55 protein-coding genes and 4 pseudogenes (2 of these 59 running past the window's edge) are annotated in these 57051 nt (G+C 62.6%); 37 read left to right on the top strand and 22 right to left on the bottom strand.

What is annotated here, in order from left to right:
* The 6 genes in view from WKW80_RS21335 to WKW80_RS21310 are tightly spaced (at most 16 nt apart) and all read left to right on the top strand, a layout consistent with a single transcriptional unit that may run on beyond the window.
* Positions 1–535: the 3' portion of a carbohydrate ABC transporter permease gene (locus tag WKW80_RS21335; RefSeq protein WP_340365571.1), read on the top strand. The gene continues 284 nt to the left of window position 1, outside the view; only the last 535 of its 819 coding nucleotides appear in the window; its start codon lies off the left edge, out of view; its stop codon occupies positions 533–535.
* 11 nt (positions 536–546) lie between these two features.
* Entirely contained in the window at positions 547–1521 is a 975-nt protein-coding gene (locus tag WKW80_RS21330) for an alcohol dehydrogenase catalytic domain-containing protein (protein ID WP_340365570.1), read from the top strand.
* Between the two features lie 12 nt (positions 1522–1533).
* Positions 1534–2595: an ABC transporter ATP-binding protein gene (locus WKW80_RS21325; protein ID WP_340365569.1), complete on the top strand. Its 1062-nt coding sequence runs from the start codon at positions 1534–1536 to the stop codon at positions 2593–2595.
* Between the two features lie 16 nt (positions 2596–2611).
* A complete protein-coding gene (locus WKW80_RS21320; protein WP_340365568.1) occupies positions 2612–3541 on the top strand; it encodes a PfkB family carbohydrate kinase in 930 nt (309 codons plus the stop codon).
* 4 nt (positions 3542–3545) lie between these two features.
* The gene (locus WKW80_RS21315; RefSeq protein ID WP_340365567.1) at positions 3546–4592 is read left to right on the top strand and encodes a tagatose 1,6-diphosphate aldolase; all 1047 of its coding nucleotides are present in this window, start codon (positions 3546–3548) and stop codon (positions 4590–4592) included.
* Entirely contained in the window at positions 4589–5719 is a 1131-nt protein-coding gene (locus tag WKW80_RS21310; RefSeq protein ID WP_340365566.1) for a mandelate racemase/muconate lactonizing enzyme family protein, read from the top strand. Before WKW80_RS21315 ends, WKW80_RS21310 begins: the two co-directional genes overlap by 4 nt.
* 43 nt (positions 5720–5762) lie before the next feature.
* Here the strand turns inward: WKW80_RS21310 and WKW80_RS21305 are convergent, their stop codons facing one another.
* A complete protein-coding gene (locus WKW80_RS21305) occupies positions 5763–6971 on the bottom strand; it encodes a LacI family DNA-binding transcriptional regulator (protein WP_340365565.1) in 1209 nt (402 codons plus the stop codon).
* A gap of 29 nt (positions 6972–7000) precedes the next feature.
* Between WKW80_RS21305 and WKW80_RS21300 the strand changes: the two genes are divergently transcribed.
* From WKW80_RS21300 to WKW80_RS21245, 13 genes and pseudogenes are all read left to right on the top strand, one after another.
* Positions 7001–7975 (top strand): Bug family tripartite tricarboxylate transporter substrate binding protein, encoded by a 975-nt coding sequence (locus tag WKW80_RS21300; RefSeq protein ID WP_340365564.1) that lies wholly within the window; start codon positions 7001–7003, stop codon positions 7973–7975.
* A 33-nt stretch (positions 7976–8008) separates the two neighbouring features.
* Positions 8009–9766 (top strand): L-arabinonate dehydratase, encoded by a 1758-nt coding sequence (gene araD, locus WKW80_RS21295; protein ID WP_340365563.1) that lies wholly within the window; start codon positions 8009–8011, stop codon positions 9764–9766.
* A gap of 44 nt (positions 9767–9810) precedes the next feature.
* Complete coding sequence (locus WKW80_RS21290) at positions 9811–10620, top strand: HpcH/HpaI aldolase family protein (RefSeq protein ID WP_340365562.1); 810 nt, start codon at positions 9811–9813, stop codon at positions 10618–10620.
* Between the two features lie 402 nt (positions 10621–11022).
* On the top strand, positions 11023–12474 hold the full coding sequence (locus WKW80_RS21285) for an NAD-dependent succinate-semialdehyde dehydrogenase (RefSeq protein WP_340365561.1): 1452 nt from the start codon (positions 11023–11025) through the stop codon (positions 12472–12474).
* An 11-nt stretch (positions 12475–12485) separates the two neighbouring features.
* The gene (locus WKW80_RS21280) at positions 12486–13403 is read left to right on the top strand and encodes an aldose 1-epimerase (protein WP_340365560.1); all 918 of its coding nucleotides are present in this window, start codon (positions 12486–12488) and stop codon (positions 13401–13403) included.
* Complete coding sequence (locus tag WKW80_RS21275; protein WP_340365559.1) at positions 13390–14268, top strand: SMP-30/gluconolactonase/LRE family protein; 879 nt, start codon at positions 13390–13392, stop codon at positions 14266–14268. The genes WKW80_RS21280 and WKW80_RS21275 overlap by 14 nt, the downstream gene beginning before the upstream one ends.
* Positions 14269–14317: 49 nt before the next feature.
* Positions 14318–15085, top strand: coding sequence for an SDR family NAD(P)-dependent oxidoreductase (locus WKW80_RS21270; protein WP_340365558.1), 768 nt, complete (start codon positions 14318–14320; stop codon positions 15083–15085).
* Between the two features lie 10 nt (positions 15086–15095).
* Positions 15096–15995: a sulfite exporter TauE/SafE family protein gene (locus WKW80_RS21265; RefSeq protein WP_340365557.1), complete on the top strand. Its 900-nt coding sequence runs from the start codon at positions 15096–15098 to the stop codon at positions 15993–15995.
* Positions 15996–16187: 192 nt separating this feature from the next.
* Positions 16188–17627: an NAD-dependent succinate-semialdehyde dehydrogenase gene (locus WKW80_RS21260; RefSeq protein WP_340365556.1), complete on the top strand. Its 1440-nt coding sequence runs from the start codon at positions 16188–16190 to the stop codon at positions 17625–17627.
* A gap of 185 nt (positions 17628–17812) precedes the next feature.
* Positions 17813–18034 (top strand): annotated as a pseudogene (gene gpmA / locus WKW80_RS37355) (2,3-diphosphoglycerate-dependent phosphoglycerate mutase); the annotation flags it as partial.
* A complete protein-coding gene (locus tag WKW80_RS21255) occupies positions 18031–18363 on the top strand; it encodes a histidine phosphatase family protein (RefSeq protein WP_340365555.1) in 333 nt (110 codons plus the stop codon). The pseudogene gpmA and the gene WKW80_RS21255, both read left to right, overlap by 4 nt.
* Before the next feature lie 136 nt (positions 18364–18499).
* A complete protein-coding gene (locus tag WKW80_RS21250; protein ID WP_340365554.1) occupies positions 18500–19846 on the top strand; it encodes an NAD(P)/FAD-dependent oxidoreductase in 1347 nt (448 codons plus the stop codon).
* 580 nt (positions 19847–20426) lie between these two features.
* Positions 20427–20918 (top strand): annotated as a pseudogene (locus tag WKW80_RS21245) (MmgE/PrpD family protein); the annotation flags it as partial.
* A 127-nt stretch (positions 20919–21045) separates the two neighbouring features.
* Here the strand turns inward: WKW80_RS21245 and WKW80_RS21240 are convergent.
* The 6 genes from WKW80_RS21240 to WKW80_RS21215 are packed head-to-tail and all read right to left on the bottom strand — an operon-like array spanning position 21046 to position 25810.
* Positions 21046–22032, bottom strand: coding sequence for a tripartite tricarboxylate transporter substrate binding protein (locus WKW80_RS21240; RefSeq protein WP_340365553.1), 987 nt, complete (start codon positions 22030–22032; stop codon positions 21046–21048).
* Positions 22033–22092: 60 nt separating this feature from the next.
* A complete protein-coding gene (locus tag WKW80_RS21235; protein WP_340365552.1) occupies positions 22093–22647 on the bottom strand; it encodes a hypothetical protein in 555 nt (184 codons plus the stop codon).
* Positions 22648–22660: 13 nt separating this feature from the next.
* On the bottom strand, positions 22661–23188 hold the full coding sequence (locus WKW80_RS21230; protein WP_340365551.1) for a carboxymuconolactone decarboxylase family protein: 528 nt from the start codon (positions 23186–23188) through the stop codon (positions 22661–22663).
* Positions 23188–24144, bottom strand: coding sequence for a Bug family tripartite tricarboxylate transporter substrate binding protein (locus WKW80_RS21225; protein WP_340365550.1), 957 nt, complete (start codon positions 24142–24144; stop codon positions 23188–23190). The genes WKW80_RS21230 and WKW80_RS21225 overlap by 1 nt, the downstream gene beginning before the upstream one ends.
* Positions 24145–24173: 29 nt before the next feature.
* Positions 24174–24974: an SDR family NAD(P)-dependent oxidoreductase gene (locus WKW80_RS21220; protein ID WP_340365549.1), complete on the bottom strand. Its 801-nt coding sequence runs from the start codon at positions 24972–24974 to the stop codon at positions 24174–24176.
* The gene (locus WKW80_RS21215; protein WP_340365548.1) at positions 24971–25810 is read right to left on the bottom strand and encodes an amidohydrolase family protein; all 840 of its coding nucleotides are present in this window, start codon (positions 25808–25810) and stop codon (positions 24971–24973) included. The genes WKW80_RS21220 and WKW80_RS21215 overlap by 4 nt, the downstream gene beginning before the upstream one ends.
* 103 nt (positions 25811–25913) lie before the next feature.
* On the opposite strand from WKW80_RS21215, the gene WKW80_RS21210 reads away from it, so the two are divergent.
* Positions 25914–26594: an LVIVD repeat-containing protein gene (locus WKW80_RS21210; RefSeq protein WP_340365547.1), complete on the top strand. Its 681-nt coding sequence runs from the start codon at positions 25914–25916 to the stop codon at positions 26592–26594.
* 335 nt (positions 26595–26929) lie between these two features.
* The gene (locus WKW80_RS21205; RefSeq protein WP_340365546.1) at positions 26930–27259 is read left to right on the top strand and encodes an SDR family oxidoreductase; all 330 of its coding nucleotides are present in this window, start codon (positions 26930–26932) and stop codon (positions 27257–27259) included.
* 41 nt (positions 27260–27300) lie between these two features.
* On the opposite strand, the gene WKW80_RS21200 is transcribed toward WKW80_RS21205, so the two are convergent.
* Together WKW80_RS21200 and WKW80_RS21195 are read right to left on the bottom strand one after the other, a co-directional pair.
* Complete coding sequence (locus WKW80_RS21200) at positions 27301–28203, bottom strand: LysR substrate-binding domain-containing protein (protein ID WP_340365545.1); 903 nt, start codon at positions 28201–28203, stop codon at positions 27301–27303.
* 469 nt (positions 28204–28672) lie between these two features.
* On the bottom strand, positions 28673–29701 hold the full coding sequence (locus WKW80_RS21195; RefSeq protein WP_340365544.1) for a LacI family DNA-binding transcriptional regulator: 1029 nt from the start codon (positions 29699–29701) through the stop codon (positions 28673–28675).
* Positions 29702–29840: 139 nt separating this feature from the next.
* Between WKW80_RS21195 and WKW80_RS21190 the strand changes: the two genes are divergently transcribed.
* The 15 genes from WKW80_RS21190 (at position 29841) to sorU (ending at position 44155) form a co-directional block, all read left to right on the top strand.
* Positions 29841–30677, top strand: coding sequence for an ABC transporter permease (locus WKW80_RS21190; RefSeq protein WP_340365543.1), 837 nt, complete (start codon positions 29841–29843; stop codon positions 30675–30677).
* Positions 30677–31459, top strand: coding sequence for an ABC transporter permease (locus WKW80_RS21185; RefSeq protein WP_340365542.1), 783 nt, complete (start codon positions 30677–30679; stop codon positions 31457–31459). The genes WKW80_RS21190 and WKW80_RS21185 overlap by 1 nt, the downstream gene beginning before the upstream one ends.
* A 33-nt stretch (positions 31460–31492) precedes the next feature.
* Positions 31493–32290: an ABC transporter ATP-binding protein gene (locus WKW80_RS21180; RefSeq protein WP_340365541.1), complete on the top strand. Its 798-nt coding sequence runs from the start codon at positions 31493–31495 to the stop codon at positions 32288–32290.
* A 46-nt stretch (positions 32291–32336) separates the two neighbouring features.
* On the top strand, positions 32337–33386 hold the full coding sequence (locus WKW80_RS21175) for an ABC transporter substrate-binding protein (protein WP_340365540.1): 1050 nt from the start codon (positions 32337–32339) through the stop codon (positions 33384–33386).
* A 114-nt stretch (positions 33387–33500) separates the two neighbouring features.
* On the top strand, positions 33501–34814 hold the full coding sequence (gene hpsN, locus WKW80_RS21170) for a sulfopropanediol 3-dehydrogenase (protein WP_340365539.1): 1314 nt from the start codon (positions 33501–33503) through the stop codon (positions 34812–34814).
* An 11-nt stretch (positions 34815–34825) separates the two neighbouring features.
* Positions 34826–35593, top strand: coding sequence for an SDR family NAD(P)-dependent oxidoreductase (locus WKW80_RS21165; protein ID WP_340365538.1), 768 nt, complete (start codon positions 34826–34828; stop codon positions 35591–35593).
* Between the two features lie 38 nt (positions 35594–35631).
* A complete protein-coding gene (locus WKW80_RS21160; protein WP_340365537.1) occupies positions 35632–36633 on the top strand; it encodes an alcohol dehydrogenase catalytic domain-containing protein in 1002 nt (333 codons plus the stop codon).
* 114 nt (positions 36634–36747) lie between these two features.
* Entirely contained in the window at positions 36748–37029 is a 282-nt protein-coding gene (locus WKW80_RS21155; protein WP_340365536.1) for a UxaA family hydrolase, read from the top strand.
* A gap of 29 nt (positions 37030–37058) precedes the next feature.
* Complete coding sequence (locus tag WKW80_RS21150) at positions 37059–38234, top strand: UxaA family hydrolase (protein ID WP_340365535.1); 1176 nt, start codon at positions 37059–37061, stop codon at positions 38232–38234.
* A gap of 189 nt (positions 38235–38423) precedes the next feature.
* Positions 38424–39296 (top strand): Bug family tripartite tricarboxylate transporter substrate binding protein, encoded by an 873-nt coding sequence (locus tag WKW80_RS21145; RefSeq protein WP_340365534.1) that lies wholly within the window; start codon positions 38424–38426, stop codon positions 39294–39296.
* 133 nt (positions 39297–39429) lie between these two features.
* The gene (locus tag WKW80_RS21140) at positions 39430–40362 is read left to right on the top strand and encodes a hydroxyacid dehydrogenase (protein ID WP_340365533.1); all 933 of its coding nucleotides are present in this window, start codon (positions 39430–39432) and stop codon (positions 40360–40362) included.
* Complete coding sequence (locus WKW80_RS21135) at positions 40362–41372, top strand: Ldh family oxidoreductase (RefSeq protein ID WP_340365598.1); 1011 nt, start codon at positions 40362–40364, stop codon at positions 41370–41372. Before WKW80_RS21140 ends, WKW80_RS21135 begins: the two co-directional genes overlap by 1 nt.
* A gap of 88 nt (positions 41373–41460) precedes the next feature.
* Complete coding sequence (locus WKW80_RS21130; RefSeq protein WP_340365532.1) at positions 41461–42513, top strand: YeiH family protein; 1053 nt, start codon at positions 41461–41463, stop codon at positions 42511–42513.
* 80 nt (positions 42514–42593) lie between these two features.
* The gene (gene sorT / locus WKW80_RS21125; RefSeq protein WP_340365531.1) at positions 42594–43796 is read left to right on the top strand and encodes a SorT family sulfite dehydrogenase catalytic subunit; all 1203 of its coding nucleotides are present in this window, start codon (positions 42594–42596) and stop codon (positions 43794–43796) included.
* A gap of 65 nt (positions 43797–43861) precedes the next feature.
* A complete protein-coding gene (sorU, locus tag WKW80_RS21120) occupies positions 43862–44155 on the top strand; it encodes a SorU family sulfite dehydrogenase c-type cytochrome subunit (protein WP_340365530.1) in 294 nt (97 codons plus the stop codon).
* Positions 44156–44389: 234 nt separating this feature from the next.
* Here sorU and WKW80_RS21115 read toward each other — a convergent pair.
* From WKW80_RS21115 to WKW80_RS21070, 10 genes and pseudogenes are all read right to left on the bottom strand, one after another.
* Positions 44390–44539 (bottom strand): annotated as a pseudogene (locus tag WKW80_RS21115) (AAA family ATPase); the annotation flags it as partial.
* Positions 44526–44932, bottom strand: a pseudogene (locus tag WKW80_RS21110) (IS21 family transposase); the annotation flags it as partial. The pseudogenes WKW80_RS21115 and WKW80_RS21110, both read right to left, overlap by 14 nt.
* Positions 44933–45072: 140 nt before the next feature.
* Positions 45073–45876 carry an IclR family transcriptional regulator gene (locus WKW80_RS21105; RefSeq protein ID WP_340365529.1) on the bottom strand — a complete coding sequence of 268 codons (804 nt, stop codon included), beginning with the start codon at positions 45874–45876 and terminating at the stop codon, positions 45073–45075.
* Between the two features lie 26 nt (positions 45877–45902).
* On the bottom strand, positions 45903–47075 hold the full coding sequence (locus tag WKW80_RS21100; RefSeq protein ID WP_340365528.1) for an alcohol dehydrogenase catalytic domain-containing protein: 1173 nt from the start codon (positions 47073–47075) through the stop codon (positions 45903–45905).
* An 11-nt stretch (positions 47076–47086) separates the two neighbouring features.
* Positions 47087–48289 carry an acyl-CoA dehydrogenase family protein gene (locus WKW80_RS21095; RefSeq protein ID WP_340365527.1) on the bottom strand — a complete coding sequence of 401 codons (1203 nt, stop codon included), beginning with the start codon at positions 48287–48289 and terminating at the stop codon, positions 47087–47089.
* Between the two features lie 24 nt (positions 48290–48313).
* Entirely contained in the window at positions 48314–49495 is a 1182-nt protein-coding gene (locus tag WKW80_RS21090) for an acyl-CoA dehydrogenase family protein (RefSeq protein WP_340365526.1), read from the bottom strand.
* 14 nt (positions 49496–49509) lie between these two features.
* Positions 49510–50973 carry an aldehyde dehydrogenase family protein gene (locus WKW80_RS21085; RefSeq protein WP_340365525.1) on the bottom strand — a complete coding sequence of 488 codons (1464 nt, stop codon included), beginning with the start codon at positions 50971–50973 and terminating at the stop codon, positions 49510–49512.
* 13 nt (positions 50974–50986) lie between these two features.
* Positions 50987–53083, bottom strand: coding sequence for an acetate--CoA ligase family protein (locus WKW80_RS21080; protein ID WP_340365524.1), 2097 nt, complete (start codon positions 53081–53083; stop codon positions 50987–50989).
* Between the two features lie 2 nt (positions 53084–53085).
* Positions 53086–53937 (bottom strand): p-hydroxycinnamoyl CoA hydratase/lyase, encoded by an 852-nt coding sequence (locus WKW80_RS21075; protein WP_340365597.1) that lies wholly within the window; start codon positions 53935–53937, stop codon positions 53086–53088.
* Positions 53938–54121: 184 nt separating this feature from the next.
* Complete coding sequence (locus tag WKW80_RS21070; protein WP_340365523.1) at positions 54122–54622, bottom strand: TetR/AcrR family transcriptional regulator; 501 nt, start codon at positions 54620–54622, stop codon at positions 54122–54124.
* Positions 54623–54631: 9 nt separating this feature from the next.
* Here WKW80_RS21070 and WKW80_RS21065 point away from each other — a divergent pair, with 9 nt between their 5' ends.
* Positions 54632–54808, top strand: a complete 177-nt coding sequence (locus WKW80_RS21065; protein WP_340365522.1) for a hypothetical protein — start codon at positions 54632–54634, stop codon at positions 54806–54808.
* Here the strand turns inward: WKW80_RS21065 and WKW80_RS21060 are convergent.
* The 3 genes in view from WKW80_RS21060 to WKW80_RS21050 are tightly spaced (each overlapping or abutting the next) and all read right to left on the bottom strand, a layout consistent with a single transcriptional unit that may run on beyond the window.
* Positions 54789–55937: a thiolase C-terminal domain-containing protein gene (locus WKW80_RS21060; protein ID WP_340365521.1), complete on the bottom strand. Its 1149-nt coding sequence runs from the start codon at positions 55935–55937 to the stop codon at positions 54789–54791. The genes WKW80_RS21065 and WKW80_RS21060 overlap by 20 nt on opposite strands.
* Positions 55934–56347: a Zn-ribbon domain-containing OB-fold protein gene (locus WKW80_RS21055; RefSeq protein WP_340365520.1), complete on the bottom strand. Its 414-nt coding sequence runs from the start codon at positions 56345–56347 to the stop codon at positions 55934–55936. The genes WKW80_RS21060 and WKW80_RS21055 overlap by 4 nt, the downstream gene beginning before the upstream one ends.
* A protein-coding gene (locus WKW80_RS21050; protein ID WP_340365519.1) for a MaoC/PaaZ C-terminal domain-containing protein crosses the window boundary here: on the bottom strand, positions 56344–57051 show its 3' portion. Its footprint extends 165 nt past the window's final position; 708 of the gene's 873 nt are visible here — the last part of the coding sequence; the start codon falls outside the window, past its right edge; the stop codon is at positions 56344–56346. The genes WKW80_RS21055 and WKW80_RS21050 overlap by 4 nt, the downstream gene beginning before the upstream one ends.

Here is a 57051-nt window from a genome sequence, read left to right as displayed (position 1 = left end):
GTCCTGGACCCGCATCACCTGGCCGGCCACGGTGACGCTGCTGGCGCGCATGGCCCCTGGCACGCTGTTCCTCCTTCCGTGGTACGTGATGTTCCGGGAGGCCGGGATGATCGGCAGCTACTGGGCACTGATCCTCACGCATGCGGCGATCACGATGCCGATCGTGATCTGGGTGCTTCTTCCCTTCTTCGACAACATTCCGCGCAGCGTGCTCGAGAGCGCGCAGGTGGACGGCTGCAGCGTGCCGAAGATCCTGTGGCGCATCGCTTTGCCACTGGTGATGCCGGGTCTGGTGGTGTCTTCGATCCTGTCCTTCGTATTCTCGTGGAACTACTTCCTGTTCGCGCTGGTGCTGTCGAACGGCGACACGAAAACACTGATCGCGGCATCTTTCAATTTCATCGGCGAAGGCGCGTCCAACTGGGGCGCGCTGATGGCGGCCGCAACGCTGATCGCGCTGCCGCCGCTCATCCTCGCATTCATCGTCCAGCGACGGCTCGTCTCGGGCCTGGCCATGGGCGCAGTCAAAGGTTAGGAGAACCCGTCATGCAAGCAGCTCAATTTCACGGCGACAAGCAGATCACGATCGGCGAGACACAACGACCCGTGCCCGCCGCAGGCGAGGTCCTGTTGAAGGTGCGGCGCACCGCCCTCTGCGGATCCGATACCAAACTTTGGATCAAGGGCGCCGAGTTCACGCCGGGCCACGAGATCTTCGGCGTTGTGCAGCAACCCGGCCATGCACTGGATGGCAAGCGCTGCCTTGTCTACATCCCGGTTCATTGCGGCAAATGCGAGACCTGCATCTCGGGCGATACGCAGATGTGCATCGTCGAGTCGGTGCTGGTTGGCTGGAACCGCCCGGGCGGCTACGCCGAATACCTCACCGTGCCGGAGCAATGCCTGTTGTCGGTTCCGGACGACATCGAGGATGAACTGGCGCCGCTGTTGCTCGACACCATCGGCACGGCCGCGCACGGGATTCGCTTCGTCAAGCGCCTGGTGCCGCCGGAGACGACCGGCCCGGTACTGGTCACCGGAGCAGGCCCGGTTGGCATGGGTGCAATCGTCGCACTGCAGGACATGGGCTACACCGACGTGCGCGTCTCCGACCTGAAGGAAGAGCGCCTTCAACTGGCCGAGAGGTTCGGCGCCAGGCGTCATCCGGTGGGCTCGCACGACACGCGCTTCAAGCTCATCGTCGAATGCAGCGGCTCGCATGCGGCACGCTCGCTGGGCATGGAAATCGTGTCGCCGCGCGGCGTGCTCATCTTGATCGGCGAAAGCGATTTGCCCTGGCCGGTGCAGGAGAACAAGGCGATCCGACGCAAGGACTTCTACATGGTGCGCACCTTCTACTTTCCGAAGAGCGATTTCCCGCTCAATGTCGACCTCCTGCGCAAGGAGAAGTCGCGCTACCGTCAACTGGTCGATGCACAGTTCGGCATCGAGCAGTTGCCCGAGATGTTCGGCCGCTTCGTCGCCGGCGAACTCGTCAAGCCGCTGCTGGCGTTCGCCTGAGGAGCAGTGCGAATGGCAGCGATTCACATCAAGGGACTGGTCAAGCGCTATGCCGACGTGACCGTAGTGCCCTCGCTTGACCTGGAGATCCGCGACCGGGAGTTCGTAGTCTTCGTCGGCCCGTCTGGCTGCGGCAAGTCGACGCTGCTGCGCATCATCGCGGGGCTGGAGCCGATCGACGGTGGCGACCTGTTTATCGGCGAGAACCGCGTCAACGACGTCGCCCCGGCGCAGCGCGACATCGCGATGGTGTTCCAAGACTATGCGCTCTACCCGCACATGACGGTGCGCGACAACATGGGCTTTGGCCTGGAGATGCGCCACACGCCGAAGGATGAGATCGCGCGCCGCGTCGACCGCGCGGCGGGAATGCTGCGCATCGAGCCCTACCTCGACCGCAAGCCGAAGGCACTGTCGGGCGGCCAGCGCCAGCGCGTCGCCATGGGCCGCGCGATGGTGCGCAACCCGAAGGTGTTCTTGTTCGACGAGCCGCTGTCGAACCTCGACGCCAAGCTACGCGGAGAAGTGCGTACCGAGATCAAGGCACTGTCGCAGCAACTCAAGACAACGATGATCTTCGTGACCCACGACCAGATCGAGGCCATGACCATGGCCGATCGCATCGTGGTTCTGAAGGACGGCCGGGTGCAGCAGTTCGGCACGCCAGAGGAGGTCTACAAGACGCCGGCGAACCAGTTCGTGGCCGGCTTCATCGGATCGCCGACGATGAACTTCTTCGCCGTGGAGATCGACAATGGCACGCTACGCATGGACGACGGCACGCCCTTCCCGCTGCCGGCGCACTGCGCGGGCCATCACGGCGCCGCGGTGCTCGGAGTGCGGCCGGAGCACATGCAGGTGCTTCATGCCGGGGCGGCTGGACTCAGGGTTCAGGTCAGCGTGGTCGAGCCGCTCGGTTCCGACACGCTCGTCTACTTTGACCGGGGCGGCAAGCGCTTTGTCGCGCGCGCTGAGCCGGACCTTCAGGTGCGCCCGGGCGACACCATCACGCTCGGCTTCGAGATGGACAAGAGCCATTTGTTCAGCACTACCGACGGCGCCGTGTTGCGCTGACATGCGTCCAACAGCCATGACTTCCTCGACGGCCTCGCCAAGTCCACGGCTCGTCTGCCTGGGACTCTCGGCGTTCGACATCACCTGGCAAGTCGAAGCCCTGCCCCACGGCGGCGGCAAGACACGCGCGGTGGACTTGCGCGAAGGCGGCGGCGGCATGGCTGCCAACGCAGCCGCCGCCGCGGCGCGGCTCGGTGCACAGGCGTGTTTCTGGGGTCGTGGCGGCGAAGACAGTGCAGGCCGCGAAATGAAGGCGCAACTTGGCGCGCTCGGCGTCGACACCCGCGGCTTTCGATTGTTCGCCGGTGGGCGCACCTCGGTCTCAGGCATCGTTGTCGATACGAATGGCGAACGCATGATCGTCAATTTCCGCGGGGCCAGCCTGCCATCCGACGCAACCTGGTTGCCACTCGAGGAGCTGGCGCAGGCAGATGCCGTGCTGGCCGACCCACGCTGGCCTGAAGGTGCCCTGGCGATGTTCGCAGCCGCCCGCGCATATGGACTGCCGACGGTGCTCGATGGCGATATCGCCGATGCGGCGGTCTTCGATGCACTGCTGCCGCATACGGATCACGCCGTGTTCTCGGAACCGGGCTTGGCGGGCTATGCGGCGCACGCGCGCACTGCCGAGGAACAGCTGCAGTTCGCACGCATGCGCGGATGTCGGCTCGCGGCCGTGACGCTCGGTGAACGCGGTGTGATCTGGGCCGATGCCGATGGCGTGCACCAGTTGCCCGCTTTCGATGTGCGCGCCGTTGACACCACCGGCGCCGGGGACGTTTTCCACGGCGCCTTTGCATTCGCGCTGGGCGCGCGCTGGCCGGTGCGGCAAGCGTTCCAGTTCTCTGCTGCGGTGGCGGCCATCAAGTGCACCCGCCCTGGAGGGCGTGAAGGAGTGCCTGATTACGCTACCGCGATGTCCTTGGTCGAAAGTTTGAAGGAGTAAACACATGACTGCCGAATTGAAATTGGGAAAGAAATGGGGGCTGCGCCGCATGGCGACGCCCGAAGGCCACTTCACAATGGTGGCGCTCGATCAACGTCCGCCCATCGCCAACCTGATCTCCGCGAAACGCGGCATCTCCGTTGCGGATGTGAGCTTTGCCGACATGGTGGCGGTCAAACGCACGCTGGTTGATACGCTGGGCGCCCATGCAAGCGCAATGCTGTTTGATCCCAACTACGCCTTCCCGGCTGCACTGCAGAAACTCCCGGCCCATACGGGCCTGGTGGTAACGCTCGAGGATCACCGCTTTCGCGACACGCCGGGTGGACGCCTGTCGCACTCCATCAACGACTGGAGCGTCGAGAAGATCAAGCGCGTCGGCGGCGACGGCGTGAAGGTGCTGGCCTGGTACCGTCCCGACGCCGAGCCCGACGTCATCGCTCATCAGCAGCGCTATGTCGAAGAAATCGGCAAGGAATGCGAGCGGTGGGACATTCCATTGGTCTTGGAATTGCTGGTGTATCCGTTCCCCAAAAGCGAGCGCCATACCCTCGACTACATCGAGTCGCCCGAGAAGATGCCCGAACTCGTCCTCGAAAGCGTCCGCGAGTTCGCCAAGCCGAAATACCGCGTAGACCTGTTTAAGCTCGAAGCCCCGCTTCCTGGCGCGACCCTCCCGGCACGCGACGGCGGCGCGGCCCACCTCGCCGCTCAGGGTTGGTTCGACCAGATGGGCGGCATCTGCAAGACTGCTGACATCCCATGGGTCATGCTCTCGGCCGGCGTGACCTCAGCGCAGTTCGTGCGCGTGATGGAGTACGCGTATGCGGCCGGCGCACACGGTTTTCTGGCGGGCCGCGCCGTCTGGTGGCAGGCGCTGCAGCACTTCCCCGACCTTGATCGCTGTGCAGGGCAATTGCGCGCGGAAGGCGGCGCCACGCTGGCAGAACTCGAACAGCTCACGCTGCGCGCGGGTAACGCCTGGCAAGCAGACTATAGTGAATTCGACGGCATGAAAGCCGAAGGCGAACTCTGCGCCGCTTACGCATGACACCGGGAACGCGCCTGCGCCACGTCGAGGCGCGTGTGTATCGTCAGCCGATCGCCCAACCGGTCGTCACCTCCTTCGGCACCATGCGGGATCGGCCCGCAGTGCTGGTCCGCGTCGAGGACGAAGACGGCGTCATCGGTTACGGGGAGATCTGGTGCAATTTTCCTTCGGTCGGGCCGGAACACCGCGCGCGGCTGGTCAACGCGTTGCTCGGGCCCATGCTGTTGGCCCAGGATGTCACCGACCCGGCATCACCTTGGGCGTTGTTGACCCAACGTACGGCTGTGCTCGCGCTGCAATGCGCCGAGCCCGGCCCGTTCGCTCAATGCATCGCGGGCATTGACATCGCGCTGTGGGATCTGGCCGCTCGACGCGCCGGGCAACCGCTGTGGCGCCTTCTGGGCGGCGGCTCGCCGAATGTCCCGGTCTACGCCAGCGGCATCAATCCCGAACGACCCGAAGCGATGGTCGAGGTCAAGCTGGCCGAGGGTCATTGCCGCTTCAAGCTCAAGGTCGGCTTCGGCATCGAGCGTGACGTGCGGAATCTCCAGACCCTGCGCAAACAGCTTGGCAGCGACGCCGTTCTCTGTGTCGATGCGAACCAAGCTTGGTCTCTGGATGAGGCGGCGGGAATCCTGCCGCAGCTCGAGCCGTTCGGACTCGCGTGGCTCGAGGAGCCGTTGCGCGCAGACCGGCCATGGTCCGAGTGGCGGCAACTTGCGGCGCGCACCGCCATCCCGCTCGCGGGAGGCGAAAACATATCGGGTCGCGCGGCCTTCGAAGAAGCGCTGGCCGAGGATGCATTGGCAATCGTGCAACCAGACGTCGCGAAGTGGGGTGGTTTGAGCGGCTGCCTTCCAGTCGCGCGTGCCGCACTCGCCGCCGGTCGACGCTACTGCCCGCATTACCTCGGCGCCGGCATCGGCCTGCTCGCATCCGCTCACCTGCTGGCGGCAGCGGGCGGCGACGGTTGGCTCGAGATCGACAGCAACGAGAATCCGCTGCGCGACCTGCTCTGCGGGCCAATCTCGCAAGTGCTGGATGGGCAAGTCACACTGACCGAAGCACCCGGTCTTGGAATTGCGCCCGACCTGGTGGCACTCGAGGCAATCCGCTGCGCGGTTTGAACAGTGTTGAACACGTTACTGCGGCCCGACGGTCGGGCGAAGGTCAGGTTATCGACAAGCGCGAGCTTTCGCGCACGATCAGCCGGCAGGGGACGACGTGCAGCTCTGGCCCAGTGCCTTTGTTCTTGCGCGCCTTCAGCTGCAGCACGACCTGCGCGGCCTTCAGGCCGATGGCGTAGGGCTCTGCCCGCATCGTGGTGAGCGAGGGGTGCAGGCGCTGCGCCATTGGCGCATCGCCGAAGCCGGCAATCGCGCAGTCTTCAGGAAACCTGAAGCCCATTTGAGGAGCCTGAAGGATGGCGCCGGCTGCCATGTTGTCACTGGCGAAGATGACAGCTTGCGGGCGCTGATCGGCGGGCTGCAGCGCCAGCCGATAGAGGATCTGTGCGCCGGCCTCGAACTCGTCGTTGATGCTGGACTCTTCGATGTCGGGTAGCAGGCCGGCGACCCGCATGACATCCGCGTAGCCTCGGGCGCGCTGCTGCGCGCGAAAGTCCTCGGGCGCCGCACGCAGGGCAAATCGGATGCGGCGTGCGCCCTGCTCCAGAAAGTGCCTGGCCAGCTGAGTGCCGATGTCCGCGTGCGGAAAGCCCACCTGATGGAACGGCCGCCCTGGCACAAACCCCCAGGTTTCGACGATCGGGCAGCGAGACGCCTGCAACAGCGTCTCGGCGTCCGGCGTGTGGTCGTCGCGCGTGAGGATCAACGCGCTGGGGTGCCAGCCAACGAAGGCACGGATGGCGCGCTCTTCCAGGGCACCTGAATATTCGGCGTTGGCGAGCAGCAGTTGCAGACCCGACTGCTCGAACCCGTCGCTCATGCCTTTGACCAGAGCCGCGAAATTGACGCTGCCTGTGTTTTGCATCACGGCTCCGACCACTCGGCTTTCGCCGGACGCCAGGCGACCCGCCATCTGGCTGGGCACATAGCCGGTTTCAAGAATGATCTGCCGCAATTTCTCGCGCACAGCCGGCGATACCTTGCCGGGCGCGTTGAAGTAGCGCGACACCGTGATCGAGGACACGCCGGCCAACGCAGCTACATCGTGAATGGTATGGGCGCCAAGCTTGCGGCGGGGCGCGCGCTCGCGGGAGGCCACCGCACCGTCGGCCGCGCCGGTCCCCCCCTCACCGATCGGTGTGTCGGGGTTTTCCCTTGATTGGACTCGAACAGGTTGACGCATGGCAGTGCTGAAATATACAGTCTCTTCGATGTTACCGGTGACATGAAATTCATTTCCCGTGAACGCCATTCAGTCGTGAGCAACAAAGGAGACAAACCATGCATTCAGTTGGCCGCCTCGTGGTCGCAGCATTGACCGCCACGGTCATGCTCGTGGCCTACGCTGAGGACACATTCCCGAATCGCCCACTGACGCTGGTCGTTCCTTATCCGGCAGGGGGCGTCGCCGACGCCATCGCGCGGCCGCTTGCGCAAGCGCTGGGCCAGCGGCTGGGGCAACCAGTGGTAATCGACAACCGTGCCGGCGCCAACGGCAACATCGGATCAGCCTGGGTGGCCAGACAGCAGCCCGCCGATGGGTACACCATCCTGTTGGGCTCCACCAGCACGCTGGCGGTGAACCCTCACCTGTACAAGGCAATGGGTTACGACCCGGTCAAGGACTTACAGCCTTTGACCCTGACCCACCAGATGCCCAATGTGCTGGTGGTGGGTCCGACCACGCCCTATCGCAGCGCGGCCGACGTGATCGCCGCTGCAAAGGCCACGCCGGGCCGTCTGGCCTTTGGCTCGGCCGGCAACGGCAATTCCATGCACCTGGCGGGCGTGCAGTTCCAGGAAAAGAGCGGGACAAAGCTGATGCATGTGCCCTACAAAGGGGGGGCGCCAGCGCTGAACGACGTACTGGCGGGCCAGATCCCCATGATGTTCCATAACCTGCCAGCGGTCGTGTCGCTCCAGCGGGGTGGCAAAGTGCGCGTGCTGGCTGTGGCCGACACCAAGCGCTCGCCGGTCCTGCCGGACGTTCCAACGATGGCAGAGGCCGGTGTGCCGGGCGTCGTGTCGATCGTCTGGAACGGCTTGCTGGTGCGGCGCGGCACCCCTGCGCCCATCGTGGAGCGCCTCAACACCGAACTGCGTGCCGTGCTGGCATCGCCCGAATTCCGCAAGCCGCTGGAGGCACAGGGCTACGAAATCCTGTCCTCGACGCCGGCCGAGTTCGAAAGCCTGCTGATCAGGGATCTTGCCGCCATGGGCGAGACGATCAAGCGCGCAGACATCCAGCTGGACTGATGCCCCAATCACGTTTTTCATGACCCTACCAAAATGACCAATTCCCCACGCAAAAATCTGAAGGAACTCCGCAGCCAACGCTGGTTTGCCAGCGACGATATGCGCGGCTTTGCCCATCGCCAGCGCATGCAGCAGCAAGGGCTGGTGCGCGAAGAGTTCATGGGCCGCCCGGTGATCGGCATCATCAACACCTGGAGCGAGCTTTCGCCGTGTCACGCACACCTGCGTGAACGTGCGGCGGCAGTGAAGCGCGGCGTTCTGCAGGCGGGCGGCTATCCCTTCGAGCTGCCTGCCATGAGCTTGGGCGAAGTGATGGTCAAGCCCACCACCATGATCTACCGCAACTTCCTCGCCATGGAAGTCGAGGAACTGCTTCGCAGCCTCCCGCTGGACGGCGCGGTCTTGATGGGCGGCTGCGACAAGACCACGCCGGGGCTGGTGATGGGCGCATTGTCGATGGACATCCCAGCCATCTTCTGCCCCGCCGGACCGATGCTCAACGACCGCTACAAGGGACTGACGGTCGGTGCCGGCACGCACACCAAGAAGTACTGGGAAGAGTACGTGGTGGGCAACATCGAGCAGCCGGAATGGATTGCCCTCGAGGCAAAGATGACGCGTGCTCCAGGCACCTGCAACACCATGGGCACGGCCAGCACCATGACGTCCATCATCGAGGCCATGGGTCTGACCTTTCCGGGCGCCACCAGCGTGCCGGCCATGGACGCCGGCCATACGCGCCTGGCCTGGGCCTGCGGCCAGCGCGCAGTGGAGATGGTGTGGGAAGACCTGCGGCCTTCGCGCGTCGTGACGCGCGCCTCGCTGCTCAATGGCGTGGCGGCATACATGGCGCTGGGCGGCTCCACCAACGCGGCTGTGCACCTGCCTGCCATCGCAGGTCGCGCCGGCATCGAACTCAGCCTTGACGACCTGGACGAAGTCGCGCGCCGCGTGCCCGTGCTGGCCAATATCTTTCCTTCCGGCAACCGCCTGATGGAGGACTTCTTCTTCGCCGGCGGGCTGCCCGCATTGCTCAACAAGATCAGTGCGCAGCTCGACCTGTCGACGCTGACGGTGACCGGCAAGACGCTGGGCGAGAACATCGCCGGCCGCATCTGCACCGACGACGACGTCATCCGGGACCCGCAAACTCCGCTCATCGCCGCAACCCCCGAGAGCCCCGAGGCCGGCACTGCGCTCGCGGTGGTGCGCGGAAACCTGTGCCCTGACGGCGCAGTGATCAAGCCGTCGGCAGCCACGCCACGGTTGCTGCGCCACACCGGCCCCGCGCTGGTGTTCGACTCCAACGCCGAGATGCTCGCCGCCGTCAACGACCCCGATCTGGACGCCGATGAGAACACGGTGCTGGTGCTGCGCAACGGTGGTCCCGTGGGCGCGCCCGGCATGCCCGAGTGGGGCAACCTCCCGATTCCCAAGAAGCTTCTGCAGCGTGGAGTGCGCGACATGCTGCGCATCTCCGACTCGCGCATGAGCGGCACGCACTACGGCACCTGCGTGCTGCACGTGGCGCCGGAGTCGGCGGTCGGTGGTCCGTTGGCCCTGCTGAAGACCGGTGACGTGGTGTCGCTCGACATCGGCCAGCGTCGTCTGGACATGCTGGTCTCCGACGACGAACTCGCGAGGCGGCGCGCCGCATGGGTCGCGCCGCCGAAGGCCTATACGCGCGGTTACGTGCGCATCTACCAGCAGGAGGTGACGCAGGCCGATAAGGGCTGCGATTTCACGGTGTTGGCTGGCAACGCCCCCACGTCCGAGCCCTCCATCTACTGACAGCGTTTTTTCCCTTATTTTCTCCACCCTTCAATACCAACAGCATGACTTCATCACCCGATTTGCTCTCCAATACCTTCCGCCAACGGCTCCAACAGGAAGGCACCCCGCTCGGCACCTGGCTAATGTCCGGTACCTCGAGTACCGCCGAGGCCATGGGCCGCGCCGGCTTCGACTGGTTGCTGGTTGACCAGGAACATGTGCCGCTGGATGAAACTGGCACTCTGCACGTCCTGCAAGCCGTAGCCGGCACGCGCGCCGCGGCGGTGGTGCGACTTGCAGCAAACGACATGGTGCTGTGCAAACGCGCGCTGGACCTGGGAGCGCAAACCGTCATGGTTCCTTTCGTCGATTCTGTCGATGAAGCCCGTCGCGCGGTGTCGTACGCGAAATACCCACCGCTTGGGATTCGAGGCTTCGCCGCGGTGCATCGTGCCAGCGGTTATGGCACCACACCGGACTACGGCAGGCGTGCCAATGACTCGGTCTTCACCATCATCCAGCTCGAAACACCGAAGGCCGTGGCCGCTCTGGAAGACATCGCGGCGGTCGAAGGCGTCGATGCGTTGTTCCTGGGCCCCGGCGATTTGTCGGCCAACATGGGCCATATCGGCAACATTCTCCACCCCGACGTGCAGAGCGTCATTGCTGACGTCGCCGCCCGCTGCCGCAAGATCGGCATCCCCTGCGGCATCGTCGGGCCGACGCCCGAGGTGGTCTCCAGCTTCGTCGCGATGGGGTATTCGTTCGTCGCCGTCGCTTCCGACCTTGGAATGATGATGCGCCAAGCCACGGCGTTCATCCAGGCAATCCAGCCCAGCCTGGCGCAGGGCTTCGAGGGCGGCGTTTACTGAGCCCACGGGGCCCGAGCCATGCCCGGCCGCCCTCCCCGGACGGATGAAGTCCGGATGGGAAAGCCACATCGACTTTGAGAGCCGGACATCGGCCCGGCTGGCCGATCGCTGAAGCCGGGTTCCCTGCTGTTGCTTGCCACAGCGATCTGGTTTTGCCGCGGCGCCGCCCGAGCTCGCCAAGCCGCCGCGCCGGCACCAGCCGGCCGGCAACTCCTGTCCATTCGGTACTGACGAGGGCATCGCGTCAGGCGGGCCTCGCGATGTGGAGATCGGAGCATCTACTGGTTTTCACCTAATCATTTCCACTATCAAATCGCCGATGTCACCGGTAACATTGGCGCTGTCAGATGTCGCGGCGACACGAAATCAACCCTCCGAATTCCACCTATCCAGAAGAACTCCATGAATCTGAAAGATCCGACCCTTCTCAAGACAAGCTGCCTGGTGGGCGGCGAGTGGACGTCGTCGGCCGACAGCAGGACGATTCCCGTGAACGATCCCGCTGACGGGTTGGAGGTCGCCACCGTGCCCCGCCTTGACATCGGCACGGTGCGCAAGGCGATCGACGCGGCCCACGCAGCATTTCCTGCGTGGCGGGCACGGCCGGCCAAGGAGCGTTCGGCCATCCTGCGCCGCTGGTTCGAACTCGTCGTGGCGAACGCCGACGACCTGGCGCAGATCCTGACCGCCGAGCAAGGCAAGCCGCTCGCGGAAGCCAGGGGCGAGATCATCTCCAACGCGGCCTACCTCGAATGGTTTGCCGAGGAAGCCAAGCGCGTCTACGGTGACGTGATTCCCTCGTCCGGGAGCAGCAGTCGTATCGTGGTACTGAAGCAGCCGGTCGGTGTTTGTGCCGCCATCACGCCCTGGAATTTCCCCAACGGCATGATCACCCGCAAGGCAGGTCCGGCACTGGCGGCAGGCTGCACGCTGGTGCTGAAGCCGGCCTCGAAGACACCGCTGTCGGCGCTGGCATTGGCCGAACTGGCGCAACGCGCCGGCGTGCCCCCGGGCGTGTTCTCCGTGGTCACCGGAGATGCTTCAGCCATTGGCATGGAGTTTTCGCACAACCCGAAGATCGCCAAGATCACCTTCACCGGCTCCACGGAAGTCGGTCGCTGGCTTCTCAAGGAAATGGCCGACGGCGTCAAGAGGGCATCGATGGAACTTGGCGGCAACGCGCCATTCATCGTTTTCGACGATGCAGACGTCGACGCTGCGGTCGAGGGCGCCATGATCTCGAAATTCCGCAACGCCGGCCAGACGTGCGTGTGTGCGAATCGAATCTATGTGCAGGCCGGCATCCAAGACCGCTTTGCCGAAAAGCTGGTCGCCAAAGTGCGGGAGTTGAAGATCGGCCGTGGCACCGAACCCGGCGTTCAGCAGGGCCCGCTGATCGACATGAAAGCGGTCGAGAAGATGGAGGAGCACATCCGCGATGCGCAGGAACAAGGCGCTGAAGTCGTCGTTGGCGGTCAGCGCCATGCGCTCGGCAGTTCCTTCTTCGAGCCTACCGTGATGCGCGGGGTCACGCAGGGCATGAAGGTGACGCACGAAGAGACCTTTGCACCGCTGGCAGCGCTGATCCGATTCGAAACCGAGGCAGAGGTGATCGGCATGGCCAACGACACCGATGTTGGCTTGGCCGCCTATTTCTTTTCGCGCGACCTGGCCCGCGTATGGCGCGTCGCCGAAGCCATCGAAGCCGGCATTGTGGGCGTGAACAGCGGCCTGATTGCCAACGAGATGGCGCCCTTCGGCGGCGTGAAGCAATCCGGCATGGGCCGCGAAGGGTCGAAGTACGGCATCGAGGACTACCTCGAGATCAAGTACGTCTGCATGGCCGGGATCTGACCGGCAACGTCATGGCAAACATCCATCTCCCAACGCGAATCAGCAAAACGGTCGGGGACCTTTCGCTGGTCCTGGCTCCGGAGTCGGGCGGCGCGATCGCGGCACTGCAGTACCGCGGCGTGAATATCCTGCGCGCCCTGCGCGATGACGACGAACCGCGCGCCAACCTCGCGGGGTGCTTTCCGCTGGTACCGTATTCCAATCGGATTGCGTTTGGTAGGTTCCGCTTCGATGGGCAATCTCATGAACTCGCCCGAAACTTCGGCGAGCACCCGCACACGATTCATGGCAACGGCTGGCTATGCGCCTGGCAAGTCGAATCGGAGTTGGAAAACGCCATCGTTCTGACACTGCAGCACGAAGCTCGCGGCGAGCAGATGCGCCATTGGCCCTGGTCCTATCAGGCGCGACAGGTCCTTCAACTCAGCAAGGACACGCTGTGCGCGACGTTGAGTTGCACTAATCTGGCAGCGCACGATATGCCCGTCGGCCTTGGATTTCATCCCTATTTCGCGCAGGCCGACAAAGCCCTCGTTCGCTTCAGCGCGGACAAGGTGCTGATCAATGACCATCGGGCGCTCCCGGTCGCGAGAGAAGCTGTCCCGGCGCAATGGGACTACCGCGAATTGCGCGCACCTGTGGCCGGTTCGGTCGACAACTGCTTCGTTGGATGGGATCGACGCGCGGAAATCTATTGGCCCGAGACGGGAATCAAGGCGGAGATCCACTCCCCAGACGCGGACAACGCCGTGTTCTTCGTCCCGCCAATCGAGAAGAATTTTGTCGCCATCGAACCAGTGACCAACGTCAACAACGCGATCAACGATCTGCCCATTGACGCCGGGCCGGGCGCCATGCGGCGCCTGCGCCCTGGCGCAACCATGTCAGTCGCCATGGCCATCAGGGTGTCACACCATGCACAAGCCTGAACGCCTCTTCGACTACACCGGCACGCTCCCGGAATGCCCGACCTGGAGCCCCAGCGATGGTCGTCTGTACTGGACTGACATCGTCAGGAAGGAGATCCACTGGGTTCAACCTGCAACCGGTAATCACGAGCTTCTGACGTTCGATGAGGAAGTCGGCTGTTTCGCGCTGCGCGAAAGCGGCGGATTCATTCTGGCCATGCGTTCCGGCATCTACTTGTCCGACGCCGCCGGTCGCATCCACAAGAAAGTCTGTGACAACCCCAGCAATCCGTCAGCCGCACGCTTCAACGATGGAGGGGTCGACCAGGACGGCCGCTTCTACGCGGGCACGTACTGGGGGCCTCGGGACTTCAACGGCGCGTTGCTATGCCGCGTCGATTCCGCACTGAACATTAGGGTGCTTCAGTGCGACATCCTGGGCGCTAACGGCCTAGCGTTCAGCCCCGACAGGCGCTGGATGTATACGGCCGATACCCCAAACCATGTGATGTACCGGACACCGCTCGACCCCGCCGGCGAGCCTGGAATACGCGAAGTCTTCATGCGTTTCCCCAAGGGCAACGGGCGTCCGGACGGCGCCGCCATGGATGTCGAGGCCTGCTACTGGACCGCGCTGTTCGACGGCCACCGCATCGCACGGATCTCTCCCGACGGTGACGTGATCGAGGAATACGCACTGCCGGTGCGCTGCCCGACGATGGTCTGCTTCGGCGGGGATGACATGCAAACCCTGTTCATCACGACGGCCCGCGAGGGCATGAGTGCGGACGAAATTGCCGAGCGACCGCTGTCGGGCTCGATCTTCACTTTGCGCACCGCTGTTGCCGGCTTGCGTAAACCGGCTTTCAAAGAGCTGCCCCAGTGAACGCAGTTCGGCCGCTCCACACATTTTTTTCAATAACCAGGAGACCTGCATGAAATATCTGGACAACGTGAGGTACGCCTCACTGGAAGGCAAGGTGGTCGCGATCACGGGGGGCGCATCGGGCATTGGTGAAGAACTCGTTCGCGCCTTTGGGAGCCAAGGTTGCAAAGTCGCGTTCCTCGACTTCAACCGCGACGCCGGCGATGCCTTGGCGCGAGAAATCGGTGGTGTCTTCCTTCATTGCGACGTCACCCAACTGACCGAGTTCAAGGCCTGCTTCAAAAAGATCCAAGACGAACTGGGCTCGATCGACATCCTGGTGAACAACGCCGGCAGTGACGACCATCACAAGATCGAAGACATCACCGAGGAATATTTCGAGAACCGCATCGATGTCAACCTGCGCCACCAAATCTTCGCCATTCAGGCCGTGATCGACGGAATGGCCGCAAAAGGCGGCGGCAGCATTATCAACATGGGGTCGATCAACTGGATGCGCGGGCGGCCCGGGCGCGTCATGTACTCACTGTCGAAAGCGGCCATCCACGGATTCACCCGGACCTTGGCCCAGGAACTTGGCGCTCGCAATATTCGCGTCAACAGCCTCGTTCCGGGCGCGATCCGCACGCCGAAGCAAGACGCCATGTGGGCGAAGCTCGATCCCGCCCAAGTCAATCAATTCATCGAGATGCAGGCGCTCAAATTTCGCCTGGATGGCACGCATTGCGCTCGCATGGCCCTGTTTCTGGGCTCCGAGGAATCCAGCGGTTGTACCGGGCAGGATTTCATCGTGGACGCGGGTCTGACTTTAAATTAAGGAGAACCAAATGGACTTGCTTCACGTAACCACCCCGGACGGAACACCCGTCGAATCCTCCACCGTAATTACGGTGGTTTGCCTGATGTTCCTGTACACCTTCGTTGGCATCTGCGCGGGCTTCGGTGGCGGACTGACGACCATGCCGCTGGTCTCCTTGCTGCTGCCGGTCAAGATGGCTGCACCTATGGCGGTGATTGTGGGTTCGGCCACAGCGTTGTACGCGACATGGCTGTCACGCAAGGACACAGACTGGAAATCGGCGGTGGTCCTGATTATTTTCTCGATGATGGGCATTCCGATCGGCCTGTATGCCTTGTCATATCTGCCAGACACCATCATGAAGATGACTCTCGGGGTGTTTCTGATCGTCTATTCGTTCTACAGCTTGTTCATTCCGCGACTGCCGACCTACGACAAGCGCTGGATTGCGGCGCCGATGGGCGCCATCGCCGGTGCAATGGGGGCGGCATTTGCGACCAATGGGCCACCATTGGTAATCTACGGAATGCTGCGCAACCTCGCACCGGCGGCGTTCCGCGGCACGCTGAATGCGGTCTTCACAGCCAATAACCTCATGATTATCGGCGGCCAGTTCTCAACCGGCATCGCGAATATGTCGTCCCTGAAACTGGTGATTCTGTCGATCCCCATGATGATCCTGGGCTCGCTCGTGGGGCAGTTCGTGCACAAACGCCTGCCACCACCGGTGTTCCGTAAGCTGGTGTTTTATCTCCTTATCGGTTCGGGCGCGATGCTGATCAAGGGAGCCGCCCAACTGCCGGCCTTGCCGGTGCTGGGAATTGCCTTCGGGACTCTGATCGTTCTCACGCTGATTTTCGGCAGGAAGGTGGCTGCCATCCGCGCCGAGCAAGAGCGAATCGCGGCCGCAGAGAAAGCAGTGGCCTGACTTCGATGCAGTTCCCGCCGCATTTCCGCGTCGGCGAACACTCAACCAGGCAGCAGCCATGCGTTCGACTCTTTCATTGACTTGGCCTTCGAAAGCGTGACGTGCGCTGCTGACATCCTGCCGTCGTCGTGACCGAAACCGGACAGACTTCCGTTTCTGCGAACCGCCAGCTTACTTTCACAAAGGAATATCTTGACTTATCCAAACACCCAACTCTTCCTCAACGGCCAATGGCGCGACGCCGTAGCTGGCGAATCGCTGGCTGTCTTCAACCCTGCCACGGGGAAGGAAATCGGCCGCGTGGCCCACGCGCGCCAGGCCGACTTGGACTTGGCGCTTTCGGCCGCACAACAAGGCTTCGAAACCTGGCGCGACATGCCAGCGATCGAGCGCAGCAAGATCATGCGTACGGCAGCCGTCCTCCTGCGCCAACGCGCAACTGCCATTGGCAAGCTGCTGACGCAAGAGCAGGGCAAGCCGCTGGGGGAAGCAACAGGCGAAACGCTCGCCTCGGCTGACATCATTGAATGGTTCGCCGACGAAGGCCTTCGCGTCTATGGCCGTATCGTGCCGTCGCGCTTTAGCCTGGCGGCGCGCCAGATGGTGCTCAAAGACCCCGTCGGTCCGGTCGCTGCATTCACGCCGTGGAACTTTCCAATCAGTCAGGTAGTGCGCAAGATGGCGGTCGCACTGGCCACTGGATGCTCGATGATCGTAAAGGCACCGGAAGAAACACCGGCCGCGCCTGCCGAATTGGTCCGCGCCTTCGCAGACGCGGGCCTGCCGCCCGGCGTGCTCGGGCTGGTGTACGGCACGCCCGCGGACATTTCCACCTACCTGATCTCGCATCCCGTCATCCGCAAGATCACCTTCACCGGATCAACCCCGGTGGGCAAGCAGTTGGCCGCGCTGGCCGGCAAACACATGAAGCGGGTCACGATGGAGTTGGGCGGCCACGCGCCGGTGATCATCGCGGAGGACGCCGATGTCGACCTCGCCGTGAAGTCTGTGAGCGCTGCCAAGTTTCGCAACGCCGGCCAAGTTTGCATATCTCCCACCCGTTTCCTGGTGCACGAGAGCATCTCGAAGCAGTTCTCCGAAGCATTCGTCAAGCACGCGCGCGGCCTTGCAGTCGGCGACGGCCAGCTCGAAGGTACGCAAATGGGCCCGCTGGCCAATCCGCGACGCGTTACGGCCATGGCCGAGTTCACACAGGACGCGGTGGAACGCGGCGCCACGCTGGCCGCTGGCGGCGGTCGCATCGGCGCTGCCGGCAACTTCTGGCAGCCGACCATCCTCACCGATGTACCACTGGACGCGAAGGTGTTCAATGACGAGCCGTTTGGCCCAATGGCCGCCATCCGCAGCTTCAACAAGCTGGAAGACGCGATCGCCGAAGCAAACCGCCTGCCGTTCGGATTGGCAGGCTATGCATTCACGCGCTCGATCAAGAGCGCCGACCTGCTGGCACGCCGCGTCGAAGTGGGAATGCTCTGGGTCAACATGCCAGCCCTGCCGACGGCTGAAATGCCTTTCGGTGGCGTGAAGGATTCGGGCTATGGCTCCGAAGGCGGTCCCGAGGCGATGGACGCATACCTCAATGCGCGTGCCGTCACCATCATGAACGTTTGAAATCCGAGTCGCTATGCGGATCTGCCCGTATGGCGAAATACAAAAACCTCCTGGTTGGAAGCGACACCGTATGCGTGGGGAACCTTGGCGATTCCTCTTTCAACAAATCGGGGCTGAAAATGTTCAACAACGTATTGCTTTGCCACGCCGAGTCCGAGTGACATCAGCACAACCCCTTCAAGGGATCGAGAGATGTCGCCTTATGCGCGCAAGGCCTCATCAATCCCAATGCGGCTGGTGGATTGCGCATGCGCAAAGGCTATGCGATCGTTCGCGCGTTGGCCTCCGTGCTCAAACGCACCACCAAGACTCACTGGCGCGTGCTCCAGCAACTGGACCAGACGTCGCTTACCGTACAGGTTTCGTGTCGCTTGAGCGAACGTCACTATGGTGCGCCGCAGGTTTGAACAAGACCGAAACGGCTTCTGAACTCGAGGATGCGCGAGCCAGGATTCGTCGCATGGCCAATGACATGGCGCAATCTCTTCTGCCTCAGGGCGACGCCCGCTACAACGCAGGCGATCCACGCCGCACCAATCTCACGCCTGATGAATTGCAGCGAATAGAGTCTCTGCGCGGCACCGGCGCGCAGGTGCTTCCATCGACGCACGAGAAGATCGTGCGCGCGATCGGCGAAGGCGAGCGCGTGATCGTCCTGGCGCACGGCAATAGCCCGAGAGAACTGATTCGAAGACCTTGGCGATGTCTCCAATGCCGACAACATCGTGGGATCTAACCTATCCACAGACCAACCTCTTGAGTACGGGCTTGGCTTCACGGTGGCAGCAACGAATCACTGCGACCTCGGGGACGAAGAGGTAATCAGAAATCGGGCAACTGGTCGCGCGGCAAGACACGTTGCAACACCTCGCATGAATACCAAAACCATGAACAACAGTGATTTACATAACGTCGTGCATCGAATCGTCGTCGTCGGTGGTGGCGCTGGCGGACTGGAACTCGTGACCCGGCTTGGCGACAAACTTGGCCGCAAGGGCCGAGCGCATGTCACCCTGATCGACAAGGCGAGAACTCACTTCTGGAAACCACACCTGCATGAAATCGCAGCGGGCAGCGTCGACCTCAATATCCACGCTACGAACTACCTGGCGCAGTCTCACTGGCATGGATTTCGGTATCGGATCGGCGAGATGGTCGGTTTGGATCGGACGCGCAGGGAAGTTCATGTCGCCGCAGCGCACGATGACGAGGGCGTCCCAATCACTCCACCCTACACTCGCCCCTACGACACCCTGATCATTGCGACGGGAAGCCAGACCAATGATTTCGGAACACCTGGGGTGGCGCAACACGCCATCGCGCTCGAAACGCCGAAGCAAGCGGAGCGTTTTCATAGTCGTCTTGTGAATGCCTGCATTCGGGCTCACGTTCAGGGAACTCAGAATGGCCCTCAGCAGGTGGAGGTGGCGATCATCGGTGCAGGCGCAACGGGAGTCGAGTTGGCGGCAGAGCTGCACCGTGCAATGCGTACCCTGGTGTCCTACGGACTCGATCGAATCGACCCTGAGCGTGACATTCAAATCCATCTTATTGAAGCGGGTCCGCGCATACTGCCTGCGCTATCCGAGCGCATTGCGACGGCCGCAGCGGAATTGTTGGGCCGCCTGGGCATACGCGTTAGAAGCGGCACGCGCGTCACGGGGGTGACCGCGGATGGCGTGCAGCTCGCGAGTGGCGAGTTTCTCCCCGCCCAGCTCGTTGTTTGGGCCGCCGGCGTGAAGGCTGCAGAGTGGATGAAGGAGCTCGACGGACTGGAGACCAATCACCTCAACCAACTCGTCGTGCAACCAACCCTTCAGACGACACGCGACCCGTCCATCTTTGCGCTTGGCGATTGCGCGGCAGCCCCTTGGCTCGGGCGCGAAGGGAATGTCCCTCCGCGCGCGCAGGCAGCACATCAGCAGGCCTCTCACATCTCAAGCCAAATTGCGCGACAACTGCGCGGCCAGCCTCTGCGGCCGTGGCAATACCGGGACTTCGGATCACTCGTGTCACTTGGCGACCATTCGACCGTTGGCAACCTGATGGGAGGATTGATCGGAGGCAATCTTTGGGTTGAGGGACTATTCGCTCGCGCGATGTACTTATCGCTTTACAAGATGCACGAAGTCTCGGTGCATGGGATTTGGAAAACGACTCTAGGGACTGCATCCAGAGTGCTATCTCGCAGCACAGAGCCGAGAGTAAAGCTCCACTGATCGGCCACTGGCTGAGGGCTGGTGACAGGCCTCGGCGCCGGCAGTTTTTGTGGGCATGGTCGTCGTGCCCGCGCTGTCGGACAAGCAGGGGCGCAAAAGGTCATCGCGGATCGCGGTCGCACCGCACGACCGACACGAAGGGCTGATGCCGGACGACGACGCGCAGTGTGTAGAGCAATGCGCCCTTGATTCCCCCTTTACCTGGTAAGTCGGTTGATGCATGCCGGGCGGCTCCTGCGCCGATCGGTGTTCGTCCGGGAGTTGTTGTGTTGTTGCCGCAAGATCTCAAGCTCGAATTCGAGCAAATGAGGATCGACGGCCGCCTATTGCCTGGGGCGCATGGTGGGAGCGGCCCACGCGCGCCAGATGGACACGTCCACGCGAAAGGCCTGGCGCCGGGAGCTCTCGTCCGGCCAAAAAGGTCATCGATGCGCCGCCGTGGCTTTGGACAAGTCGTGGATCTCGTTGCATCGCATGAACGCGGTTACATGGACCACTGTCGGCGCCATGCGTTGAGCCCCGCTATGGCGGCGTCATCTTGATCGACTGCATCGGTAGTCACTTCGACCCGAATCTATAATTGAAAGAGCGGCACCACATCGAGGCCGACGACATCGCAAGCGTTCACGTGGCGACCTATCGGCCGGCGCTCGACATCGCCTGCTACACGCAGCCCACCACCGCCAACGAAGCGCGCTTCAGCCTGACCTACGTGGTGGCAACAGCGCTGGCGCATGGGAGCGTCCGACTTGCGGCCTACGAGCCGGCACGACTGGACAATCCGGTCACCCGAACGCTGATGGAACGCATCAGCATCGCAGTGGACCCCGAGCTCGACGCAGCCTTCCCGGGTCAGCGCGCCGCGCGCTTCGTGATCGAGATGCGCGACGGCCGTCGCCTCGAGCACCTGCAACCCAACCGCAAGGGCGATCCGGAGGAGCCCTTGAGCGATGGCGATCTCGAGGGCAAGTATATGGAGTTGGTGTCACCGGTGATTGGTCAAGACCGCGCCAAGATCCTGCTCGCAAAGATCTGGGCGCTGGACCAAAGCGCGACGCTGCCGGTCGCTTGAGGGTCGATGTAGAGGCAGCGCGTTGCTCGCCTTCGACGGGTAGCAACGGCGCTTTTCTTGGCAATTGAATGGCCAACCCAACGGTGCCTCTGCCGTGGAGGTGGCCATTCTGCTACGGCCCTGCCGATCAATCCGTGGTGATTCGGCCTTCGGTCACGACCTTGCGCCAGCGCTGCTCCTCCGATCGCATGAACTGGGTCATTTCCTGCGGGGTGTTGACGGCCACCGTGAGGCCCTCATTCTTCAGTCGGGCGCGATAGTCGGGCGCCTCCGCGGCCTTGCGTATGGCAGCGTTAAGGCGGGCCAACACTGGTGCCGGCGTGCCGCCTGGCGCGAAGACGCCGTACCAGACCTCTGCCTCGTAGCCGGGGACCGTCTCGGAGACCGCTGGAATATCCTTGTACGCACTTGAACGAGTCCTGGAGGTCACGGCAATCGCGCGCATCTTCCCCGTCTCGACGAACTTGCTCACGCCGCCGGCCGTCCCGAAGAGCATGTCCACCTGCCCCCCCAGCAAATCGGTGTAGGCCGGACCCGCGCCTCGATAGGGCACGTGGGTCAAGTCGATTTTGGCCATGTTCTTCAAAAGCTCGGCGGCGAGGTGCACCGCCGAGCCGTTGCCCGAGGATGCATAGTTCAATTTGCCTGGCTTTTCCTTGGCGGCCTTGATGATGTCCTGGAGAGTCTTGAAAGGGCTGTCTGCGCGAACCACCAGGACATTGGGGCCATGGCATATCAGCGCAACCTCCGAGAACCCTTTCTGAGTGTCATACGGGAGGTTCTTGACCAGCGAAGCATTGATGGCAATCGCAGAGGTCGTCATGAGTAGGGTGTAGCCGTCCGGTGCCGACTTGGAAACCAGATCCGACCCAATCACGGTGCCCCCGCCTGCCTTGTTGTCGATGATGATGGGTTGCCCCAAGTCCTTCGACATTGCCTGGGCCAGCGCGCGGCCGACGACGTCCGTGCCGCCACCGGGTGCGTAGGGCACGACGATGCGTATGGGCCGCGAGGGGTATGGCTCAGCGCCAAATGCGAGACCGATTGCGGCCATCGCGCCGCCTGCTCCCGCAATTCGAATCAGCGAGCGGCGATTCATGTGAGTGTGTTCCATGGAGTTCTCTCGGTGAACCGCATGCGATATGCACACGCGATGAAAATCTGAATACGGAAATCAAAGAAAAGGGTCAGAGCGATCCGGCGGCGTCTTTCCGAACATGGTTCGGCGCGTGTTTCGGAACGCAGGTCGTACGCGCGAACTCCATGGAGTCGCACGCACGGCGAGCCAGGCCGGACTTCCCAAGGTGTCCGCGCTCACCAAGTCGTAGCACGCGTAGAACTTCGGAGAGCCAGTAGCGTCTACATACCGGGTCGCGCGCACCGTTCCCGGCACAGATGCCAGGCCCGGGAGGTGTTCCTGCGCATACCAGGCATTGAGGTCTTCCTCGAACTCGGGAAGGACGTCCGTCTCCACGACGTAGTGCTTGGTGACGACGTGGCCGAAGGAGGCGCCGGGGAGTTCCTGGACACAACGAAGCCTCAGCCAGTCCGCCTCGCTTCCGGCAACCGAGTGCGATGGCCGCGTGTTCCCCGATGCGTACAGGTAGCACATAGAGCCATCCAGCGCATGCCACTTTTGAATTGTCGACGCCTGCGCCTCGATCAGGTTGGGCAAACCATCCCGAGGGTCGCTCGACGTGTGGCGCTTCAGAAGCCATAGGTCTTGCATTGCCGGCTCGCAGTCAGTGGGCGACGTTGAGCGCGACCAGGAGCCGCGACACCATGTTGTATGCCGCAACCGTGGCCACCACTTCGACAATCCCCTTGGCATCGAACTGCTCCTGTACACGGGCCATGAGTTCGTCAGGCACGACGACCTGGCGGGTCATCGCGTCCGACAACTCGAGCACGAGTCGCTCGATTGGCGAGAAGACGTTCGATAGCGCGCTCTGCCGCACTGCCTCGATCTTGTCGTCGCTGACCCCCGCCTTCTGGGCATGCGGCACGTGGGCGTCGTATTCGAAGCTTGCACCGTTGAGCACCGCGACGCGAAGGATCATCAACTCCCGCAGATCGGCGGGCACGCCGGTCTGGTTGCGGACAGCCGTGAGCATGCGCTCCCAACCCGAAGCAATTGGCCCGCTGTTGAGCAGCACTTGGTACAGCAGCGACACGCGACCGCGCTCGGCCATGATTCGCGCCTCGACTTCTGCCAGCTCTGCCCGTGTACCGGGCTGGACGAGTGGCACGCGGATGTTGTGTGCTGTCATCAGTCTGCCTTGATGTTCTTGGCGCGGATCAGCTTGGCCCACTTCTCGGTGTCCCGCTTCTGGATCGCGGCAAGTTCCTGTGGAGTGGACGGCGCTGGCTCGGTGCCGGCCTTGAGCAACTTGTCGCGGACGCCGGCATTGGCCAGGGTGTTGCGCAGCGCCTTGTTCAGCGCCTCGATCACTTCCGGCGGCGTCTTGGCGGGTGCATACAGCGCATACCAGTTGTTGGTGTCCACGCCCTTGATGCCCTGCTCCTCCAGCGTCTTGACGTCAGGCAGCGACGGATGCCGCTTGCTCGAGGCAACACCCAATGCCTTGAGGCGCCCGCCCTGGAGATGGCCCAGCAAGCCGGGAACGTCCCCGAAGAACCCGCTGATCTGGCCACCCATGAGGTCCGTGATCGCGGGAGCGGCGCCCTTGTACGGCACGTGCAAGAGCTTGGCACCAGTCGAATCCGAAAGCTGCTCGATGGCCAGGTGCGGGATGCTTCCAGTGCCGGATGAGCCCATCGCCGTCGGATCGGAGCGCTTCTTGGTCGCCGCCACGAACTCTGCCGCGTCCTTCGCCGGGTTGCTTTGCTGCGTGACCAACAGCTCCACGTTGTTGACCACAAGGGAGACCGGCGCGAAGTCGCGCTGCATGTCATAAGGCAGCTTCTCGTAGAGGGACGAGTTGATAGCTGCAGCGCCCACGCTTGTGAACCAGAGCGTGCTGCCGTCGGGCGCCGACTTCATGACGTCCACTGCCCCGATCGCGCCATTCGCGCCCGGCTTGTTGTCGATGATGACGGTGCGTCCAAGTTCCTTGCCAAGCTGCTCCGAGAGCGTCCGGGCCACGGAGTCCACGGGTCCGCCCGAAGTGAAAGAGACGACGATCCGGGTCGTCTTCGGTTGTGCGTTGACGGCAGGTGCCAGCGTCACCGCGAGTGCTGCGGCAAGCAGGATGTGTTTGATCATGGTGTCTCCAAGTAGTTGTGAATTCGCGCTCAGTCGCAGCGCGCGGTCATGCCGCCGTCGACCAACAGTTCAGTGCCCGTGATGAATCGAGCCTCGTCGCTTGCCAGGAACAACACCGCGCTCGCGGTATCCCGGCCATCGCCCATGAAGCCGAGGGGGATGCGCTTCTGGCGCTGCGCAAGCAGTGCCTCGACATCGCCACCTGAACGTTGCTTGGCGAGGCGCGTTTCCACCATGGGCGTGTGAAGTTGTCCCGGCACGACGCTGTTGACGCGAACGCCCTTGGCCGCATGCTGGACCGCAATCACCCGCGACATCTGGATGACGCCGGCCTTGGTGGCGGCATAGGCAACCTGCGCGCTGCCGGTCCATCGCATGCCGGACGTCGACGAGATGTTGACGATGGACCCGGCCTCCTTGGCGAGCATCGTGGGCAGCACATGCTTGCACGTCAGGAACACGCTCTTGAGGTTGATGTCGATCTGGGAGTCCCACGACTCTTCGGACAGCTCCACCGGCCCGCCTGCGGCCGAGCCGCCTACGTTGTTGACGAGGATGTCGATCGTGCTGTAAATGTCCAGGCAGGCCGCGGCCATCGCCGCCACGCTCTCGCTGCTCGTCACGTCACAGACCCAGGGCGTGATGGAGGCACGTGCGTCGCCTGCCAGTTCGAGGGTTTCGTCAAGCCGCTCGCGGTCGCGGTCCACCGCGAACACCTTGGCGCCCTCCTCTGCCAGTCGCACCGCGATGGCTCGGCCGTTTCCCCAGCCTGCGCCGACGCATCCTGCGCCGGTCACGATGGCCACCTTGTTGTTGAATCGAAGAGTCATGTTCTGTCTCCAAATTGATATAGACGTTCGGGATTGCTGACGAGGAGTGCCTGGCGCGCCGCTTCGGATGGCGCGATCTCGGCAATAAGATCGACGAGCTGTTGCTCGTCAGGCACGGGGCCAGCGTGGTTGGGATGGGGCCAGTCATTGCCCCAGACGACGCGATCCCCGAACTCCGCGACCAGCGTCCGGGCAAAGGGCTGGGCATCCGCGTAGGGCGGGCCAAGCCGGGTAATGCGGTCCATTCCGCTGACCTTGACCCAGAACCGCTCATCGGCCATCAGCCGGAGCAGTGCCTGGAAGTCCGGCTGGCCGATCCCCTTCGACGCATCGATCCGGCCGATGTGGTCGATGACGACCGGCGTTGGCGAACGGCGCAATGCAGGGGCGAGATCGGTGAGAAGGGCTGAATCACCGTGGATCTGCAGATGCCAGCCCAAGGGTGCAAAGCGGGAGGCCAGAGAAAGCACGTCCTCGATCGGCGTATGCCGGCCGAGATGCCCCATGAAATTGAACCTCACGCCGCGAAAGCCTGCAGCGTTCAGGCGTTCCAGTTCCGTGACGTCGACATCGGTCGGCAGGAGGGCAATCGCACGGTAGGTCGATGGCCGCGATGCGACGGCGTCTTCGGTCGAACGGTTGTCAAAGCCGTGGCATGCGGACTGCACCACGACACAGCGTTCCAGTCCGAGCTGGTCGTTCAGTGCGTACAGGTCTTCCTTGGGTGCATCCTGGTCGGGAATGAAAGTGGCATCCGACGCATAAGGAAAGCGGGAGCGCGGCCCGAAGACGTGGCAGTGGGCGTTGCAAGCTCCAAGTGGGAGTGTTGATGTCATGGCGCGAGTTTCTCAATCCGGAAGGCAAAGCGTAAGGACATCCCTTCTATACCAGATATGCTTATCTGCTATATGTCTAAGGCAACTTCTCTATTTCGAGACCGTGGTCGGGTCGGGCAGTTTCAGCCGGCGGTGCGGTGGCAGTGGACCCCGCGCAACCAGCCTGACTGGCGATTGCAGATCGCCGCGACTGCTGTCGTCCATCCCGGTTGGTATCCGGACTGACGGCGGTGTGGTTGTCGGCTCCGCGCCGCTCGGCCACGAGGGCATGGTTTCAGGCGATGGCCTGACCTACTACGTGGGGGACTGGATCAACAGCACATACCGCGGCGTCGACATCACGAACATCAGCAAGCCGAAGGCGATTGCGTCGTTCAACATGAAGACGGAACTGGGGCTGGCCGCGCACGGACTGTCAGTCAGCGCGGACGGCAACCGCATCTACGCGACGGCTCCCTTCAATCCCACGGCCGCGGACGTCGGGGTAACGATGAAGAACGGGTTCGTCGTGCTGGACACCTCAGAGGTTCAAGCCCGCAAGCCGAATGCAAAGATCAAGCACATCTCATCCAGCCTGTACACCGACGGCGCCGGCGCGCAACACACCATTGCAGTCAAGGTTGGCGGAAAGCCCTACATGGTGATGGTCGACGAACTTGGCTCTGGCGTTTCAGAACAGGCAAGTGATGTGACGGACACCTGCTCCAAGGGCCTGACGCCCTTTCCGATGACACGCATCTTCGACATGGCGGACGAGACCAAGCCTGCATTGTGTCCAAGCTGATGTTGGAGACTCACGACGTCAAGAATTGCTCCCTGATCGTCCCTGACTTGGCCGGTTTGGGGAGCTTCATCTACGGCAGTCACTTGTCCTGGACAGGCGTTCGCTTCGCGTAGCCCGCATTGTTGACGACGATGTCAGTTTTTCCCCAAGTTGCGCAGATGCGATGCTGGACATCGAAGCCTCGGAAATGGAAGAGGGTTCGAAAGATCCCAGATCCTGCGATTGTGGCCGAAGGAAAGGCCCCAGCCCTCACGTCGCAATCAACATGCGCAGCGTTTTCCTGAGTTGCCAGGTGTTCTCGGAGCACATTCAACGGCTACGGGCGCATCGTCAACGTGACTTCCCTGGCGGGCCAGAACGGTGCGATTGTTGCCTCTGCCCACTATGCGGCCGCCAAGGCAGGCGCCATCATGCTGTCGAAATACTTCGCGCAGCAGCTCGCTGGCACCGGCGTCACTGTGAACGCCATTTCACCGGGACCGATCTCCACGGCCAAGGGACGTCTGTCGCAAGAGCAAGTGACGCGCATCGAGAAGCTGGTGCCGATAGGTCGCTTTGCGGAGGCCTCGGAAATGGCAACGGCCGTTGCGCTGCTTGCGTCAGACCAAGGCGGATTCTTTGTGGGTGCCACGCTGGACCTCAACGGCGGTCTCTTCATGCACTGAGCACTGGCGATGACATGGTGGCCATTGTCCAGACAAACTGATTAGCTCAGCGACGTCACGCGACCGCGGAAATCCAGTTCCTTCAGCAGCTGAGCCGTCTCGCGTGTGAGCCGCGTCGCCGGGCGGGCCATCGGCACGGCCAGGGTCAACGCGTTCCAGATGCTTGGAGGTCCTAGCGGTGCGTAGGGGAGCGTGTCGCTGTAGCCACTGACGACGATGGCACTCTCCGGGAGGATGGTGGAACCCACCCCACTGGCAACGAGGGCCAGCACGGTGTTGACCGCACCCACTTCCGCCAGGACTTGCAGTTCGACGCGCCGCGGTAACAGCACGGCGTCCACGAGGCTGCGGATCGCATTGGGTGCGCTTGGAAGAACCATCGGATAGTTTGCGAGCGTCGACAGCCCGACGCGCGGGGGAAGTTCATGACCCGGCGGCGCCACCAGAAAAAGTCGCTCTCGCATCAACTGCGTGTACTCCAGTTGCGGAGAAGGCGGCGGATCGAACAGTAGCGCCATGTCCATGCGTCCCGCGATCAATGACTCGCGCAGTGAAAGGCTCAGCCCCTCAAGTACCGTGATCACCGCCCGAGGGAAACGTTCACGAAAGCGCTGGACAAGAGAAACGCTCAAGCCCAAGGCCACCCTGGGCGGCATGCCGACGATCACTTTTCCGCTGGGGCTCGTACCCATGTCGCGCAGTTCCTCGTGCGCGCGCCTCGCGGCGTCCAGCATCACGCGAGCATGTACCAACAGCGCGTCGCCGGCGTCCGTGGCGGTCACGCCGCGCCCGGTGCGCACCAGGAGTCGCTGGCCGAGTTCGGCCTCCAGCAAAGCAACCTGCCGACTCAGGCTCGGCTGCGCCAAGTTCAGCGCAACAGCGGCGCGGCTAAAGCTACCGCTCTGCACCACGTTGACGAAATATTCAAGCTGACGCAGATCCATAGCCAACAAGCATAGCTGGTATCGAGCCGATGCTCTACCGCTTTGTCGCCTCGCAGATCAAACTTCCATTCATACCGCTGCCGCGCCTCAAGCTTTACAGGCAGTCAAGATCATGTCATCTAGATGGCGCAGCAATTTGGGCGGCACAGTCCGCACGCTGCTCAGGGGCCGGACACGATACGCCGCAGCGAAGTGAACAGCAATGCTCGCGATATCAAAGACTTACCGCACACACCCCCACGTCGTTGCTGGCGATCCGATGCGTCACTTTCGACACCGAACACAAATCGACCCCATCGCGGGCTGCGCAAGGGCTCTTGGAACGCTCATTTCGAACTTGGGCGCTTTGATGATTCATTGAGACGAGTGGGCCCGATGGCGGCCTCGGCCTTCCGGCTTCAGGCATCAGGCAAGACGAACGGTGGCACAGTGACGCACCCGGTGTTTGCCAGACCAATTTGGCGGCGAGCTATTCTTTTTTTGCTGGCCCCGTTGATTCGCGCACGACCAACGCAACCTCAACTTCAGTATTGCGAGGAGGGGTCTCTCCAGCAAGCGACGCGAGCAAGCGATCTGCCGCGGTTGACCACATCGCTTCGGTCGGAACGCGCATTGTGGTGAGCGCGGGTTGCATGTGACTGGCCATGTCCAGATCATCAAAGCCAACGATCGAAACATCCCCCGGCACATCCAGGCCGATCGACTGGGCCTCGCGCAGCGCTCCAAAGGCGAGTACGTCGTTGCCGCAGACGACGGCTGTGGGGGCTGGGCGTTGAGCCATCAGTTGGCGAAAGCCCTCCCGAGCCTCAGACAGGCTGTACGGCCGTTCCACCAGACGCGCCGGCGGCAATTCCAAGCCTGCTGTCGCCAAGGCCTGCCTCACGCCGTTGACGCGCTGCAGAGCGCGATCGTTGGACTGCGTAATGCCCGCGAGCATGGCAACACGGCGATGGCCCAGGTCGATCAAATAGCGGGTGGCTCGCGCGGTCGCAGCCGCGTTGTCGAACCCAACGCTCATGAGTTCATTGTCGGGTTCATGCACCATGACATGAACGCAGGGCAGTCCACGTTTGCGCAAGAAGAGCAGGAGGTCGGGGTGCTGGCTGAAGCCGCATAGAGCGAGTGCATCCACGCCGCGCGTGACCAGATTCATCGCCTGTCGCATTTCGCTCTCCTGGTCATATCCGCTGGTCGCGATCAGCAAGTGAACATCGAAGTGCGCGAGGCGTCGCTGCAAGGCATCGATGGCTTTCGCAAAGATTGCGTTGTCGACCGTCGGGAAGACGGCGCCAACGGTTCCGGTGCGGCGCAACATCAGGGCGCGCGCGCCGGCGTGGGGCACGTAGCCAAGGCGTGCGACCGCGCCGAGGACCTTCTTGCTCAGCGCGTCTCTGACCGAGTCGGGCTGATTGAGTACACGCGACACCGTCGCCGTGGACACGCCCGCCAATTGAGCGACGTCATTGATGGTGGGCGCGGTTTTTTCTCGAGTTTCCATATCAATACTGTATGCGTTTACAAGCCATTTCAGCACACATGGGAGCGGGAAATCCCCTACGAGATGGCAAAGCCGAACTGTTGACGCCGCGCAGTTCGAGCGGAGATACTGTAAGCGCTTACAAAACGGAGACCCCACAGTGACCCCTGCACAGTTGATGCACCAGCGCCGCACCGCCGCAGCTTCCGGCTGGGGTTCAGGCGTCGCGGTATTTTTTGGATCGGCGCGGCGCGCACTCATCGCTATCGGTGCGCTGCTGCTGGTGTGGTGGGCCGTCACCGACGGCACCGGCCTGATCTCCAACGTCCGCTTTCCTTCGCCGTCGGAGACCTGGGTCGCGTGGCAACAAATCCTCCTGGAGGGCTACAGCAGCGCCCGCTGGCATGAGCACGTGATCCGTAGCGTGACGCTGGTGACCGTTGGCTTTGTCGTCGCATCGTCGCTTGGCGTCGCACTCGGTCTGGCCATGGGCTCAAGCCGGACGATCGAGGCCCTCGTGAATCCCGCGTTCCTCTTCCTGCGTCCCATTCCTCCGTTGGCCTGGATCCCACTCGCGATCGTTTGGCTCGGTCTCGGGGATTCGGCAAAGGTGATGGTGATCTTCGTGGCGGCGTTTGTGCCATCGGTGATCAACAGCTTCAGCGGAGTTCGTCAAATCGACAAGCCGCTGCTCGAGGCGAGCGCAATGCTGGATGTGAAGGGATGGCGGTACTGGAAAGAGGTGTTGATTCCAGGCGCCTTGCCGAGCATCTTCACCGGTCTGCGCTTGTCGCTGCAAGCATCCTGGACCACGTTGGTGGCCGCCGAGCTGGTCGGAGCGGTCGCGGGGCTGGGACAGATCCTGAATCAAGGTGCGCAGGACATCTACACCGCAATGATTCTTGTCGGGATGATCAGTGTGGCGTTGTGCGGATGGTTGATGACGCTCGCTTTAGGTTGGATTGAAGGTCGCGTTATGCCTTGGAGGGCCCAGTGATGTTGCAACCACCTCTGCCTGCGGGCCGCTTCTGGATGCTCAGCGTCATGGGCACCACCGGTTTCGTACTGCTCTGGAGCATTGCCGCGCTGTCGGGAATCGCGCCTCGGACCTTCCTGCCGACGCCATGGGATGTCCTGCAGCGCCTCATCGAGTTGACTCACCATCCCTTTGCCGGCAATACCCTGCAGAACCATTTGCTCTCCAGCTTGGGCCGGTTCCTCCTGGGCTTCGCTCTTGCAGTCGCAGTCGGCATCCCGCTGGGACTGTTGATGGCCTGGTTCCGAGCCATCGACAAGATCGTGGCACCCGTGTTCGAGGCAGTTCGCTTCGTTGCACCCATTGCCTGGGTCCCGTTTGCCGCACTGTGGTTTGGAACGGGAATCGGCGGTCCGGTGTTGATCATCTTCATGGGCGCATTGCCCCCGGTACTGATCAACACCTATCGCGGTGCCAAGTTTGTGGATCGCAAATACATCGAAGCCTCGAACATGCTCGGAGCAGGTGCGTGGCGCGGCATCACCGAGGTCATGCTGCCGGCGGCGGTGCCATCGATCGTGTCGGGCCTTCGAATCTCCGCGGGTCTCGGCTGGCAATCATTGGTGGGTGCCGAACTGATCGTTGCGTCCAGTGGGGTCGGGTATCTCATGGTCAAAGGACAAGCCGGTCTTTCGACCGCGACAGTGATGAGCGGAATGATCGCCATCGGCGTCGTCGGATCCATCATCGACGTGATGCTGCGGCGGATGCAGCAAGCAATAGAAGCCCGTCGCGGCCTTTGACAGCCACGACACAACCGCAATCGAAGGAGACACATGGCCACCATCGAATTCAACAATGTAGAGCGCACGTTCCGCCAAGGCGGTCAGAACTTCGTTGCGCTCAAAGGGGTCAACTTGGAAGTCGCAGACCGCGAGTTCGTGGCCATCGTCGGTCCCTCGGGCTGCGGAAAGACCACTTGCATGCGCATGGCCGCGGGCCTGGAGCATCCAAGCGGAGGCGACGTCAAGGTGGATCGTGAAGTGATCACGAAGCCTGGGCCAGATCGGGCCGTGGTCTTCCAACAGTTCGCGCTGTTTCCATGGAAGACGGTCTGGGACAACATCGAATTCGGATTGCACTCGTTGCGCGTTCCCGCCAAGGAGCGCACGAAGCGCATCGAGCAGTACATCGACCTGATGGGCCTCAAGGGCTACGAGAAGGCATTTCCGCATCAGCTGTCCGGCGGGATGCAGCAGCGTGTGGCCATCGCCCGCGCCTACGTCCTTGACCCGAAGGTCCTCCTGATGGACGAGCCTTTCGGTGCCCTGGATGCCCAGACACGGGTGGTCATGCAAGAAGAGCTCGTACGGTTGGCCCGTCGGCACCCTCGTACCGTGCTGTTCATCACCCATGCGGTGGAAGAGGCCGTCTACCTGGCTGACCGGGTGGTTGTCATGTCCAGGCGCCCAGGGTCGATTCGCGAAATCATCGACATCAAGTCGATTCGAGAGGCGGAGCAGTGGGACGCATTGCCGTGCATCGAAGATGTGATGGATCAGCCCACCTTCGTCCACCTGCGCACACAGATCTGGAAGCTGCTGCGAGAGCAGCAGGGTCAAGACGTCCACTGACTTCAATGCCCTCGCATTGGCGCTCAATTTCAACCAGGAATATTCCATGAACGGCATCAAAAAAGTATTTCTCTCCGCAGTGGCAGTCGGCGCGACTCTGGGAGCGCACGCGCAGCCGTCGGAGCTCACTGAAATCAAGGTCAGCTATCAGCCGGCCTTGTATTGGGCCTTGCCATTCTTCGTCGCCACTGAAAAGAACTGGTGGGCCGAAGTCGGCTTGAAACCCGTCTTCAGCGTCTTTCCCGCTGGCGTGCCGCAGATGGCCGCGGCTGCGTCCAAGTCCTGGGACGTGGGCGGTACGGGCTCAGTGCCGGCCGTGTTGGGGTTCCTGCGCTTCGGGGTCAAGACGGTCGGCCTGACCAACGATGAATCCGACGCGAATGCGCTGATGGTCAGCAAGGCAAGCGCTGATCAGTTCGTCAAGAACCCTGCATCGATGAAGGGTCAGACCATTCTCTTGACCAGCAATTCCACGGGTGATTTCGCCGTGCAGGCATGCCTGAAGAAATTCGGGTTGTCGAAGACGGATGTCACCATCAAGAACATGGGGCAGGCTGAGATCATCTCTGCTCTTTCGTCTGGCGGTGGCTCGCTCGCAGGGTTGTGGGCACCCAATACGTATCAGGTGGAAGAGAAGGCCGGTGCAGTCAAGTTGTGCTCGGGCAAGGATGGTGGAGTCATGGTTCCCGGCGCGTTGGTCGCGCGGGGCGACTACGCCGACCAGAATCCAGAGAACGTCGCCAAGTTCCTGGCGGTCTATCTGCGCGCCTGGTCCTGGATGACTGCGAACCGTAGCGAGGCCGTTGCAATGATGCGCAAGTTCTACGAAGAAGGCGGCACGCACATCAACGACGCGTCCCTGCAGAAGGAGTTTGCGATTCGACCCACCTTCAACCTCGACCAGCAACTGGCACGCATGGATCGCACCAAGGGCGAATCGGAAATGGATGCGTGGTTCGGCCAGATCGCCAACTTCATGCGGGGCACAGGCGCCATTCAAAACGTTCCGGCGTCGAACACGTACATCACCGAGGCCTACATGAAGCGCCTCAGCGCCGACCCCAAGCTGCGCGAGTTCGCAAACCGCACCAAGTGATTTCAAGCTAGTCAGGAGCGTAGCAGCCCCTTGGCCAGTACTTTTGCCTGATCTGTAAGCGCTTACATAATGGGACCTTCAAGCGGCCGTCCCAGCCGCACACCGGAGATCGAAATGACCGTGATCTACTTGAAAAAAGCCGACAAAACCCCCGAAACGGAAACCGGAACCGCACAGCAAGTCGTGACCGAGATGCTCTCGGCGATCGGAACTCGCGGCGAAGCCGCCGTTCGCGAATACGCGAAGAAGCTCGACTCGTGGGATGGCGAGATCGTCATGAGCCGCGAGGAGATCGATCGTCGCGCCGCAGAAGTGCCGGCATCGGTTCGTCGCGACATCGACTTCGCGATCAAGCAGGTCAGCGACTTCGCGGTCGCGCAGCGGGACTCCATGCAAGAGTTCTCCGTGGGCCTGCACCCAGGCGTTACGGCTGGCCAGCGCGTGCTCCCGGTGAACGTGGCCGGGTGCTATGCACCGGCCGGTCGATACGCCCATATTGCGTCGGCCTACATGGGCGTGGCGACCGCCAAGGCCGCGGGCGTGAAGACCATCATTGCCTGTTCGGGACCGTTCCGCGGGGGGCCAATGCACCCCTACCTCATGTATGCGTTCGACCGGGCCGGTGCGGACGTCATCATGACGTTGGGCGGGGTACAGGCCATCGCAACCATGGCCTATGGCCTGTTCTCCGGAAAGCCGGCCGATGTGATCGTGGGCCCCGGAAACAAGTTCGTCGCCGAAGCCAAGCGCACGCTCTTTGGCAAGGTCGGGATCGACGTCTTTGCGGGCCCCTCCGAAGTGGCCGTCATCGCGGATGAGACCGCCGACTCGGCAATGGTTGCGAGCGACCTGGTGGGCCAGGCCGAGCACGGACACGAGTCCCCCGCATGGTTGTTCACGACCTCGAAGGCGCTCGCGCAGGACGTCATGCAGCGTATTCCCGCGCTGATCGACGCGCTTCCTCCGACGGCCCGGGATGCTGCCGCTTCCGCCTGGCGCGACTACGGGGAGGTGATCGTGTGCGACACGCGCGAGGAAGTGGTCGTCGTGTCCGACAAATATGCCTCCGAGCATCTGGAAGTTCACACCAAGGATCTCGACTGGTGGCTTGAGAACCTCACCTGCTATGGATCGCTTTTCCTGGGGGAGGAAACGACCGTGGCCTTCGGCGACAAGACGAGCGGCCCCAACCACGTGCTGCCCACCAAAGGCGCTGCTCGCTATTCAGGCGGTCTGTCCGTGCACAAGTTCATGAAGACGCTTACGTGGCAACGCATGACGCGTGAGGGTGCTCGCGAGATCGCGGAGGTCACGGCACGGATCTCGCGCCTCGAAGGAATGGAAGCGCACGCGCGCACTGCCGACGACCGATTGGCCAAGTATTTCCCGGGGCAGACCTTCGAACTCGGCGAACCCGTCGTCGCCTGAGGTAAGAAATCATGAGCTTGTCGCACCTTTTCGATTTGACCGGACGGCGCGCCGTCGTCACCGGGGGCAACTCCGGTGTCGGCGAAGCCATGGCGCTTGCGTTGGGCACAGCGGGTGCGCACGTTCTGCTGATGGCTCGACGGCAGCCGGAACTGAATGCTTCGGAAGAGAGGCTGCGTGCTCAGGGGATCGTTGTGAGTTCGGTGGCTGCGGATCTCGCAGACCCGGCTGCGGTCACGGACGCGGCTCGCATCGCTGAAGGCAAGCTGGGCGGCGTGGACATCATCGTGAATGCCGCGGGCGTGAACTTCAGGGAGGCATTTGTCGAAGTCACGCCCGCCAGTTGGCAGACACAGCTCAATTTGCATCTCGCCGCGCCGTTCTTCATGACACAGGCGCTGGCACCCGGCATGAAGCAGCGCGGCTGGGGCCGCATCGTCAACATTGCTTCACTGCAGAGCTATCGGGCATTCGCCAACAGCGCGCCGTACGGCGCCGCAAAGGGCGGGGTGGTGCAACTGACGCGGGCCACCGCACAAGAGTGGTCGCGCTACGGCATTACTTGCAATGCCATCGGTCCAGGCTTCTTTCCGACAGCGTTGACAGCGCCTGTGTTTGCAGACCCGCAACTTGCCCAGCGCAACGCCGAACAGACCGCCATGGGACGGAACGGAGAGTTGAAAGATCTCTACGGAGCGACCGTCTTCCTGGCGAGCGATGCCAGCGCGTACATCACCGGCCAGACGCTCATGGTCGACGGAGGATTCACCGCTCGGTGAGTCACGTAGCGATCAATTCTATATCCGAGGAACGCAACATGAAGGCACTGGTCTACACCCGGCCCAAAGAACTGCAAATGCAGGATCGCCCCTTTCCCGAGATGGCTCCCGGCGAAGTGGTACTCAAAATCGATGCTGTCGGGATCTGCGGCTCCGACATGCACGCATGGCACGGACACGATCCTCGCCGAAAGCCCGGCCTGGTGCTCGGACACGAATTCGTCGGGACAGTCGTCGAGACCGCCGCTGCCGGCTTCGAGCGTGGCACCCGCTTCACCGGCAATCCGCTCATCACATGCGGCGTATGCGACTACTGCGTGCAAGGGCGCAACAACCTGTGTAGCGCCCGAACGATGGTAGGCATGACTCGCCCAGGTGCCTATGCAGAGTTCATGAGCATTCCTGCGGCCTCCCTCATCGCGATGCCGCAGGACATGCCGGATCTGGCGGCCTCTCTCACCGAGCCGGCCGCGACGGCCTGGCATGCCATCAACTTGTCAATGCGAGTTCTTCCGCGTCCGATGCATGAGTGCAGGGTGTTGGTGATCGGGGGCGGCGCGATCGGCATGCTCGCCGGTCTGCTGCTGAAGCGCCTCGGGGTGATTCACCTGACGATGAGCGAACCCAACGCCTTGCGCAGAGGAGCCCTGCAGGCTCATATCGGATGCAGCGTCCTTGACCCCCGCAATGAGGCGCCTGGCGAGAACCAGTTCGACTTCGTGTTCGACGCAGTCGGCGCAGTCGTCACGCGGCAGCAATCCCTGGTCGCGATCAAGCCCGGCGGCGTGATCATGCATGTGGGCTTGCAGGACTGGTCGAGTGAGATCGACATGCGCAAGTTGACCCTCGCCGAGATCACTCTGCTTGGCACCTATACCTATACGACGGCTGACCTCCGGGCGACGGTCGCCGCGCTGAACGACGGCATGTTCGGGGAACTGAGCTGGGTGGAGCAACGCCCGTTGGCTGAAGGTCCTCGCACGTTCGAGGACCTCGATCAGGGCCGTACCGCGGCAGCCAAGATCGTTCTCGTTCCCTGAGCCCTTCCTCCACGTCGACCCCATCGGACAGAAGGAAAAGCTTGACGTCGTAGGTGTACCCCCAGACCACGTGTTAGTTGTTTTCTGCCCCCTCTCATTCTTAAAGGAGAACCCATGATTCACTGCGTACTGCACGATCCCGACGACAGCGTCGCTGTCGTCGTCACTGAAGGCGTCAAGGCCGGTCAGGTCCTCACTGCGCTGATCCTCGACGAGGACCGCACGATCCAGATCCCCTGCAAGTCCGACATCCCCTTGGGACACAAGGTTGCGATGAAAGACCTGGCTGTGGGCGATACGGTCATCAAGTACGGCACGGACATCGGCAAGGTGATCGCCGCCGTCAAGACCGGCGAACACGCCCACGTCCAGAACATCAAGACCAAGCGCTGGTAAGCCACTCGAACCAAGTCAAAGGATCTCCCATGTCAATCATCAGCAAAGACACCACCTTCTGGGGTTATCGCCGTGAAAACGGCCGCGTCGGCGTGCGCAACTACGTCGTGATTCTTCCGCTGGACGATCTGTCCAACGCCGCGGCCGAGGCCGTGGCGCACAACGTCAAGGGCTCGATGGCGATCCCTCATCCCTATGGGCGCCTGCAGTTCGGCGCCGACCTCGACTTGCACTTTGCGACCCTGATCGGCGCCGGCTGCAATCCCAATGTGGCGGCCGTCGTCGTCATTGGAATCGAGGACGGCTGGACGAAGAAGGTGGTCGACGGCATCGCGACAACCGGCAAGCCTGTTGTCGGCTTCGGCATCGAAGGTCACGGCGATCATGAGACCATCATGAAGGCGTCCAAAGCTGCCAGGGAGTACGTTCAGCATGCCAGCGAGATTCAGCGGGTTGAATGCCCCATTTCGGATCTCTGGGTTTCCACCAAATGCGGCGAGTCGGATACCACGTCCGGCTGCGGCGCGAACCCCACGGTGGGAGACGCGTTCGACAAGCTGCATGCGCTCGGCACGACGCTGGTATTCGGCGAGACATCGGAGCTGACGGGCGGCGAGCAGATCGTTGCGGCGCGTTGTGCGAACGACAAGGTGCGCGAAGACTTCATGAAGATGTTCGACCGCTACCAGGACATGATCCAGCGCAACAAGACGACCGATCTCTCGGAGTCCCAGCCGACCAAGGGCAACATCGCTGGCGGTCTCACCACCATCGAGGAAAAGGCGCTGGGCAACATTCAGAAGATCGGTCGAAAGTGCACGGTTGATGGTGTCCTGGACAAGGCCGAGCGGCCCACGCATCCGGGTCTCTGGTTCATGGATTCGTCGTCGGCCGCGGCAGAAATGGTCACCTTGTGTGCAGCTTCGGGCTACGTGGTGCACTTCTTCCCGACGGGCCAGGGAAACGTGATCGGCAACGCGATCGTGCCGGTCATCAAGATCTGCGCCAATCCGCGCACCGTGCGAACCATGAGCGAACACGTCGACGTCGATTGCTCGGGCCTGTTGCAGCGCGAGCGGACCATGGACCAGACCGGCGACCAGCTTCTCGAAATGATGTTGCGCACGGTCAACGGGCGCTTCACGGCTGCAGAAGCACTCGGACACCGCGAATTCGTGATGACGAGGCTCTTCGAGAGCGCTTGATCCAAGTGGTGTTGCGCAACGCGCCTGTTAGGGCCGTTGCGCGGCAATGCTCCTTCATGGTTTGCCTCCTTTTGCTTGGAGAGCCGGATGAATACTCGTCGACACGCGCTAGCGGCATTCGCGGGCGCGGCAGGGCTTGCTGCATTTCCTCTGCGGGCGTCGGCCCAGGTGGAATACCCCAACAAGCCGGTGCGCTACATCGTGCCGTTCGCAGCGGGAGGTCTCACCGACGTCACGGCGCGCCTGATCGGCCAAAAGACAAGCCAGTCGCTCGCACAGCCGGTGGTGGTTGACAACAAGCCGGGTGCCAACGCCAACCTTGGCGCCGAGCTTGCAGCCAAGTCGCCGCCCGATGGCTATACATGGCTGGCCATCACGCTCACGCATGCGGTCAACCAGTCGCTTTTCACGAACTTGACCTACAGCCTGACGAAGGATCTGACGCCCGTGGCACATCTTGCCAACAGCCCACTGGTGTTGGTGGTGCATGCCGAGAACCCGGCGAGCACACTGGCTGAGTTCCTCGCCAATGCAAAAGGCAAGTCTCTCAACGGAGGGTCTTCCGGTAACGGCACTCCGCCGCATCTGGGACTGGAACTGCTTGTGCTCAACGGGAAGATCAGCGCACAGCACGTGCCTTACAAGGGCGGCTCGCCATCGATCAATGACTTGCTGGGCCGCCAGCTTGATTTCATCGTGGCGAATCTTCCAGAAACTGCTACCTATATCAAGGCCGGCAAGCTGCGCGCACTGGCCGTCACAGCGGCGCAGCGGCACGCGTTGCTGCCTGATGTCCCCACTTTTGCCGAAGCCGGCCTGGGTGGCATGGAACTCGAAAACTGGACTGGGTTGGTGATGCCAACAGGCACGCCATCGGCCATCGTTGACAGGGTTGCGGCGGACGCAGTCAAGGCAGTCAAGCTGCCTGATGTCAGCAGCAAGATGACAGGCATGGGCTTCACGCCCACGGGTCTGGGTCCTGTCGAGTTCGGGCGTGTGATCGAGAAGGACGTCGCCCGCTGGCGCGAAATCATCAAGGCTCGCGGAATCCATGCTGACTAGCTCTCAAAGTCAGTTTCATCCCAATGTCCACGCCCAATCTCTCCGTCTCGCGACGATTCTCCTTGGCAAGAAGCAAGAGACGCCTGCGACGGTTCCTTCTGCGATTGCTAAACACATTCATTTCAGGTTTGTCATGAAGAAGATCGTCATTACCGAGTTCATGGATCTGCCAGCGGTGGCGTCATTGCGCAAGGGTTTCAACGTTGTCTACGACCCAAGCCTGGTCGATGACGAGGACAGACTTCTGGTCGAAGTAGTAGACGCCGACGCAGTCGTGGTGCGCAATCGCACGCAGATGCGCGGAGCACTCCTCGACGCCTGTAAAAAGGCGGTCGTCGTGGGACGCTTGGGCGTTGGCCTGGACAACATCGACGTCGCGGCCAGTGCGACCAGAGGCATCACCGTCATCCCAGCCAGCGGAGCAAACTCGTTGGCCGTTGCCGAGTATGTGATCGGCACCTGCATGGTGCTGCTGCGAGGTGTGTATCAATGCGGCAGCGAGGTGGCCAACGGGGCATGGCCCCGAGTGCAACTCTCCAACGGCCGCGAGGCGGCGGGCAAGACGCTCGGGCTGGTGGGCTTTGGCGGCATTGGCCAACTCACGGCGCGGCTTGCGCAGAACGTCGGGATGCAGGTTGTCGCGTACGACCCGATGCTGCCTGAAGACGACAAGGTGTGGGCTCTGACCGGCGTCGAAAGAGTGAACCTCAACGACCTGCTTGCGCAGGCCGATGCGGTCAGCCTGCATGTGCCATTGACGCCCGAGACCCGGAATCTCTTGTCGGCCGAGCGCATCGCGAGGATGAAGAGTGGGGCCATCGTCATCAACACGGCGCGGGGCGGGATCGCGGACGAGCTCGCGATCGCCGCGGCGATCAAAACAGGTGCGCTTGGCGGCGCGGCATTTGACGTGTTCGAGCCTGAACCGCTCAGGGCGGACAACCCGTGGGTCGGCTGCCGCAATGTGATCCTGACACCTCATGTTGCCGGGGTGACGGCCGAGGCCAACACGCGCGTGTCCACAATGATCGCGGCCGAAGTGGCCAAGGCTTTGGGGGATCAATGATGTCGCTCCATAGCCTGCAAGAACTGAGAACGCTCGCCCAGCGCGCGTTGGAGAGCGCGGGGGCCTCTGAAGCCCAAGCTGAGCCGACAGCGCGTGCCCTGGTCAGCGCGGAAGCGCAGGGGCTGCCTTCGCACGGTCTCTCGCGCGTGCCGATGTATGCCGGCCACATAAAGGCGGGTCGAGTCGTCGGCAACGCTCGTCCGCGCATCCAGGCCGAACGCGCCGGTGCAGTGCTGGTCGATGCGTGCGATGGCTTTGCCTTTGCCGCCTGCGAGCTCGCCGTCAAAGAAGCCATTTCGCGCGCCGGAAGTTGCGGCATTGCCATTGGTGCGGTCACCAACAGCCACCACTTTGGCGCTGCTGCCTATCACTTGGAGGCCGTGGCAGCCAAGGGCTTTGTCGGTCTGGCGTTCGGCAATTCCCCCGCTGCAATGCCGGCCGCCGGTGGCCGGAGCGCGCTGTTTGGTACGAACCCTATCGCCGCGGTGTTTCCACGGCGGGAAGCCCGGCCGGTGACCGTCGACCTGTCATTGTCCGAAGTTGCTCGGGGCAAATTGATGGTCGCAGCCAAGAAGGGCGAACCCATTCCGCTCGGGTGGGCACTCGATGTCGAAGGCAATCCGACGACCGACCCCGCCAAGGGACTGGAAGGCTCGATGCTGCCGGCTGGCGGCTCCAAAGGCGCCATGCTTGCATTGATCGTTGAGTTGCTGGTCACTTCACTCACGGGCGCCCAGTACGGCGCAGAAGCGGACTCCTTTTTCGTCAAGGAGGGAAACCGCCCCAAGCTGGGTCAGGTGTTCATCGTGATCGACCCATCGGCGCTATCCGGCTCTTCGATTTACTTCTCGCGCGTCGAGGCGTTGATCGAAGCGATGCTGGCGGATTCGGGCGTTCGGGTGCCTGGTTACCGCCGTTTTGACCTCGCGAGCAAGAGTCAATCCCATGGCATAGAAGTGCCCGCCGCAACGCTCGATCCGATCCTGGCGTTGGTGGGATTGCCGTCATGAACGGCGCGGTTCACGCTGGCCTCGAACTCAGCGAAGCGCCTTCGCCGGCTTCGTTCGCGCCCGCATTTTTGAGTGGGAAATGGGTTGTATGAACGCTGTCCTGCCTGATCTCTCCGGTCGAGCGAAAGGAGCTTGGAGGCAAGCCTCAACGCGCGTCCCAGGAGCCGCGCTTGCATGCGTCATCGCGCTCGCGGCCACCTTCGTATCGTCGCTCCATGGCGGCCCGCAACTGCTGTATGCTTTGTTGTTCGGCGTCGCGTTCCACTATCTGAGCCATGACCCAAAGACGAAGCCGGGCATCGAGTTCTGTTCGCGTACCGTTTTGCGGCTGGGCGTTGGACTGCTCGGCGCACGCATCACTGCAGCACAGATCGTCGGCTTGGGTTTGGAAACCGCGTTGACGGTCATCGCGGCCGTCGTCACGACAATCCTGTGCGGCCTTGTCGTGGGCCAGCGGCTCGGTATGACGCGCGCTCAACGTGTACTTTCCGGCGGCGCGGTGGCGATCTGCGGCGCCTCGGCTGCGCTCGCGATCTCGGCGGTTCTTCCGCGTGAAAAGGACGGCGATCGCTTTACCCTGATGCTCGTCGTCACTGTCACAGTGATGTCGACAGTCGCGATGGTTCTTTATCCCCTGATTGCGCGCGCGTTGCACCTGCCCCCCGGGCTTGCTGGCCTCTTTCTCGGCGGAACCATTCACGACGTGGCACAAGTGGTGGGCGCCGGCTACACGCTGAACCATGAAACAGGGGACATCGCAACCATCGTGAAGCTCTTCCGCGTCTCGATGTTGACGGTGGTTGTCATCATCGTGGCGGCGGCGTTCAAGAAGTCGAGGGAACGAGGACTTGTGGGAACTGGAGCCGGAAGGACCCCCGCGAAGCAAGCGCTGGTGCCTTGGTTCCTGTGGCTGTTTGTCGCCATGGTTCTTCTCAACTCCATTGGCGCGCTGCCCTCGCCGATGCTGGGCGCACTCAACGACATTTCGCGCTGGTGTCTGGTCGCCGCAATCTCGGCGCTCGGCATGAAGACGAGCTTCGCACAACTGGCACGCGCGGGCTGGAGGCCGCTCGTGTTGATTTTGATCGAGACAGTCTGGATCGCTGGTTTTGTTCTGGCTGTCATTTTGCTGCGGCACTGAAATGCGAAGCGAATAGGTCTTCAAGAGCGACTGGCGCGTTGATCATCTAGAACATCTTCATCAACCCTTGGGTCATTCGAATGTCTCTTCATTTCGCAGTCAATCCCCTACGCCGAGCCCTGCTGGGGGTGTCGGCATCCGCCGCAGCGATGGCAAGTCTCGGTCCCTGGAGATCGGCACTTGCACAGGCGGCTCGGCCTTTGCCCGCCTTCGCGGCGTGGAAGGACGCGGGCGCCATGATCGTGCACAGCCCGAACACCATCGAGCTGCGCCGCAGCGCCATGGGCGACGGCGTGATCACCCCGGCCAAACACCTCTACGTGCGCAACAACATTGCGCCGCCGAGCGCCGACATCCTGAACGACAGGGACGCCTGGGAAGTGCAGGTCGACGGCGTGCGCCGCCCGCGCGCCTTCAGGCTGGCCGACCTGAAGAAGATGCCGACCGAGACGGTGACGATGGTTTTGCAGTGCAGTGGCAACGGTCGCGGGATGTTCCCGTCGAAGCCTTCGGGTACGCCCTGGCAGGTCGGTGCCGCGGGCTGCGTCATGTGGACTGGCGTGCCGTTGCGTGCCCTGGTGCGTGAACTCGGCGGCATGGATGCCGGCGCAAAGTTCCTGACCGGGACAGGCGGCGAGGTCATCCCGGCAGGCCTCGATCCAAAGACACGCATCGAGCGCAGCGTACCCGTCGCCGCGATGGAGGACGCGCTCCTGGCGTGGGAACTCAATGGTCAGCCGATCCCACTGGCCCATGGCGGACCCCTGCGTCTGATCGTGCCCGGCTTCACCGGCGTCAACAGCATCAAGTACGTGAAGCGCGTCGGGTTCACGCATGCGGAGTCCGACTCGTCGATCCAGCAGGCCGACTACAGGATGAGCGCTCCGAATGCCAAGACCATGAATCCCGCGGATCCTTCGGTGTGGCAGATGCCGCCCAAGTCCTGGATCAATTCGCCGCTGCCTGAAGGCGGTACGCTGCGCGCGGGCGCAGCAGTCATCAAGGGCGTCGCGTTTGGAGGAACGAACGCGGTCAAGCAGGTCGAGGTCTCGACGGATGGCGGCGCGACGTGGAAGGTGGCAGCGCTTGTGGGTCCCGATCTGGGTCGATTTGCGTGGCGCGAATTCGCAGCCACTGTTGACCTGACTTCTGGCAGCCACCAGTTGGCCAGCCGCGTGACCGACGTCAAGGGACGCACGCAGCCGGAGACGCGCATCGAGAACAAGGCCGGCTACCTCAACAGCAGCTGGCGTGATCACGCCGTCACGGTGACCGTCGCATGAGCCGCGTAACTGTTCGGCCAGGAAGGCTTGCGGCGCCAGCAACGCTGGCTTTGGCGTTGGCGGGATTGGCGGTCGCTGCGCCGTCTTTCGCGGCCGATCCAGCCCTCACGGAAGGGCGCCAGATCTTCAAGGGCGGGGCAGCATCCGTCCCGGCCTGCGCGCTTTGCCACACGTTGAAAGACGCCGGATCGACCGGGCAAATCGGGCCGGATCTGGACGACCTCAAGCCTGATGCTGCCCGCATCGCCCGGGTCATTCGAAGCGGAATGGGTGCCATGCCAGCGTTCACCGCACTCACGGACGCCCAGGTCACAGCGCTTGCGCGCTACGTCTCGACGGTCACGCAAGGGAATCCTTGACTGCTCGGAGGCGGTTGCCGCGCTTGGGGGCGAAATGTCGCCCGCGCTGGAAGGTGCGCCGCCTGCTCCCACAGATGAACTCCGGCAAGCTGGTGGTGGTCGTCGTCATGCAGCCCAAGCGCTCGCCGCAACTGCCCAACGTGCCTACACCCGCCGACCGTCCAAAAAACGAATCCGGGTCTTCCGCACCTATGGACTCCAGTCCATAGGTGCGGAAGACCCGTAAATCTGACACGTCGCAACCGCGCAAAGCAAATTCGCGATCAACCATCGCGGGGACTCCAGTACTGCGTTCGTTCCTTGCTCCACCAGATTGGCCCAGGCGCCGGCCATGCCATGCAGACGCAGCGCCTTGAGTTCAACCGTTACGTCACGCGTCGTCATGGCCGGCTTCCTCGGTGGCGTTGTCGGCACGCAGACTTTCATAGCGCGCCATGTCAGCCAGCAGCGGCGTGCTCACTTTCAACTGCGTCGAAGCCGTCGACGTCGGCACCGGGTTCAGGCGCCCCAGCACCTCACCTTACCGGGCAGCCCGATCTCCAGGGCCAATTCCACCGCCACCAGCACCGCGTCCAGTCCCGCGCTCAACACGATACCCAGCACCTGTGCCATTACACGCTCGCCACCCGGGTTACGCAGCAGCCCTCGGCGCAGCCTCTGCAGCGGCTCGGGCATGTCGGCGAACGGCGCCCCATTCCGCAGCGCACCGGGCTTCCTCCGCAGCAGCGGGATGTAGTGCTGCCAGTCATACCGCGTCTCGCCGGCGTTGCTCAGGCGGCGAGCTCAACTTCACCGATGAAGTCCGGTCCCGAGGCTCCCTTCAATACTGCCGCACTATGCGGATGCCTACCAGCGTGTCACGCTTGTCCAACGCCGACCGAAGCCCTCACCACGGTGGCCCGATCCCGAGCATCCAGTCAGCTCCCCGTCTCCCATCCATTCCTGCTCTTATCCCTCATCCGTCGCTCAACATCCGTCACGGCATCCTTCAGCAACTCCGCGATCCGCTCGCACCGCTGAGCCGGCATCCGATGCGATAGCGCCGCAACGCTGATCGCGCCCATAGGCTGCCCCATCGAATCGCGAAACACCCGGCCTACCGCACTAACGCCCAGATTGATGGTGTCCTGTATCAGAGAAGTCCCGCGCTTGCGCGTCGCCGCGCACGCGTGCTCGAGTTCCTCCGAGGTGAGTTTCGCAAATGCGCTCAGCTTCGGTTTCACGCGCTCGATGATTTGGTGGCGCTCTTCATCTTCTATCGCAGCGAGCAGCGCAAGGCCGCCTGCGCCTACGCCAAGCGGCCGTCTACTTCCCACATCCAGCACCAGTGTGCGAATCGGGAACGATCCCTCGAGTCGATGCATGCACACGGCTTCGAAGCCGCTTCGCACGACGAGATAAACGGTGTCCGTCGTCTCTGCGGAGAGCGCCTGCATGGCACCATCGCACATGTCGCGCAGGTCGTACATCGTCGCGCCGGCCATGCCCAACTCGTAGGCGAGCGGGCCGAGTCGATAGCGCTTCAGCTCGTCGCTGCGCGCCACCAGTCGTTCTTCGACGAGTTGGCGAAGCACGCGATGCACCGTGGGGTGCGGCAGAGCGGCGCGGTCCGCGATCTGCGTGAGCGACAGTCCACGCGATCCCGCGGTCGCAAGGAGTTTCAGAAGCTGAACGCCCCGTTTGAGTGAACCGGCATCGGCCGCAGTCACGTTGTCTGCCATACGTGCCGATTGTGCAAGCTGAATGGTCAGTCGACCTGCGCCGGGTCGATCACGTAGTTCGCGAAGCCGCCGTCCTTGCTCGAGGACATCTGCTCCAACACTTCGTCGATCTTCGACATCGGCGCTCGCCGGTGATTGAACACCGTGAGATCCAGACTGCCGGCCGCCGCCATCGCCGCCATTTCTTCGCCTTCCGCGGTCGAGAACCACACCGAGCCCTCGAGCGCAATGCGGTTGGCGCACAGCCAGAATGCGTTGAGCGGAAGCGTTTGCGAGACCGCACCAACATTTACAGCCATGCCGCCGCGGCGCAGCGTGTGAAGTGCGCGCAGCATGGTGCTCGCCGGCGCGCCAGGTGGCAGACAGTCGATCATTCCGTCAACGCCCCAGCCGCCCGTTTGCTCGCGAGCCCACAACAGCAGAGGATCCGTCAAAGGATCGGGCGTGCCGTCGGGCATGTCTTTTACTGCGTGCACGAAGATACGATGGGGCGCAATGGCCTTCACGCGTTCGAGCAACTCGACGTTGCGCCCGGTGCCGAGAATCTTCGTTGCACCCATCGCCAAGGCTATCAGCGTCGCGCACAAGCCGAGCGTGCCGCTAATGCCATTGATCAGGATCACTTCGCCCGGACCGATGTGGATCCGCTTCATTGCGCCATAGGCGGTGCCGAGGTAGCCCAAGCGCCCCGCCTCTTCGTCCTTGACGGACGCGGGCAGCTTCACGAGCGAGTTGGAAGGCGCCGTGATGTACTGGGAGAAGCCGCCGTAGGGGTAAGCCTGCATCAGCTCGCGCGATCTGCCGAAGTAGCCCTGGAACGTGAAGACCGGGCAATCGATCGAGCGGCCCGTGCGGCACATCCTGCACGAGCCGCAGCTTCGCGCCGGATTCACATACACGCGCTCGCCGGCTTTGACGCCTGTCACGAACTCTCCGACTTCTGCGACCACGCCGACCGGATCGAGACCGAAGATCGCCGGCAAGTTCGGGAAGAGCTTGGCGTCCGGCATTTGCGTGCCAAAAAAGTTGCCGATGACGCGCCGCATGTTCGGAACGATGCCGCAGGCTGTCACCTGCACGAGCACGTCGAAAGCGCGCGGCTTGGGAACGGGAATGCGGTCGAGTTTGAGCGGTTCACCGATCGCGTGCAGCCGCGCGGCAACCATGGTTTCGGGAACGGGTGCCAGGGTGGTGTTCATCTTTATCCTCCTTAACGCAGCAGGTCGCGCGCAATGATCTCGAGCTGGATCTCGTTCGAGCCGCCCAGCAAGCTCTGCGAACGCGAATTGAAGTAAATCGCCGACGCAACGATCCGCTCCTCTTCGATCTCCGAAGCTTCAGGCAGATCCGTGAAGGGCCGCCGCGGCTCCCAGCGGATGGCGTCGATTCCCACGACCAATGCAGCAAGCTCGCTGATCGCCTGACGGATCCGGCTGCGTTCGATCTTCATCACCGAAGAGGGGATCGCGCCTGGGTTGCCACCCGTCAGCACTTTCGACATCGCCATGAGTTCGATCATGTCGTTCGCGTCGATGTCGCAACCGATCTCGGCGAATTTCGTGGCCAGCACCGGATCGTCGATCGCGCGCTTTCCATCGGCGCCAAGCTCGGAAGCCAGGCGCAACAGCTTTCCGTGCCAGGCGCGCAGAAGACCTCCCGCGGGGTTGCCGCCGCGCTCGAACTCGAGCAGGTATTTCGACACTTCCCAGCCGAAGCCTTCTTCGCCCACGCGATTGGCGACAGGCACCCGCACATCGTCGAAGAAGACCTCATTGAATTCGTGGCTGCCGCAGATCGATTTAATCGGCCGCGTGGTGACACCTGGCGTTTTCAGGTCCATCAACAGAAAGGTAATGCCTTCCTGCTTCTTGCCCGTGTCGGACGTGCGCACGAGGCTGAAGATGTGAGTGGACTCGTGCGCCATGCTCGCCCAGATCTTCGAGCCATTCACGACGTAGTCGTCGCCGTCGCGCACGGCCTTCGTTCGCAGTGCAGCCAGGTCAGAACCTGCGCCCGGTTCGGAGTAGCCCTGCGCCCATACGTCTTCTCCGGACACGATGCGCGGAAGGTAACGACTCTTCTGCTCAGGTGTGCCATAGCGCATCAGCACGGGCGCAAGCATCTTGATGCCCTGCGTGCGAAAGCGCGGCTCGCCCTGGCGCTCGCACTCCTGGTCGAAGATATAGCGCTGAGTCAGCGTCCATTCCGGGCCGCCATACTCGGGCGGAAACATGGGCACAGCCCATCCTTTTTTTGCGAGCTTCGATTGCCACTTGAGGCCATAGGACGGGTGGGCGATGAAGCACGGATTCAACCGCTCGGCGCGACGAAGATTCACGTCGAGTTCGGCATCGAGAAATGCACGCACTTCATCTCGAAACGCGCTCTCTTCGGGGGAAAGAAACAGGTCCATGAATTGCTCCTCTTTCTTTTCTTGTCAGGGCGCAGCTGGTGACCGCAGCAACGAGTCGGCCTGAAGGGCCGGCTGCGTCACAACTTGGCGATATCGCTCGAGATGCTCGCTCGTGCTGCCGTAAATGTTCTCGAACACGAACAGCCGCTTGAACCACCAGCCCACTGGCAATTCGTCACTGAAGCCCATCGCGCCGTGCAGCTGAATTGACTCTTGTGCAACATGGCGCGACACGCGGCCGATCTTTGCCTTCGCGCCTGACACGGCGCGCACGCGCATGGCCGTCGGCGCTTCGAGGCTGAGCGAGGCGAGCAAGGCAGTCGCCCTTGCCTCGGTGCATTTCATAGCCATCTCCGCCATGCGGTGTTGCAGCGCCTGGAAGCTGGAAAGCGGTTTGCTGAACTGCACGCGCTGCTTCGTGAAGGCGACGGTCGCAGCGAGTAGTGCATCCATCGCTCCGACCGCATCCCAGCACATGGCGGCGGCGGCAAGATCCAGTGCGAGCAGCACAGCGTCGGACACATCGTCGCGACCGCCAAGCAACGCATTGGCATCGATGATCACGCCGTTCAATTGCACATCAGCCGCCTCTCCGCCGTCCGCCGTGCGGAATGAGCTCAAGAGCACGCCCTTCGCATTCGCGGGCACGATGAAGACGCCGATCTTGCTGCTGCCATCAGCGCTCGATCCAACTTTCGCCGTGACAAGGAAAGTGTCCGCGGAAACTCCGCCAAGCACCATGACTTTGGCGCCGTCGATGCGGTATCCGGAATCGGTACGAACTGCCGTCGTCGCGATGCGCGAAAGGTCATGCCCCGCGGCGCGTTCGTCATGCGCAAACGCCATCAACGCAGTGCCTTCCATCAACGGGCGGAGAAACGCGTCGCATTGCGCCTCGGTCCCCAGCTGATCGACCAAGCCGCCTGCGAGCACGGCGCTGGGAACATAGGGCTCGAGGACAAGGGCGCTGCCAAGCGCCTCGGAGACGATTGCCGATTCCACCGCGCCGCCACCAAGACCGCCGTGCGCTTCGGAGATCGACACGCTGAGCCAGCCGAAGTGCGCAAACGAGCGCCAGAGTTCGACGTCGTGCGCTTTCCCCGCGGCCTCGATCCTGCGGAAGTGATCGAAGGAATGCTTCTCCCGCAGGAATCGCTGCACGCTTTCGCGCAGCATCGACTGGTCGTCCGAGTAATTGAGATTCATGATCCTGTTCCCGTCTAGACGACGCCAGCTGTCCGATAGACGTGGCCGATTTGCTTGTATTCCAGGAAGCCATCGATCGAGCCAAGGCCCCCCATGCGCCCCAGGCCGCTCGCCTTGACGCCACCGATCTCGAACTGCACGCCGAAGTTGATCCAGTCGTTGATCGACACCAGTCCCGTCTCCAGCCTGCGCGCAATGCGCATGCCCCGATCCGCATCGCGGCTCCAAACACTGGCGCTGAGACCGTATTCGCTGTCGTTGGCGAGGGCAATCGCTTCCTCTTCCGTATCGAAGACCTGCAGCACCTGCACCGGCCCGAAGACCTCCTCGCGAGCGATGCGCATCGAGTGGTCGGAGATTTCGAGCAGCGTCGGGCGATAGAAGGCGCCGCAAGCGAGCGGGCCTTCAGTCACAGCGCCGCCACGAAGAATGACCTTGGCACCGGAGGCGATCGCCTCCTTCACCATCTGCTCGACGCGTTCGACGCTGCGTTTGTCGATCAACGGGCCCATGCCGCTCGTTGGATCGCTCGCAGGTCCGACCGTCACGGCTTCGAGTCGCGCTGCAAGACGCTCTCGAACCCCATCGGCAACGCCGCGTTGCACCAGCAGGCGGCCGGCTGTCATGCAGAACTGGCCCGCGAACACGGTCAGCGATTTCTCGATTTTCGGCAATGCCGACTCGAGATCCGCATCGTCGAAAACCAGATGCGGGCCTTTGCCGCCCAGTTCGAGTCCGAGGCGCTTGAACTGCGGCGCGGCTGCTTGCGCGATCGCGCGGCCGGTCGCCGTGCTGCCGGTGAAACTGACCGCCGGGACGAGCGGCGAATCCACGATGTGGCGGGCGCCCTCGGAGCCGCTCTCGATGAAGATGTTCACCGCGCCTTTGGGAAGCTCATTCACACTGGCGATGATCTCCGCCATCAACGTTGCCACCAGTGCGCACTGCGACGGCATCTTCACGACCGCCGTCGTGCCCGCGGCCAGTGCCGGCGCGATTGATCGCACGAACAGCACGGCGGGCGAGTTCCACGGAATGATGTGGCCGGAGATACCGATCGGCTCACGAAGCACCATCGACATCGAGCCCGGCTTGGATTCGAGCACACGGCCGAACGTCTGCATCGCGAGACCCGCCTGGAAGCGGAGCGTCCGCGAAAGCATGCTCACTTCGAACCGTGCTTCGGGCGCGATCTTGCCGTTCTCCAAACTGATCAGCGCGGCCAGATCGTCGGCGCGGCTTTCGAAAGCATTGGCCAGATGACCGAGTGCAGCGCTGCGGCGCGCGCCGTCATTCTTCCATTCACTGTCGCGGAAGACGCGGCTTGCGGCAGCGATGGAATGCTCCGCTTCCGCGACGCCTCCGTCGAAGTAGCACCCGATGACTTCACCGTTGGCGGGATTGATCGCGGCGCGCTCGACACCCGTAGTGGCGAACTCGCCGTTGATCCAATGCCTGGCGGTTGGCTGGTAGCTCATGTTCGATTCAGCTTCAGGAAGTGGTGGTGACGATGAGCGCATCGAGGGCGATCGTGCCTTCGCCTTCTGGATAGACGATGACGGGATTTAGATCAATCTCCGCGATCTGTGGCGTGGCCAGCACGGCTTTTCCGAGCGCAGCGGCGATGCGTGCGACGGCTCGTACATCCGCCGGCAGCGCACCGCGTGCGCCCTTGAGCACGCCATTGGCACGCAGCTTTCCGAGTTCCTCCACGATGGCGTCTTCCGAGAGGTCGAGCGGCATGAGCCGGACGTCCTTGAGGATTTCGATCCAGATGCCGCCGAGGCCGATGAGCATCACCGGCCCCCAGTCGGGGTCACGCTTGACGCCGATGACAAGCTCCGTGCCCTTGCGCGCCATCGTTTCGACAAGCACGCCGTCGAGCGTGAGATCGCCCTTTGCGCGGCGGATATTTGCGTGCAGCTCGTCCCACGCGTGCAGCAGTGCTGCGTCGTGACCCACATTCAGAATCACGCCGCCAGCGTCGCTCTTGTGAGCGAGTGCCGACGCTTGCGCCTTCAACACGACGGGGTAGCCGATTTCTGCGGCAATGCGCCTGGCGTCTTCAACGTTGGTCGCGAGTTCACCTTTGGGCACTGGCACGCCGAGTTGCTTCATCCAGCGCTTGCTCTCGTACTCGGTCAGCGTGCCCGAACCTGCGAGTGCCGGTACCTTGGCAGCGCGGTCCGCGACGCGCGCGGCACGCAGACATGCGTTGCCATACGCGGTCAGCCGTGCTACTGCGCCAAGTGCGCGCTCGACCGAACGGAACATTGGAATGCCGTTTTCACGAAGCGCTTGCGAAAGTTCAGCGGACAGCGGGGCACCTTCGCCCAGAAGTGCGTACGCCACCGGCTTGCGCGAATTCTTCAGCATCGGCCCTGCAAGGCGCGCGTACTCGGCGGCCTCCTTGCCGGCATGCACGGCCAGCACCGCACTGCCGATGTTCGGGTCGTCCAGCAGCGCCCTGGCGCCGGTACCAATCAAATCCGGCTCGGCGATGGCCTGAACGGTGACGTCGATCGGGTTTTCTGCAACGGCGAAAGCAGGCAGGCGCGCCGCCATCTTGGCAATAGTCGCAGGCTCGAGCGCCGGCACGTCAAGACCCATGCTCTCGCAGAAGTCGAACGTGATGCCGCGAAGTGCGCCTGAATTCGTGACAACGCCCACCCCCTTGGTCGGCGCTTCACGGAACATCGCGGCGAGCGCTGAAACGTCGGCCAGTTCATCGATGGAATCGGCCAGGATTACGGCCTCGAGCGCCACCAGCGCACGCATGATCGCATCGTCGCCGGCCAGCGCGCCGGTGTGTGACTGCGCCGCGTCGCGCGCCTTGCTGCTGCGGCCCGTGTGCATCAGCACGATCGGCTTCTTCCGCGCGCGAGCGCGGGCCGCGATTTCGAGAAAGCGTTGCGGCTCACCCAGGCGCTCGGCAAACACCGTGATGACACTGATTGCCTCGTCGTCGATAAAACGCTCCATGAAGTCTTCAACGCCAAGCACCGCCTGGTTTCCAACGGACACGATCGACGAAACCGGAATGCCCTTGAGCGCCATGCTCGCGTAGAGCGACGACATGAACGCGCCGCTCTGCGCGATGATCGCAATGCCGGGCGCATCGGAGGCTGGCTTGGCCACGTTCACCATCGTGATCGGCACGCGCGCCTGCAGGTTCGCAAAGCCGAGACAGTTGGGACCGAGCAGAGCAACACCTGCGTCGCGAGCGGTCCGTGCGAGCTTCTCCTGCTCCTGCGTGCCTTCCGCGTCCTGCTCCGCATAACCTGCGGCGAAGACGACAGCAGCACCGACTTGCCTTGCGATGCACTCTTCGAGCGAAGCTTGCACGGCGGTTTTGGGTACGCAAAGCACGGCAAGGTCCACGCCCTGAGGCACTTCGGCAATGCTCGCGACGCAAGGGTGACCGTCGAGCTCTTTGCGCGAAGGGTTGACGAGGTAGATCGCACCCTCGTAGCCCAGGCGCTTCAGGCCAGCGAAGACACGGGCGCCGGGGCTTTCCGGGCGCGCGGACGCGCCGACAACCACGATCGACTTCGGCGCCAGCAGGCGGTCCACTTGCATCGAAACCATCGTTACGCTTCCCGCTTGTAGCCTTGCAGGCCAGGCTTGATGCTCTTGTCGTCCAGGAATTGCTTCAGGCCTTGCGCACGGCCTTTCTCGGGGTCTTGCATCATGCTCATGAAGTTCTTGGCGCTGAGGTAGTCCTCCGCCACATCCCACGGCATGTCCCCGCCGTTGATGAATGCCTGCTTGGCGTTGCGAAGCACCGAAGGGTTCTTCTGCATCAGGATCTTGGCGAGCTCGATCGTGCGTTCGCGCAGCTGCTCTTTCCGAACCGCTTCGTTGATGAGCCCGACTTGCTCCGCACGGCGGCCATTGAACGGGATGCCGGTCATGATGTAGTACAGCGCATCACGGCGGCACATCGTCGCGGCCAGTGCGCGCGTGACGTTGCCGCCGGGAATGATGCCCCAATTTATTTCCGACACGCCGAATTGCGCGTCTTCAGAGGCGATCGCTAGGTCGCAGCAGACCAGAGGCGTGAGGCCACCGCCGAAGCACCATCCGTTCACCATCGCGATGGTCGGCTTCATGTAGCCCTGCAGGCGGCGCTGCGCCCACTGTGTGAAGTCGCGACGGATCTGGATCAGGCGCTCGGGCGTGTGGGCCTGCTCTGCATCACGGAAGAACAGCTTCAGGTCCATGCCAGCAGTGAACGAATCGCCTGCGCCAGTGAGAACGAGCACCTTGCAACGCGGATCGGTCTCGAGCTCGTCGAGCACCTGGATCATGCGCTTGTTGAGCGCGGGACTCATCGCGTTGCGCTTGTCGGGGCGATTCAGGATCACCCACGCGATACCGTCCTCGAACTCGACGAGGACGGGATTCTCTTCTTCTGTCGGCTGTTCCACCTGGTTGATCATGATTGCTCCTGTCTGGAAATCGGACCGCTGGAGTTCCGAGAGATCGCCAATCTGTTGTGCGCTTATCGGAATTACGGCGGCGTGGCTTAAAGGAAGAGATTCTTCCGGCGCTGCCTGCAAGGGGCTAGGCCGTTGTCCGATTGGTGAACACGAATGCAGACGGAGCCGCCCGCATCCGGACCGGTTACTTGAGGCTCGTGCGCCAGCCGATTGCGTGGACCACCAGCTGGGAAAGGACCTCGATCGCCGTTGCGTCGTCGATGTCGCGATTGGGGAAGTCGCCGCGTGTCGCCATCCAGTTGTAGCAAGTGAATTCCAGCATGGAACACAGCGCCGAGGCGGCGAGGTCCGCATCCATGCCAGGCGCGTGGCCGAGCGCTTGTGCCTGCCGGATCACACTGGCCATGGCGCGAATGCCCTGTTGTCTGGCCGACTGCCACGCCGTGGCAAACCCTTCGTCGCGCATCGAGAGCTGGAACGCGGCGGTGACGATGGGCCAGTTCTCGCGATACACGCGCCAGAACGCGCCCGTGCGCTGGAGCAGGTTCTGAATCGGATCCTCGTTCGCCTGCATGGGCTTCGTCACTTCGAGCGTGAGTCGCTGCTTGAACTCGCCCAACAACTCGTGCAGCAACGCTTCCTTGCTCTCGTAGTGCCGATAGAACGCACCGGAAGAGCGCCCCACCGCCCCTCCATGATCATCGCGATCGTGGCGCTGGCAAACCCGTTCTCCGCGAAGACGCGACTGGCCGCAGCCTTGATGGCCTGGCGCGTCGCGTCACCTTTCGTCGGTACGGCGCTCAAAATGGCGAGCTCGGTGACTGCTGGCATCGCCGGATTGTCCTCGCGTTTTAGGGCGCTTCGTTCGTGAACACCACGGTGCTGCTCACCGAGAACATGCCGCCCACGCCATGGGCCATCGATATCTTCGCGCCCTCCACTTGCGCAGCCGCGTTGCCCCGCATCTGCCGAATGCTCTCTTGCAGCGCGTACATGCCGTACATGCCGGAATGCTGGTAGCTGAGCCCGCCCCCGTTCGTGTTCACGGGAAGCTCGCCACCAGGCGCCGTGCGACGTTCCTGGATGAACGACGCAGCTTCGCCACGCTTGCAGAAACCCAGGTCTTCCAGTCCGTAAAGCGGCAGATGGGCGAAAGCGTCGTAGATCATCAGGTGATCCACATCCTTCCGCGTGATCCCTGCAGACTCGAAGGCCAGCGCGCCCGACTTGCGGAATGCCGCCGACGTGTTGAAATCCGGCATCTGGCTGATAAGGCCCGTGCCTGAGCCTTCGCCGGTTCCGAGCACGTAGACCGGCTTCTTCGCGATGTCCCTCGCGCGTTCGGCGGAGGTGAGGATGATCGCACCGCCGCCGTCAGTTCTGGGGCAGCACATGAGGATCGTGAACGGGTACGCGATCATCTTCGCGGTTAGGACATCCTGCACGGTGATCGGGTCCTTGAACCAAGCGCGCGGATTCTTCGCCGCCCACTCGCGCTGGATCACCGGCACCGTGGCCAGCTGTTCCAGCGTGACGCCATAGGTCTTCATGTAGCGAAGAACCGGGATGGTGAACATGCTCGGTGCGCCGACGATTCCGTAAGGCGATTCGAGCTGTCCCATCTGGCTCATTGGCGAAGGCGGCCACGGGAAGTAAGGCGCGGGCAACTGCGACCGGCCGCTTTCTCCGTGCGTGATCAGCACCGTGTTGCAAAGGCCAGCGGAGATCGCAGCGCTCGCGTGGCGGATGTGCATCATGAAGGAACAGCCGCCCACGCTGGTGGCGTCCATCCATTGCGGCTCGATGCCGAGGTATTGAGAGAGCGCCACGACGTCTTCACCGGCAGTCGCGAAACCGTCGATGTCGGAAGGCTTCAGCCCCGCATCGGCCATTGCGTTCAGCGCCGCATCGGCGTGCAACTGGATTTGCGACATGTCGGGGACCGTGCCCATGCGCGTGGTTTCAGCGGCGCCCACTACCGCGATGGCTGGCTTCTTCATTGCTTCTCCGCCGGTTTGAACAATGGCAGGGTGATGGCATCGCTCTGCTTCTCGAAGACGACTTCGAGCGGCATGTCGAGCACAAGCGCCTCGGGCGTTTGCGGGCATTCGACAATGTTGGTCATCATCCGCGGGCCTTCGGCCAGTTCGACCACTGCGATGGCGTACGGCACGGGCCAACCGGGCATGCCGCGATGGTTGATCACGTAGCTGTAGAGCGTTGCATTCCCCGACGCGGCAAACACATGCACTGCACGCGATGCGCATGCGGGGCAAAAAGGACGCGGGGGAAAGTAAGCGTGATCGCAATCGGCGCAACGTTGCAACAGCAAGCGGCTGTCGCGCGTGCCGTCCCAGAAATGCTTTGTTTCCGGAGTAGGCGCAGGGAGCGCCCGGGGGATGGGGGTCATGACTTTTCCTCGAATTCACAGATGCCGTTGTCAACCGCGATCACGCCGCGCGCGGGAACGCTCACACGGAAAGCGGCTATTCCGGGCTCCAGCCGCCACACTTCCACGTTCAATGTTTCACCCGGATAGACGGGCGATGTGAAGCGCAGATCAAGGCGGCGAAGCCGATCGCCGTCGTAGTTGCACAGGAGCTTCACGATGGCATGCGCCGTGTGCCCGTAGGTGCACGAGCCGTGCAAAATTGGTCGATCGAAGCTCGTGCGGCGTGCAAGCACCGGATCCGCATGCAGCGGATTGCGGTCACCGGTCAGGCGGTACAGCAACGCGGACTGCGCGAGTGTCGACATTTCGCATTGCAGATCCGCTGCACGCGCAGGAACGGGCGCCGGCTTGTTCGTAACGCCCGCCTCACCGCCAAATCCGCCATTGCCGCGGAGAAAGAAGCTTCCCGTCTCAGTGGCGAGCAATGCACCTGTGTCTTCATGACGAACCGTGCGGGAGAAATAAAGCAATGCGCCTTTGCCTTCTCCACGGTCAACCAGGCGGTCGATGGACGTGCGGCTGACGACGACGCCCGACGACGGAAGCGGCCGATGGATGCGCAAGCCGGTCTCGCCGTGCAGCATTTGCTGCATGTCGATGCCGACCTCGGGGTCATCAAGAAAGCCGACCTCGGACGGATGTCGCAACACCAGGGCAAGCGT

It is taken from the genome of Variovorax humicola (assembly GCF_037889915.1).
GTDB classification, from domain to species: domain Bacteria; phylum Pseudomonadota; class Gammaproteobacteria; order Burkholderiales; family Burkholderiaceae_C; genus Variovorax; species Variovorax humicola.
This window is presented reverse-complemented; position numbering and strand designations above follow the sequence as displayed.

Excerpts from the sequence above, each read along its gene's own strand:
- WKW80_RS21180 (WP_340365541.1), top strand. The coding sequence starts at position 31,493 with ATGGCCACCATCGAATTCAACAATGTAGAGCGCACGTTCCGCCAAGGC.
- WKW80_RS21280 (WP_340365560.1), top strand. The coding sequence starts at position 12,486 with ATGGCAAACATCCATCTCCCAACGCGAATCAGCAAAACGGTCGGGGAC.
- WKW80_RS21090 (WP_340365526.1), bottom strand. The coding sequence starts at position 49,495 with ATGAATCTCAATTACTCGGACGACCAGTCGATGCTGCGCGAAAGCGTG.
- araD (WP_340365563.1), top strand. The coding sequence starts at position 8,009 with ATGACCAATTCCCCACGCAAAAATCTGAAGGAACTCCGCAGCCAACGC.
- WKW80_RS21185 (WP_340365542.1), top strand. The coding sequence starts at position 30,677 with ATGTTGCAACCACCTCTGCCTGCGGGCCGCTTCTGGATGCTCAGCGTC.
- WKW80_RS21200 (WP_340365545.1), bottom strand. The coding sequence starts at position 28,203 with ATGGATCTGCGTCAGCTTGAATATTTCGTCAACGTGGTGCAGAGCGGT.
- WKW80_RS21165 (WP_340365538.1), top strand. The coding sequence starts at position 34,826 with ATGAGCTTGTCGCACCTTTTCGATTTGACCGGACGGCGCGCCGTCGTC.
- WKW80_RS21150 (WP_340365535.1), top strand. The coding sequence starts at position 37,059 with ATGTCAATCATCAGCAAAGACACCACCTTCTGGGGTTATCGCCGTGAA.
- WKW80_RS21225 (WP_340365550.1), bottom strand. The coding sequence starts at position 24,144 with ATGATCAAACACATCCTGCTTGCCGCAGCACTCGCGGTGACGCTGGCA.
- hpsN (WP_340365539.1), top strand. The coding sequence starts at position 33,501 with ATGACCGTGATCTACTTGAAAAAAGCCGACAAAACCCCCGAAACGGAA.
- WKW80_RS21220 (WP_340365549.1), bottom strand. The coding sequence starts at position 24,974 with ATGACTCTTCGATTCAACAACAAGGTGGCCATCGTGACCGGCGCAGGA.
- WKW80_RS21055 (WP_340365520.1), bottom strand. The coding sequence starts at position 56,347 with ATGACCCCCATCCCCCGGGCGCTCCCTGCGCCTACTCCGGAAACAAAG.
- WKW80_RS21275 (WP_340365559.1), top strand. The coding sequence starts at position 13,390 with ATGCACAAGCCTGAACGCCTCTTCGACTACACCGGCACGCTCCCGGAA.
- WKW80_RS21105 (WP_340365529.1), bottom strand. The coding sequence starts at position 45,876 with ATGGCAGACAACGTGACTGCGGCCGATGCCGGTTCACTCAAACGGGGC.
- WKW80_RS21310 (WP_340365566.1), top strand. The coding sequence starts at position 4,589 with ATGACACCGGGAACGCGCCTGCGCCACGTCGAGGCGCGTGTGTATCGT.
- WKW80_RS21290 (WP_340365562.1), top strand. The coding sequence starts at position 9,811 with ATGACTTCATCACCCGATTTGCTCTCCAATACCTTCCGCCAACGGCTC.
- WKW80_RS21095 (WP_340365527.1), bottom strand. The coding sequence starts at position 48,289 with ATGGACCTGTTTCTTTCCCCCGAAGAGAGCGCGTTTCGAGATGAAGTG.
- WKW80_RS21325 (WP_340365569.1), top strand. The coding sequence starts at position 1,534 with ATGGCAGCGATTCACATCAAGGGACTGGTCAAGCGCTATGCCGACGTG.
- WKW80_RS21230 (WP_340365551.1), bottom strand. The coding sequence starts at position 23,188 with ATGACAGCACACAACATCCGCGTGCCACTCGTCCAGCCCGGTACACGG.
- WKW80_RS21270 (WP_340365558.1), top strand. The coding sequence starts at position 14,318 with ATGAAATATCTGGACAACGTGAGGTACGCCTCACTGGAAGGCAAGGTG.
- WKW80_RS21285 (WP_340365561.1), top strand. The coding sequence starts at position 11,023 with ATGAATCTGAAAGATCCGACCCTTCTCAAGACAAGCTGCCTGGTGGGC.
- WKW80_RS21305 (WP_340365565.1), bottom strand. The coding sequence starts at position 6,971 with ATGGCGTTCACGGGAAATGAATTTCATGTCACCGGTAACATCGAAGAG.
- WKW80_RS21085 (WP_340365525.1), bottom strand. The coding sequence starts at position 50,973 with ATGAGCTACCAGCCAACCGCCAGGCATTGGATCAACGGCGAGTTCGCC.
- WKW80_RS21075 (WP_340365597.1), bottom strand. The coding sequence starts at position 53,937 with ATGATCAACCAGGTGGAACAGCCGACAGAAGAAGAGAATCCCGTCCTC.
- WKW80_RS21330 (WP_340365570.1), top strand. The coding sequence starts at position 547 with ATGCAAGCAGCTCAATTTCACGGCGACAAGCAGATCACGATCGGCGAG.
- WKW80_RS21155 (WP_340365536.1), top strand. The coding sequence starts at position 36,748 with ATGATTCACTGCGTACTGCACGATCCCGACGACAGCGTCGCTGTCGTC.
- WKW80_RS21265 (WP_340365557.1), top strand. The coding sequence starts at position 15,096 with ATGGACTTGCTTCACGTAACCACCCCGGACGGAACACCCGTCGAATCC.
- WKW80_RS21235 (WP_340365552.1), bottom strand. The coding sequence starts at position 22,647 with ATGCAAGACCTATGGCTTCTGAAGCGCCACACGTCGAGCGACCCTCGG.
- WKW80_RS21315 (WP_340365567.1), top strand. The coding sequence starts at position 3,546 with ATGACTGCCGAATTGAAATTGGGAAAGAAATGGGGGCTGCGCCGCATG.
- WKW80_RS21060 (WP_340365521.1), bottom strand. The coding sequence starts at position 55,937 with ATGAAGAAGCCAGCCATCGCGGTAGTGGGCGCCGCTGAAACCACGCGC.
- WKW80_RS21215 (WP_340365548.1), bottom strand. The coding sequence starts at position 25,810 with ATGACATCAACACTCCCACTTGGAGCTTGCAACGCCCACTGCCACGTC.
- WKW80_RS21240 (WP_340365553.1), bottom strand. The coding sequence starts at position 22,032 with ATGGAACACACTCACATGAATCGCCGCTCGCTGATTCGAATTGCGGGA.
- WKW80_RS21135 (WP_340365598.1), top strand. The coding sequence starts at position 40,362 with ATGTCGCTCCATAGCCTGCAAGAACTGAGAACGCTCGCCCAGCGCGCG.
- WKW80_RS21140 (WP_340365533.1), top strand. The coding sequence starts at position 39,430 with ATGAAGAAGATCGTCATTACCGAGTTCATGGATCTGCCAGCGGTGGCG.
- WKW80_RS21175 (WP_340365540.1), top strand. The coding sequence starts at position 32,337 with ATGAACGGCATCAAAAAAGTATTTCTCTCCGCAGTGGCAGTCGGCGCG.
- sorT (WP_340365531.1), top strand. The coding sequence starts at position 42,594 with ATGTCTCTTCATTTCGCAGTCAATCCCCTACGCCGAGCCCTGCTGGGG.
- WKW80_RS21195 (WP_340365544.1), bottom strand. The coding sequence starts at position 29,701 with ATGGAAACTCGAGAAAAAACCGCGCCCACCATCAATGACGTCGCTCAA.
- WKW80_RS21080 (WP_340365524.1), bottom strand. The coding sequence starts at position 53,083 with ATGGTTTCGATGCAAGTGGACCGCCTGCTGGCGCCGAAGTCGATCGTG.
- WKW80_RS21250 (WP_340365554.1), top strand. The coding sequence starts at position 18,500 with ATGAATACCAAAACCATGAACAACAGTGATTTACATAACGTCGTGCAT.
- WKW80_RS21100 (WP_340365528.1), bottom strand. The coding sequence starts at position 47,075 with ATGAACACCACCCTGGCACCCGTTCCCGAAACCATGGTTGCCGCGCGG.
- WKW80_RS21300 (WP_340365564.1), top strand. The coding sequence starts at position 7,001 with ATGCATTCAGTTGGCCGCCTCGTGGTCGCAGCATTGACCGCCACGGTC.
- WKW80_RS21320 (WP_340365568.1), top strand. The coding sequence starts at position 2,612 with ATGACTTCCTCGACGGCCTCGCCAAGTCCACGGCTCGTCTGCCTGGGA.
- WKW80_RS21065 (WP_340365522.1), top strand. The coding sequence starts at position 54,632 with ATGATCATCGCGATCGTGGCGCTGGCAAACCCGTTCTCCGCGAAGACG.
- WKW80_RS21130 (WP_340365532.1), top strand. The coding sequence starts at position 41,461 with ATGAACGCTGTCCTGCCTGATCTCTCCGGTCGAGCGAAAGGAGCTTGG.
- WKW80_RS21160 (WP_340365537.1), top strand. The coding sequence starts at position 35,632 with ATGAAGGCACTGGTCTACACCCGGCCCAAAGAACTGCAAATGCAGGAT.